The following is a 54,320-nucleotide window of genomic DNA, read 5'->3' on the forward strand; positions in this document are numbered from 1 at the left end:
GAGGCGTCTTTGAACTCGACGATCCGTTCCAAGGCGTCGCCCTGCATCACCAAACGGCCATATCGGGCGGGATCGGCGGCCTCGAACCCCAGAACCACCACGTCATGTGTCGCCAGCGCTTCCTGCATCTTCTCAAGCGTCTCGGGCTGGACGAAGGGCGTGTCACCGTAAAGCACCAGTGCCATGCCCTCGAACCCCTCCAATACCGGGCGGGCCTGCGCCACCGCATGGGCCGTGCCCAATTGCTCGGTCTGTTCGACCACCTGCGCGTCTTCGTCAAAAAGCGTGGCGGCGGCGCGGACCTGATCGGCCCCGTGCCCGGCCACCACGACCGTATGGCGGGGTGCGAGCATGGCGCCCGCGGCCATGGCGTGTTCCAGCATGGGGGCAGAGGCCACGCGGTGCAGCACCTTTGGCAGGTCCGAGTTCATCCGTGTCCCCTTGCCCGCGGCGAGAATGATCAATGCAGTTTCCATGTAAATCTCTTTGTTCTTCAGCTTGCATTCTCTTTACGCGCTTCGCACAAAGGCGCAAGGTTGCGGCCCATCAAACTAGGTTGCGGACTGCAACACGATGCCATTTTGCAAGGCGGGGTTCCGCCCAAGGAGTATCCAGTGAAGACAGTGGTTTTCGATCTCGACGGCACCTTGGCCGATACCTCGGGCGATTTGATCGCCGCTGCCAATGCGTGCTTCCGTGACATGGGCGAGGGCGATGTGCTGGTCCATGCCGAGGATGCGGGCACCGCGCTGCGCGGCGGGCGGGCGATGCTGACCTTGGGGATGCAAAAGCTGGGCCGTGCCGATGATGCGGCGACGATTGACCGCTATTACCCGATGCTGCTCGAAGCCTATGGGCGCGACATCGACACCCATACCATCATCTACCCCGGCGCGATGGAGGCTGTGGCCGCGCTCAAAGCCGCGGGCTACCGCGTGGCGATTTGCACCAACAAACCCGAGGCTTTGGCGGAGTTGCTGCTGACCCGTCTTGGCGTGCGCGATGCATTCGGCGCGATGCTGGGGGCTGATACGCTGGCCGTGCGCAAACCTGACCCGGAGCACCTGTTCGAAACCGCCCGCCGCGCCGGGGGCGATCCGGCGCAATGCGTGTTGATCGGCGACAGCGACACCGACCGCAAGACCGCCAAAGCCGCAGGGGTTCCGTGCGTGCTGGTGACCTTCGGCCCCTCGGGCGAAGACATGGCCGCGCTGGAGCCCGAAGCGCTGTTGGACGATTTCGTCAACCTGCCGGAGGTCATCGAACGTTTGATCGGCAAAGCCGCCTGATGGCCGAGCGCTTCACCGGCAGTTTCACGCAGCAAGAGCCGATCCCCGAAGATGCGATCGAGGCGGCAGTGGCGGTGATGCGTCACGGACGGTTGCACCGCTACAATACAGTCCCGGGGGAGGTGGCCGAGGTTGCCCTGCTGGAGCAGGAATTCGCCGCGATGACGGGGGCGAAATACTGCCTCGCCGTGGCCTCGGGCGGCTATGCCATGGCCACGGCGCTGCGCGCAGTGGGGGTGAAACCGGGCGACCGGGTGCTGACCAATGCCTTCACACTCGCCCCGGTGCCGGGGGCGATTGCGTCGCTGGGGGCGGTCCCGGTTTTCGTCGGCGTGACGGAGCAGCTGGTGATCGACCTCGACGATCTCGCCGCCAAGGCGGATCAGGCCGATGTGCTGCTGCTTAGCCATATGCGCGGCCATCTGGTGGACATGGACGCTCTGATGGCGCTTTGCGATGCGCACGGCATCACGGTGATCGAAGATTGCGCCCATACGATGGGGGCGGCGTGGAACGACAAGCCATCGGGCACGCAGGGGAAACTGGGGTGTTTTTCCTGCCAGACCTATAAACATGTGAACGCGGGTGAAGGCGGGTTGCTGATCACCGATGATGCCGAGGTCGCGGCGCGGGCGATCATGCTGTCGGGGTCTTACATGCTCTATGACCGCCACGCCGCCGCGCCGGGGCCGGAGGCTTTTGAGACGATCCGCTATGAGACGCCCAATATCTCGGGACGGATGGACAACCTGCGCGCCGCGGTCCTGCGCCCGCAATTGCGGCGGCTGGCGGAACAGGTGGCCCGCTGGAATGAGCGTTATCGGGTGATCGAGGCGGGGCTGCGCGACACGCCGGGGCTCACGGTCATCGACCGGCCCGAGGCGGAGAGCATCGTTGGCTCGTCGATCCAATTCCTGTTGAAAGACTGGTCGGCGGAGGATGTCGAGGCGGTGTTGGCGCGCTGCGCTGCGCGCGGGGTGGAGTTGAAATGGTTCGGCAGGGCCGAGCCTACGGGCTTCACCAGCCGCTACGACACATGGCGCTATGCGCGGGCTGAGAAAATGCCCGCCAGCGATGCGGTGCTGGCGGGGTTGATCGACATACGTGTGCCGCTGACCTTTTCGCTGGAGGATTGCGCCCTGATCGCGCGGATCATCCGGGCCGAGGTCAGCGCCGTTTTTCAGGGAGGGTAGGCTTAGAAGCGGATGGTGCCATGTTTGCCCATGTCGGGCTTTTGGCCGGTCATCTGCGCTTTGCCGATCTCATAGAGGAACTTAAGCCCGCCATCGGTCGCCCAAACCTCGGCTTCGGTGAGGTCGAAGCGAATCAATTGCACATCCGGGTCCTGCTTGCCGTCTTCGAACCATGCGCCCGCGATGGCGTTCCAAATTTTGTCCAGCTCGGTCGGATTGGTCACGGCGGAAACATGGCCCTCGATCCGCGCCCAGAGGGATTCGTCCTTGCTGGCGATCAGGTATTCGGCGGCGGCGCGCCCTTCGGCGGATTGCGCCAGATCGGTGCCTTTGGCAGTGATGAACCACAGCACGGCGGCGCGGTCGTCTTCGTCGATGTAATGGGTCATTGGGATCGCGCGGGCGGTCTTGGTCATCAGCATCCCGGCGCGGGTGTCGTCCAGACGGTCCCAAAACTCTTTTTTCAGATCATCGCTCATTTGCATCTCGCTTTGTTGTAGTGTTCGCTTGGTCGAAGGGCCAACCCGCCGCGGCGCGGGGCGGTTCCACATCGCGCCGCTTGACGCAAAGCGGGCGGGGCGGTAGGTAATGAACAAGCGTTCAATAAATCGGGGGGAGAAGCCGTGTTCAACGCAAGTATGCAGTTTGATCTGGGAGAAGACGTCGCGGCCATGCGTGAGATGGTGCACCGCTGGGCACAGGAGCGCGTCAAGCCGATGGCCGCCGAGATCGACAGCAAGAACGAATTCCCCGCCGAGCTTTGGCAGGAAATGGGCGAGTTGGGCCTTCTGGGCATGACCGTCGAGGAAGAGTTCGGCGGCTCCGGTCTTGGCTACGTCGCCCACACGGTCGCCGTCGAAGAGATCGCCCGCGCCTCCGCCTCGGTCTCGCTTTCCTACGGCGCGCATTCCAACCTCTGTGTGAACCAGATCAAGCTGAACGGCACCCCGGAGCAGAAGGCGCAGTTCCTGCCCAAACTCTGCTCGGGCGAGCATGTCGGCGCGCTGGCCATGTCCGAAGTGGGCGCGGGCAGTGACGTGGTCAGCATGAAACTGCATGCCGAGAAGCGGAACGACCACTTCCGTCTGAACGGCAACAAGTATTGGATCACCAACGGCCCCGACGCGGAGACGCTGGTGGTCTATGCCAAGACTGACCCGGATGCCGGCTCCAAGGGCATCACCGCCTTCCTGATCGAGAAGTCGATGAAGGGGTTCTCGACCTCAAAGCATTTCGACAAGCTCGGCATGCGCGGCTCGAACACCGCGGAATTGATCTTTGAAGACTGCGAAGTGCCCTTCGAGAACATCCTCGGCGAAGAGGGCAAGGGCGTGCGCGTGCTGATGTCGGGTCTCGATTACGAGCGCGTCGTGCTGGCGGGCATCGGCCTCGGCATCATGGCGGCCTGTCTCGATGAGATCATGCCCTACATGGCCGAGCGCAAGCAGTTCGGCCAGCGCATCGGGGATTTCCAGCTGATGCAGGGCAAGATGGCGGATATGTACACCGCGATGAACTCGGCGCGGGCCTATGTCTATAGCGTGGCGCAAGCCTGCGACCGGGGCGACGTGACCCGTCAGGACGCGGCGGCCTGCTGTCTCTATGCCTCGGAGCAAGCCATGGTGCAGGCGCATCAGGCGGTGCAGGCGATGGGCGGCGCGGGGTACCTCAGCGACAACCCGGTGGGCCGCATCTTCCGCGATGCCAAGCTGATGGAGATCGGCGCGGGCACGTCCGAGATCCGCCGCATGCTGGTGGGCCGTGAGATGATGGGGGCGATGTGATGCGCGCCCTCCTGCTGGCCTGCGCGTTTCTGGCGGGGCCGGTATCCGCGCAGGACATCACCTATTCCGATGCCGCCACGGCGGACTGTCTGGCCGGGGCCGAAGAGTTCACCGACCAGCGCGCCTGCATTGGCCTTTCGGCCAACCTCTGCATGGAAGGGCCGGGCGGCTATACGACCGTCGGCATGGGCGGGTGTCTTGATGCTGAGTTGACCTTTTGGGACGGCCTGCTGAACGAGAATTACCGCGCCCGCATGGTGCAGGCGAAGTCCGCCGATGAGGAGAATGCCCTCTACCAGCCGCAACTGCCTTCGCAGGCCGAGGCGCTGCGTGACATGCAGCGCGCGTGGATTACCTTTCGTGATGCCGCCTGCGATTATGAACGCAGCCAATGGGGCGGTGGCACAGGCGGCGGGCCTGCAACCTTGGCCTGCCTGATGCAGATGACGGGGGAACAGGCGCTGCGTTTGGGGGCGGCCTATTAACCGCATCTCGCTGTGTCGGCCAAACAGGACGGAGGGATCAGGATGGAAAACCTGATAGAACTGGAGACAGAAGGCGGTGTCCTGCACCACTTTCTACCTTGGCTGATCGAGGGTTTCGAGATCCTCGCCGCGGTCATCGACATCGCCGCCATCATTCTGCTGCTGATCGGTGCGGCACGTTTCCTGACCGGGGTGACGATCGCCGAGATCGCCCAGAAGGGGGCAGAGCGCGTCCGCCGCACCAACCGCGAGCGGATCGAACTGGGGCGCTACATCCTTGCGGGGCTGGAACTCTTCATCGTCTCGGACGTGATCCACACCGCGATCAGCCTGCGTTTTGCGGACCTATTGTTCCTGCTGATGCTGGTCATCATCCGCTCCATCACCTCCTACTTCCTTGACCGGGAGCTGGAGCAACTGAAGAAGGAACTTGGCCGTGACTGACTATTCCGATCTCAAGGCGCTCTACGTCAACTGCTCGCTCAAGAAGACCCCGGGCGACAGCCACACCCAGCTTCTGATGAACGCCAGCGCGGGGATCATGGAGGCGCAGGGCGTGGGTGTCGAACACCTCTACCTGCTGGATCACCAAGTGCCGCCGGGCGTCTATCCGGACATGACCGAACACGGCTGGGACCGCGACGACTGGCCCGCGATCTGGGAGAAGGTCTTGGCCGCCGACATTCTGATCATCGGCACGCCTTTGTGGCTGGGCGAGGAGAGCAGTGTCTGCCGTGTGCTGATCGAGCGGCTCTATGCCATGAGCGGTGAGCTCAACGACAAGGGCCAGTCGGTCTTTTACGGCAAGGTCGGCGGCACCGTGGTGACGGGCAACGAGGACGGCATCAAACATGTCGCCATGACCACCGGTTTCGCGATGAACCATCTGGGCTACACGATCCCGCCGCAGGCCGATTGTGGCTGGATTGGCGAGGCCGGGCCGGGGCCGTCTTACGGCGATGATGTGGACGGCAAGCGCGCGGGTTTCGATAACGAGTTCACGCAGCGCAACACCACCATCATGACATGGAACGCCCTGCATCTGGCGCGGATGCTGAAACACGCGGGCGGCTACCCGCGTGAGGGCAATGACCGCAACGCCTGGGACGCGGGCGCGCGGTTCGATTTCGAAAATCCGGAGTACCGAAGCTGATATGAAGAACGAAGGCGACTGGCCCATCTGGCAGGGCAACATGGCGGCGCAATGCCTCGCCCAGCCCGACGATGCACTGGCGATCATCGACCTGACCGCTACAGAACGGCGCGACGTGAGCTACGGCGCGCTGCACGAGATGGTCGACGGTCTGGCCCGCGCGCTGAAAACGCAGGTCGCGCGCGGCGACCGGGTGGGCGTGCTGCTCAGCCAGTCGCCGTGGTGCGCGGCGGCGCATCTGGCGATCTGGAAGATCGGCGCGATCTCGGTGCCGCTGTTCAAACTGTTCAAACGGGACGCGCTGGCCACCCGGGTGGGTGACGCGGGCTGCGAAATCGTGCTGACCGATGCGGAAGGCGCGGAACTGCTCGGCGATCTGGCCACCCCGTGGAACGCGGCGGAGGCTGGCGTGGACGGTGAGGCGGTGGAATTCGCCGAGGTCGGCCCCGAAGACCCCGCCGTGCTGATCTACACCTCCGGCACCACCGGCACGCCGAAAGGCGCGTTGCACGGGCACCGGGTGCTCTCGGGCCATTTGCCGGGCGTGTCGGTCAGCCATGACCATCTGGGGCAGGCGGGCGATTGCCTTTGGACCCCGGCGGATTGGGCGTGGATCGGCGGGCTTTTCGACGTGGCGATGCCGGCGTTGGCGCTTGGTGTGCCGGTTGTGGCCGCACGGATGCCGAAGTTCACCGTCGAAGGCTGCGCCGAGGTGATCGCGAAGGGCGGCGTGCGCAACGTTTTCTTCCCGCCCACGGCGCTGCGGATGCTGAAGGCCGCGGATGTCTTGCTGCCGGGGTTGCGCTCGGTCGCCAGCGGCGGCGAGCCTCTGGGGGCCGAAATGCTGGCATGGGGCCGCGAGGCGTTTGGGCTTGAGATCAACGAGTTCTACGGCCAGACCGAATGCAATATGGTGGCTTCGAGCTGCGGCGTCGATTTCCCCGCCCAGCCCGGCTGTATCGGCAAGCCGGTGCCGGGGTTCGAACTGGCTGTGCTGGATGAAAACGGTCAGCCCACCGATGCCGATGCCGAGGGCGACGTGGCGGTGCGCAAAGGCGCGCCTTCGATGATGCTGCGCTACTGGAACCGGCCCGAGGAGACGGCGGCCAAGTTCCACGGCGACTGGCTGCTGACCGGCGACCGCGGCATCTGGGAGGGCGACTATTTGCGCTTCGTGGGACGCGAGGATGACGTGATCACCTCCGCCGGCTACCGCATCGGCCCGGCGGAAATCGAGGATTGCCTGCTCACCCATCCCGCCGTGGCGACCTGCGGCGTGGTCGGCAAGCCCGATGCGCTCCGCACCGAGATCGTGAAGGCCTATGTGGTGCTGAAACCGGGTGCCGTGGTCGAGGCGAAGGAATTGCAGGACTGGGTGAAGGACCGGCTCGCCAGCTATTCCTACCCGCGCGAGATCGCCTTCGTGCAGGACCTGCCCATGACCGTCACCGGCAAGGTGATCCGCAAGGAATTGAAGCGTCTGGCGGCGCGAGAGAATGAGGACGTAACATGAAACTGACATCCCAAGCCCTGCCATCCTCGGATGCCTACAAGGCCAACGAGATGACGCATCTGAAAGCCCTGAGCGAGGTGCGCGAGGCCGCCGAGGCCGCCGCCCTGGGCGGCGGCGAGAAGTCCCGCGCACGGCACGAAAGCCGCGGCAAGATGCTGCCACGTGAGCGGGTGGCGAACCTTCTCGACCCCGGCAGCCCGTTTCTGGAGATCGGCGCCACCGCGGCGCATGGTCTCTACGACGGTGCAGCACCTTGCGCGGGCGTGATCGCGGGCATCGGACGGGTGCAGGGGCACGAGGTCATGGTGGTCTGCAACGACGCCACCGTGAAGGGCGGCACCTATTACCCGATGACGGTGAAGAAACACCTCCGCGCGCAGGAGATCGCCGAGGCGAACCATCTGCCCTGCATCTATCTGGTGGACTCTGGCGGTGCGAACCTGCCCAACCAAGACGAGGTTTTCCCCGACCGCGACCATTTTGGCGCGATCTTCTATAATCAGGCGCGGATGAGCGCCAAGGGCATCGCCCAGATCGCCGTCGTGATGGGCTCCTGCACCGCAGGCGGTGCTTACGTGCCCGCGATGTCGGACGTGACCATCATCGTGAAGGAACAGGGCACCATCTTCCTCGCCGGCCCGCCGCTGGTGAAGGCCGCGACGGGTGAGGTGGTGAGCGCCGAAGATCTCGGCGGCGGCGACGTGCACACGCGGCTGTCGGGCGTGGCGGATTATCTGGCCGAGGACGACGCCCATGCGCTGGCACTGGCGCGCCGCGCCGTGGGGCAGCTTAACAAGACCAAGCCGAAAACGGTCGATTGGGCCAGCCCCGAAGAGCCCGCCTATGACCCTGCCGAGATGCTCGGGGTCGTGCCTGCCGACTTGCGCACGCCCTATGATATCCGGGAGGTGATCATGCGGCTCGTCGACGGCAGCCGTTTCGACGAGTTCAAGTCCCGCTTCGGCGAGACGCTGGTCTGCGGCTTTGCCCATGTCAAAGGCTGCCCCATCGGCATCATCGCCAACAACGGCGTACTCTTCTCAGAAGCGGCCCAGAAGGGCGCGCATTTCGTGGAGCTTTGCAGCCAGCGCAACATCCCGCTGGTCTTCTTGCAGAACATCACCGGCTTCATGGTCGGCCGCAAATATGAAAACGAAGGCATCGCGCGTCACGGCGCCAAGATGGTGACGGCGGTGGCCACCACCAACGTGCCCAAGATCACAATGCTCGTCGGCGGCTCCTTTGGCGCGGGCAACTATGGCATGTCGGGCCGCGCCTACCGGCCGCGCTTCCTCTGGACATGGCCCAACAGCCGCATCTCCGTGATGGGCGGCGCGCAGGCGGCGGGCGTCTTGGCCACCGTCAAGCGCGACGCGATGGAACGCGCGGGCGAGACTTGGACCGAAGAGGAAGAGACCGCCTTCAAACAGCCCACGATCGATATGTTCGAGGAACAGAGCCACCCGCTCTATGCCTCCGCGCGTCTGTGGGACGACGGGATCATCGATCCGCGCAAGAGCCGCGACGTGCTCTACCTGAGCCTGTCGGCCAGTCTGAACGCGCCGATCGAACCGACGAAATTTGGGTTGTTCCGGATGTGATCGCGACGCGGTCCGGGGGCTGCCCCCGGAACGCCCGACATATTTGGAGCCAGAAAGAGATGAAAAGGGTAGGGCATGTTTGACACGATCCTGATTGCGAACCGGGGTGAGATTGCTTGCCGGGTGATGGAAACGGCGCAAGCCATGGGGGTGCGCTGCGTGGCGGTGTATTCGGACGCGGATGCGGGCGCGAAACATGTCGCCATGGCGGATGCCGCGGTGCATATCGGCGACTCGGCGCCGGCGGAAAGTTATCTGAAGGGCGATGTGATCATCCAAGCCGCGCTCGATACCGGCGCGCAGGCGATCCATCCGGGCTACGGGTTTCTCAGCGAGAACCCCGATTTCGTGGAGGCGGTCGAGGCCGCGGGGCTGACCTTCATCGGCCCTTCGGCCAAGGCCATTCGCGCCATGGGTCTTAAGGACGCCGCCAAGGCGCTGATGGTCGAGGCGGGCGTGCCCGTGGTGCCCGGCTATCACGGGGCGGACCAGGACGATGCGCTGCTGGCGCGCGAGGCCGAGAAGATCGGCTACCCGGTGTTGATCAAGGCCGTCGCGGGCGGCGGCGGCAAGGGCATGCGGCTCGTCGAGGAGGCCGGGGGCTTTCAGGCGGCACTGGAGTCTGCGCGCTCCGAGGCCAAGACCGCTTTTGGCAACCCGGACGTTCTGGTCGAGAAATTCGTCACCAAGCCGCGCCATATCGAGGTGCAGGTCTTTGGCGACGGCACCCATGCGGTGCATCTGTTCGAGCGCGACTGCTCGCTCCAGCGCCGCCACCAGAAGGTGATCGAGGAGGCGCCGGCGCCGGGCATGACGGAAGAGATGCGCGCGGCCATGGGCCAGGCGGCGGTGCGCGCGGCCGAGGCCATCGGCTATGCCGGGGCGGGGACGGTGGAATTCATCGTCGACGGCTCGGGCGGGCTTTCGACCGACGGGTTCTTCTTCATGGAGATGAACACGCGGCTTCAGGTGGAGCATCCGGTGACCGAACTGGTGACCGGGGTCGATCTGGTGGAATGGCAGTTGCGCGTCGCCGCGGGCGAAGCCCTGCCGAAGCGCCAAGATGAGCTCTCGATCAACGGTCATGCCTTCGAGGCGCGGCTTTATGCCGAGGACGTGCCGAAGGGTTTCCTGCCCGCCACCGGGACGCTCACACATCTGTCCTTCACGCCCCAGACCCGGGCCGACAGCGGCGTGCGGGCGGGCGACACGATCAGCCCCTTTTACGACCCGATGATCGCCAAGGTCATCGTGCACGGGCCCACGCGCGACGTGGCGCTGTCGCGCTTGCGCGCGGCACTGAAGGGGTGTGAAGTTGGCGGTACGGTCACCAACCTCGCCTTCCTCGGTGCGCTGGCCGAACATGAGGGCTTTGCCAAGGGCGACGTGGATACGGGCCTGATCGCGCGCGACATCGAGGCGCTGACGGCCCAGCCTGAGGTGCCGGGGCGGCATGTCGCGCTGGCCGGGATGGCAGCACTTGGGCTGGACCAGCCGCAAGCGGAGGCCGGGTTCAACCTTTGGCGGCCCCTGCGGCATCAGGTGATGCTGGGCCGCGAGGGCGAGGAGCATCTGCTGAAGGTGCGGGTGCTTTCAGAAGACGTGCAGCTATGGTCCGTGGGCGATCACGAGGTGCGCGCCGAGCGCATCGCGGGCCGCTGGAAGATCGACGGCCATATAGCGCCCCCGGTCTCGGTCGCGGGCGACGTGGTCACGGTCTTCGATGCCTATGGCATCGCTTTTGACGTGATCGACCCACTGGCCCGCGCCGCCGCCGCCCATGGCGATGGCAATATCGTCGAAGCGCCGATGCCGGGCCTCGTCCGCGCCATTGACGCCGAGGTCGGCCAGAGCGTCACCAAGGGCGACCGTCTGGCGGTGCTGGAGGCGATGAAGATGGAACACTCGCTGCTCGCCGCACGCGACGGCGTGGTGGCCGAGGTGCTGGCGCAAGCGGGCGATCAGGTCGAGGCCGGGGCGGCGCTGGTGCGTCTGGAAGCCGAGGAGGGCGCATGATTACGCTGCATCACTGTCCGCAGACCCGCTCGATGCGCACGCTCTGGCTGCTGCACGAGCTGGACGACGTGGAGTTTCAGGTCAAGATGCATGCCTTCGACCGCAGCCTGCGCGATCCGGAATACCTCGTGCTCTCGCCCGCAGGCCGGGTACCAGCGCTGGAGATCGACGGCGAGCGCATGTTCGAAACCGGGGCGATCACCCAGTACCTCTGCGAGCGCTACAGCCCCGACCGTATGGGCCGCTCGGTCGGCAGCCCGGACCGCATGGCTTGGCTGGTCTGGGTGCATTTCGCCGAGACCATCAGCCAGCACACGGCGGCACTGACCCAGCAGCACATCGCCCTGCGCGAGGATCACATGCGCAGCCCCATCGTGATGAAGCTCGAGGCCGCGCGGATCGGCAAATGCTACGACGCGCTGGAGGCGCGGCTCTCGACGCCGCTGGAGAACCGCGACTACCTGCTGACCTCCGGCTTTTCTGCCGCCGACATCTCGGTCGGTCAAGCGGTCTACATGGCGCGGCATTTTGTGAAATTGGATGACCACCCCTCGGTCGCGGCGTGGTATGAACGGATCACGGAACGCGACAGCTTCGCCCAGGCGCTGCCCGAGGGGGCGAAGCTCTACGAGAAGGAATTCTACGCGCCATGGCCGATTGAATGACCATGGCCCAGTCATGGAAGGAGTGCGGCCAATGAGCCTTGGACCATGTGAGATTTTCGAGGTCGGCCCGCGGGACGGTCTGCAGAACGAGAAACGCGAGATCCCCGTTGCCGAGAAGGTCGCGCTGGTGGACAAGCTGAGCCAAGCGGGCTTTGCCCGCATCGAATGCGCCAGTTTCGTCAGCCCCAAGTGGGTGCCGCAGATGGCCGGCTCGGGCGAGGTGCTCTCCGGTATCACGCGTGCCGAGGGCGTGCGCTATGCGGCGCTGACGCCCAACATGCGCGGCTATGAAGATGCGCTGGCCGCGAAGGCCGACGAGATCGCCATTTTCGCCTCCGCCTCCGAAGGGTTCAGCCAGAAGAACATCAACGCCAGCATCGACGAGGCTTTCGAGCGTTTCGCCCCCATCCTCGAAGAGGCGCGGCACGTGGACATCCCGGTGCGCGGCTATGTCTCCTGCGTGGTGGAATGCCCCTATGACGGCAAGGTCGATCCCGGCGACGTGGCCCGCGTGGCCGACAAGCTCTTTGCCATGGGCTGCTACGAAATTTCCTTGGGCGACACCATCGGCGCGGGCACGCCCGACAGTATCGCACGGATGCTGCTGTCGGTGCGCGACGTGGTGCCCGCAGGGCGGCTTGCGGGGCATTACCACGACACCCATGGCCGGGCGATGGCCAATATCGACGCCTCATTGTCGATGGGCCTGCGGGTCTTCGATGCCGCCGTGGGCGGCTTGGGCGGCTGTCCCTATGCGCCGGGGGCGGCGGGCAATGTCGCGACCGAGACGGTGAATGAACATCTGATGGCGCTTGGCTATGACACCGGCGTCGATCAGGCGGTGGTATTGGAAGCCGCCGAAATGGCACGGGCGATGCGAGGCTGACATGTACGAGACTTTGACGATCGAAACCGACGCGCGCGGGGTGGCGACGCTTACCCTCAACCGTCCGGAGAAACACAACGCCATGTCGGCGCAGATGCTGGCCGATTTGACTACGGCGGCGGGCAAGCTGGCGGAGGATGACGCGGTGCGCGTCGTAGTTTTGACCGGGGCGGGCAAATCCTTCTGTGCGGGCGGCGATCTGGGCTGGATGCGCGACCAGCGCGACATGGATGCCGAGACCCGCTCGGCGGAGGCGGGTAAGCTGGCGACGATGCTGGGCGCGCTCAACGCGCTGCCGAAGCCGGTGATCGGCAAGCTGCAGGGCAATGCCTTCGGCGGCGGCGTCGGCATGGCCTCGGTGTGCGACGTGGCCGTGGGGGTCGAGACGCTGAAGATGGGGTTCACTGAGACCCGTCTGGGCATCATCCCGGCCACCATCGGGCCCTATGTGCTGGCGCGGATGGGCGAGGGGCGCGCGCGGCGGGTCTTCATGTCGGCGCGTCTGTTTGATGCTGCAGAGGCGGTCGATCTGGGGCTGTTGGCCCGCGCCGTACCGGCCGAGGAGTTGGACGCGGCAGTCGAGGCCGAGGTCGTGCCCTACCTCTCCTGCGCGCCGGGGGCGGTGGCGGCGGCCAAGAAGCTGGCGCAGGACTTGGGTGGAATCGCCACGCCCGAGGCGGTGGAAATGTCCATTGATGCCCTCGCGGCGCGTTGGGAAACCGATGAGGCTGCCGAGGGAATCGGTGCCTTCTTTGATAAGCGCAAAGCCGCTTGGGTGGTCTAGCTCAAGGCTTTGGCGAAATGGCTCTATTGCGGGCCCGTGGGCGGCATTAACCGGGCTTGGCCCGTTGACCCTACCCACGGGCAGAGTTAAACCCGTCCCAAGTTTGTCTGCGCGGGCTTTTGGCCTTTGCCTCATGCCGCGCACCGCGAAAGGAGCATCCCCTTGGACGACATGCTGCGGGAATACCTGCCCATCCTCGTTTTTCTGGCCGTGGCGATTGGCCTTGGCCTTGTGCTGATCCTCGCCGCTGTGGTCGTGGCCGTGCGCAATCCTGACCCGGAGAAGGTCTCGGCCTATGAATGCGGGTTCAACGCATTCGACGATGCGCGGATGAAGTTTGATGTGCGTTTCTATCTGGTTTCGATCCTCTTCATCATCTTCGACCTTGAAATCGCCTTCCTCTTTCCATGGGCCGTGGCCTTTAAAGAGGTGAGCATGGTGGGCTTTTGGTCAATGATGGTGTTCTTGGGCGTGCTGACGGCGGGCTTCGCCTATGAATGGAAGAAGGGAGCGCTGGAATGGCAGTAAAAGATGACGCACTCGTCAGCCCGGTGATGGGCGATGGCCACCAAAGCCCACGGGTGAAATCCGGTGCCTCCGCCCCTGCGGCCTATGGCCAATATGGCGCGGGGCCGGACCCTGAGTTCGCCACCCAAAGCCTGAATGCCGAGTTGCAGGACAAGGGGTTCCTGCTGACCTCGACCGAAGACATCATCAACTGGGCGCGCACGGGCTCGTTGCACTGGATGACATTCGGTCTGGCCTGCTGCGCGGTTGAGATGATGCACAGTTCCATGCCGCGCTATGACCTTGAGCGTTTCGGCACAGCACCACGCGCCTCTCCGCGCCAGTCGGACCTGATGATCGTCGCGGGCACGCTGACCAACAAGATGGCCCCGGCGCTGCGCAAGGTCTATGACCAGATGCCAGAGCCGCGCTATGTGATCTCGATGGGGTCCTGCGCCAATGGCGGCGGTTACTATCACTACAGCTATTCGGTTGTGCGCGGCTGTGACCGCATCGTGCCGGTCGATGTCTATGTGCCCGGCTGCCCGCCGACGGCGGAAGCACTGCTTTATGGTATCCTCCAGTTGCAGCGTAAGATCCGCCGCACCGGGACGATCGTGCGCTAAGGCAACCGCCTGCGCCACCAGCGGGGCAGGCAGAAGGACAAAGCGCCAAAGGCGCGGGACAGTGAGATGGCGTTGATCGGCGCGTGGAAGGAAGATTTGCGATGAGCGAACAACTGCAGGAACTTGGGGCCTATATCGAAGCCAAACGCCCCGATTGCGTGCTCGGATGGGATGTCACCAAGGGTGAGTTGAACATGGATGTGGCGCTGGCCAATGTCGCCGGGCTTGTCGAGTTCCTCAAAGGTGACCCGACCTGCCGCTTCTCGACTTTGGTGGACATTACGGCGGTGGATTATCCGGGCCGGGCCAAGCGTTTCGACGTGGTTTACCACTTCCTGTCGATGTACCAAAACCAGCGCATTCGCCTGCGCGCCGCCGCGCGGGAGAAGGACATGGTGCCCTCCATCACCGGCGTGCACCCCAGTGCCGATTGGTTCGAGCGTGAAGTCTTTGACATGTTCGGCATCCTCTTTTCCGGCCACCCGGACCTGCGCCGTATTCTGACGGACTATGGTTTCCGCGGGCACCCGCTGCGCAAGGATTTTCCGACCACCGGCTATACCGAAGTGCGCTATGACGAAGGCGCCAAACGTGTGGTCTATGAGCCTGTGAGCCTCGTTCAGGAATACCGCCAGTTCGACTTCATGTCGCCTTGGGAAGGGGCTGATTACATCCTGCCCGGCGACGACAAGTCGGCACCCGACGGTCATGTGAGCAAGGACGCGAAGTAATGGGCGGGCTTTGGTGGCTGATCCTCTCGGCGCTGACCGCCATTCCGATGGTCAAACTGCTGCCGTTCTTCGGCATCAACAAATACTGGGCGGTGGCCTGTCTGATCCCGCTGGGCACGATTGCCCTGCTGTGGTGGATGGGCATGAAGCTGCAAGAACTGGAGAAACGGTAATGGACGGCGACATTCGCACAAAAGCCTTTGACGACGGGTCGACCGACTTTGAGTCCGGCGAGCAGAAGATTCGCAACTTCAACATTAACTTCGGCCCGCAACACCCTGCCGCACACGGGGTTTTGCGCTTGGTGCTTGAGCTTGACGGTGAGGTGGTAGAGCGTTGCGACCCCCATATCGGCCTGCTGCACCGTGGCACCGAAAAGCTGATGGAAAGCCGCACCTACCTGCAAAACCTGCCGTATTTCGACCGGCTGGATTACGTGGCCCCGATGAACCAAGAGCACGCTTGGTGTCTGGCCATCGAAAAGCTGACCGACACGGTGGTGCCGCGCCGTGCCTCGCTGATCCGGGTGCTGTTCTCGGAAATCGGGCGCATTCTGAACCACCTTCTCAACATCACCACGCAGGCGCTGGACGTGGGCGCGCTGACGCCGCCGCTCTGGGGCTTTGAAGAGCGTGAGAGCCTGATGATCTTTTACGAGCGGGCCTGCGGCGCGCGTCTGCACGCGGCGTACTTCCGCCCCGGCGGCGTCCACCAAGACCTGCCGCCCGCGCTGCTGGACGATATCGAAGCTTGGTGCGAACAGTTCCTCAAAAAGTTCATGGTCGACATTGATGAGCTGCTGACCGAGAACCGCATCTTCAAACAGCGCAACGTCGACATCGGCGTCGTCACCGAGGAGGATATCCTCAACTACGGCTTCAGCGGTGTGATGGTGCGCGGGTCGGGCTTTGCTTGGGACCTGCGCCGCGCGCAGCCCTATGAATGCTACGACGAATTCGACTTCCAGATTCCCGTGGGCAAGAACGGCGACTGCTTTGACCGCTACCTTTGCCGGATGGAAGAGATGCGCCAGTCGACCTACATCATCCAGCAAGCGATCGAGAAGCTGCGCGCCCCCGAGGGGCAGGGCGATGTGCTGGCCCGGGGCAAGATCACCCCGCCGTCGCGCACCGCGATGAAGACCGACATGGAAAGCCTGATCCACCACTTCAAGCTTTACACCGAAGGGTTCCACGTCCCCAAGGGCGAGGTCTACTGCGCCGTCGAAGCACCCAAGGGCGAGTTTGGCGTCTACCTTGTGGCCGATGGCTCCAACAAACCCTATCGCTCCAAAATCCGCGCGCCGGGCTTCTTGCACTTGCAGGCGATGGACCATGTGGCCAGCGGCCACCAGCTTGCCGATGTGGCCGCGATCATCGGCACCATGGACGTCGTCTTTGGAGAGATCGACCGGTGATGCCGCTGGCGTCACCTCGTTTTGAAGAAATTTACGCCGGGGGCATCATTGGCCTCCGCCTGACCATAGGTTCGAACTAATGCTCCGCCGTCTACACCCTGACCAGCCCGACAGTTTTGCCTTCACGCCCGCCAACCAAGAATGGGCCGAAGCGCAGATCACCAAATACCCCGAAGGCCGTCAGGCCAGCGCGATCATCCCGCTTTTGTGGCGCGCGCAGGAGCAAGAGGGCTGGTTGACCCGCCCCGCGATCGAACATGTCTCGGAAATGCTGGGCATGGCCTATATCCGGGGCCTCGAAGTGGCGACATTCTACTTCATGTTCCAACTGCAACCCGTTGGTTCCGTGGCACATATCCAAGTTTGCGGCACCACCTCCTGCATGATTTGCGGGGCCGAGGATCTGGTCGCCGTCTGCAAAGAGCGTATCGCCGCCAAGCCGCATGAGTTGTCGGCGGATGGGCGTTTTTCTTGGGAAGAGGTCGAATGCCTCGGTGCCTGTTCCAACGCCCCCATGGCGCAGATCGGCAAGGATTATTACGAAGACCTGACCACCGCGCGGCTGAACGAAATCCTTGATGAGTTGAGCGAGGGGCGCGTGCCCGTGCCCGGGCCGCAGAACGGGCGCTATGCCTCCGAGCCTCTGGGCGGGTTGACCAGCCTCACGGATCACGAAAGCGGGCGCACGCAGTATAACGCCAGCGCGCAAGCGGCGGTCGATATCGGCGATACGGTCAAGCGCATCGACGGCACCGAGGTGCCGCTGCTGACCCCATGGCAGCGCAAGCCCGACGCGCCGGAGCCTGAAACCGTGGAAGAGGTCGAAGCCGAAGAGCCGCGTCCCGCCGAGGGCGAAAGCGCCGACAAGACCGGCATCACCGAGCAGGAGGCCGAGGCCGCCTCGAAAAGCAAGCCGCGTTCCAAGCGCGACCCCGCGGGTGAAACCGTCGATGCCGCCGAGGCCGAGACCGACACCCCCGCGACGCCCGGCCAAAAGCCCGCGCAGTTGGACGGCCCGCGTGAGGGCGAGGCGGATGATCTGAAAAAGATCAAAGGCGTCGGTCCGAAGCTAGAGCAGATGCTCAACGGCATGGGGTTCTACCACTTTGATCAGATCGCCCAATGGGGCCCTGAGGAGGTCGCTTGGGTCGATCAGAACCTCGAAGGGTTCAAAGGCCGCGTCAGCCGCGACAATTGGGTAGAGCAGGCCGCGCGCCTCGCAGAAGAATAAGACGGAGATTAACAACGGGCCAAGGACGGCACCCACACCACCCCGCAGAGCCATAAGCCGCATCGCCCGCATCAAGGGAGAGAAGGACAGTCATGACGGATATTTCGGAACGAGAAGCCTGCACCAAGCGCTGCTGGTGGCTGGGTGCCGGTGTCGGTTTGCTCGTGGCATTCCTGTTGCTGGCTTTCGGCATTTGGGGTCTGTTGATGTCTATTTTGGCCGGTGTGCTGGTGGCGGTGATCGTGGGCTATCTGGCGATGACCCTGCTGTGCAAAGACGTGCCAGCCGCCGCACCGCAAGACAACACCCGCAGCGCGGCGGCAGCATCGGTTGCAGCGGCACCGACAGCATCGGACAGCGTCTCGCCAGCGGTGGGCACCGTCCCAGCCGGTGACGCGGGCATCGGGGCCGCGCGAAAGGCCAGCGCGCCGGTTGAGCCTGTGGAGGAGACACCGCCGACCGCGCCCGTGGCCGATACGGCTGCCGTTGAAGCTGCGCCGGATGAGGTTGCCGAGGCCGAGGTGGCGGGAGAGGAAGAGCCAGCCGAAACCTCCGAGGAAACAACGCCGACGCCGCCCGTGGCCGACACAGCCGCCGTAGAAGCCGCCCCGGAACAGGTTGTCGAAGCCGAAGAAGCGCCCGCAGTGGTGACCACCCCGGAAGAGACCGTCGAGACCGCGCCCAAGGGGGCGACAGGTGGCGCATCGACCGATGGCAAACCCGCGCTGCTGGATGCACCCCGCGCGGGTGGGGCGGATGACCTCAAGCGGATCGGCGGCATCGGGCCGAAGCTGGAACAGACGCTGAATGAATTGGGCATCTTCCATTTCGATCAGATCGCGGCACTTGAGGGGGAGGAGATCGACTGGGTCGATTCCCGTTTGCGTTTCAAGGGCCGTATCCGGCGCGACGATTGGATCGGTCAGGCCAAGGCTATTGCCAGTGACGGCAAGGCCGAGGGCTGATCGGGGTAAGAGAGAGACATGAGCGAAGCCGAAGACAGAGCGCTTGCCCGCAAGGGCCGCACCGCAGGGCTGGTCATTGCCGTGACCATGTGCTTGTGGCTGGCCATGCAATGGGCCGGCCCGGCGCTTGGCCTGCCGGGGCGTTATGCGCTGCTCTTCGACTTTGCTGCACTGGCCGCGCTTTTCTGGGCGATGGTCGTGATATATCAAATGTGGCAGGCCCGCCGGGCCAGCCGTGAGAACCAAAGGTAGGCATCATGCTTCAGGACAAAGACCGCATTTTTACCAACATCTACGGCATGCATGACCGCACCCTGAAAGGCGCGCAGGCGCGCGGCCATTGGGATGGCACCGCCGGGATCATTCAAAAGGGCCGCGATTGGATCGTCGACCAGATGAAAGCCTCTGGCCTGCGGGGCCGGGGTGGGGCGGGCTTCCCCACGGGGCTCAAGTGGTCCTTCATGCCGAAGGAAAGCGATGGCCGCCCGGCATACCTTGTGGTCAACGCCGACGAATCCGAGCCGGGCACCTGCAAAGACCGCGAGATCATGCGCCACGATCCGCATACGCTGATCGAAGGCTGCCTGATCGCCTCTTTCGCGATGAACGCACATACCTGCTATATCTACCTGCGCGGCGAGTACATCCGCGAGCGCGAAGCCCTGCAGGCCGCGATTGATGAAGCCTATGAGGCCGGTCTGGTGGGCAAAAACGCCAGCAAATCGGGCTGGGATTTCGATATCTACCTGCACCACGGGGCAGGGGCCTATATCTGTGGCGAAGAAACCGCGCTGCTGGAGAGCCTCGAAGGGAAGAAGGGCATGCCCCGGATGAAACCGCCGTTCCCGGCGGGCGCGGGTCTCTACGGTTGCCCGACCACTGTGAACAACGTCGAATCCATCGCCGTGGTACCGACCATTCTGCGCCGTGGCCCTGAGTGGTTCGCGGGCTTTGGCCGCGCCAATAACGCGGGCACCAAGCTCTTTGCGATCTCGGGTCACGTGAACAACCCCTGCGTCGTCGAAGAGGCGATGTCGATCTCCTTTGAAGAGCTGATCGAGACCCATTGCGGCGGCATCCGCGGCGGCTGGGACAACCTCAAGGCGGTGATCCCCGGCGGGTCGTCGGTGCCGTTGATCCCCGGCAAGGACATGCGCGACGCGATCATGGATTTCGACTACCTGCGTGAGCAGCGTTCGGGCCTCGGCACCGCGGCGGTGATCGTGATGGACAACTGCACCGACGTGATCAAAGCGATCTGGCGGCTGTCGAAGTTCTACAAACACGAAAGCTGCGGCCAGTGCACGCCCTGCCGCGAAGGCACCGGTTGGATGATGCGGGTGATGGACCGTCTGGTCTCGGGCGATGCAGAACCCGAAGAGATCGACATGCTGCTCGACGTGACCAAACAGGTCGAAGGGCACACGATCTGCGCGCTCGGCGATGCGGCGGCTTGGCCGATCCAAGGTCTGATCCGCCACTTCCGCGATGAGATCGAAGATCGGATCAAACACAAGCGCACGGGCCGCGTCAGCGCGGTCGCGGCGGAGTGAAACCCTGCGCGGCGGCGGGCCTCACCGGCTTGACGCTTGACGCAGGAGCGGCGATAGCGGGCGCGCGTCAGGCGCGTCCGTCCACAACAGGCGCGGGGCGGTCGGCAAGGCCGAGGCCCATGGCGCATCGGAGTAGGTCTATGAAATATGCTTTGACGGTTCTGACGCTCAGCGCCCTGCTGGCGGGCTGCGCCAATGATGGCGAGCGGATTGCCTTTGACGGGCAGTATTTCAACACCAAACTACGCAAGGTCGACGGCCAGCGGGATGTCTTTCAGGTGACGGTCAAGGACGCCGGCAAATCCATCGACGGCGCCCGTGCAGCGGCGCGCTATGAGGCGGTGAAATACTGTGTCGGCAACTACGGCAACTCGAAAATCGACTGGACCTTTGGCCCCGATGCCCCGGCAAGCGCGCTGCGGTTCGATGGCGGGGCGCTGACCTTTCAGGGCCACTGCCCACAGTGATCGCATCGGCGACATATCGCGGGCCTGCGGGTCTTTGCGGCGGTGATATTGAATATCACGGCCTGCAATCTCCATCTGTCAGACGGGCCGTTCCGGCCCGCTGCTTGAAGGAGAATTGATATGCGCACCCTGATGATCGCCGTGATGGGCCTGAGCCTGACCGCCGCCACCGTGACACCGGTCGCCGCCAAACCGCCGCTGCGCGAGGTGGCTGCCATCGACGATGCGCTCTTGGACATGGGCGTGGCCGACATCATCCGTAAGAACTGCCCCGACATCAGCGCGCGGATGCTGCGCGCGGTCAAGATGGCTTGGGACCTGAAAGGCAAGGCGGGCGATCTGGGCTACTCCGACGCCGAGATCGACGCCTATATTGATAGTGACGCTGAAAAAGCGCGCATGAGAGCGCGGGGCGCCGCGTTTTTCAAGGCCAAGGGGGTCGATACTTCGGACCCGCAAAGCTATTGTGCGCTTGGACGCGAAGAGATTCAAAAATCGAGCCGGATCGGTTCGTTACTGAAGGCAAAGTGAGCTTATGAGCGATATCCGCAAGATCATCATCGACGGTAAGGAAGTCGAAGTCGAAGGGGCGATGACGCTCATTCAGGCCTGCGAGCAGGTCGGCATCGAAGTGCCGCGCTTCTGTTACCACGAGCGTCTGTCGATCGCGGGCAACTGCCGCATGTGTCTTGTGGAAGTCGTCGGCGGGCCGCCCAAGCCCGCCGCCTCCTGCGCCATGCAGGTGCGCGACCTGCGCCCCGGTCCCGAGGGCCAGCCGCCGGTCGTGAAAACCAACTCGCCCATGGTCAAGAAGGCCCGCGAAGGCGTGATGGAATTCCTGCTCATCAACCACCCGCTCGATTGCCCGATCTGCGACCAGGGCGGTGAGTGCGACCTGCAGGACCAGGCGATGGCCTACGGCGTCGACTTCTCGCGCTACCGCGAGCCCAAGCGCGCGACCGAAGATCTCGATCTCGGCCCGCTGGTGGAAACCCATATGACGCGCTGTATCTCCTGCACCCGCTGCGTGCGCTTCACGACCGAGGTCGCGGGCCAGCACGTCATGGGCCAGACAGGCCGCGGCGAGGATGCGGAGATCACGACCTATCTCGGCGCGCTGATCGACAGCAACCTGTCGGGCAATATCATCGATCTTTGCCCGGTGGGCGCGCTGGTGTCCAAACCCTACGCCTTTACCGCGCGTCCGTGGGAACTCAGCAAGACCGAGAGCATCGACGTGATGGATGCGCTCGGCTCCAACATCCGCGTCGACACCAAGGGCCGCGAAGTGATGCGCTTCCTGCCGCGCAACCATGACGGCGTGAACGAGGAGTGGATTTCCGACAAGACCCGCTTCGTTTGGGACGGTCTGCGCCGCCAGCGTCTTGACACACCTTACATCCGGGAGAACGGCAAGCTGCGCAAAGCCAGCTGGCCCGAGGCGCTGAATGCCGCCGCCGCCGCGATGAAGGGTAAGAAGCTGGCCGGTCTCATTGGCGATCTGGCCCCGGTGGAGGCGAGCTTCGCGCTGAAGCAGTTGATCGAAGGGCAGGGCGGTGTTGTCGAATGCCGCACCGATGGCGCGAAACTGCCCGCGGGCAACCGTTTCGGCTATGTCGGCAACGCCCGGATCGAAGATCTGGACAGCGCCAAGATGATCCAGCTGATCGGTTGTAACCCGGCGGTCGAAGCACCCGTGTTGAACGCGCGCATCCGCAAGGCGTGGACCAACGGTGCCGAGATCGGCCTGATCGGCGAGGCGGCCGATCTGACTTATCCGCATCACCATCTGGGCAACGACCGCGCGACGCTCGACAAGCTGATGGGCAGCGACTTCGACGAAGTGTTGGAGCAGCCTTCGGTGATCGTCGTCGGGCAGGGCGCGCTGCGCGAAGCCGATGGTTCGGCGGTTCTGGCGAAAGCGATGGAACTGGCCGAGAAGACCAAGAGCAAGCTGATGGTCCTGCACACCGCCGCCTCGCGCGTCGGTGCGATGGACATCGGTGCCGTGGCCGAAAACGGTATGGACGACGTGAACGCGGCAGAGGTGATTTACAACCTCGGTGCCGACGAGATCGAGATCGGCGAAGGCCCCTTTGTGATCTACCAAGGCAGCCATGGCGACCGCGGCGCACACCGTGCCGACATCATCTTGCCGGGCGCCGCCTATACCGAGGAGCCAGGGCTGTTCGTCAACACCGAAGGCCGTCCGCAACTGGCGCTGCGCGCAGGCTTTGCACCGGGGCAGGCGAAAGAGAACTGGGCGATTCTCCGGGCGCTTTCGGCTGAGATGGGCGCGCAACTGGGCTATGATTCCATCGCCGAGCTGCGCCGCAAGCTGACCGAGGCCGTGCCGCATCTGGCGAATGTCGATGAGGTGCCGGAAAACGAATGGAACGCGCTGCCTGCAGGCAAGCTGGGCAATGCGTCTTTCGCGCCTGCGGTGCGTGACTTCTATCTCTCCAACCCGATCGCGCGGGCCAGCCAGTTGATGGCGGAACTGTCGGCACTGGCCGCCGCGCGCCGGGCCGAGCCGATGGCGGCGGAGTGAGAACAATGGCGCTGGCCCCCTTGATGCTACTGGCCGCCTGCGAACCGCAGGTGCCGGTGGCCGAGGATTTTATCCCCGATTACAAGGGGGTCGAAACCCAGCTTTTGGACGGGGATTTGGTGCAATTCAACGTGGCGATGACCAAGGCGCTTTCGGCGCAGGACGTGTCGGACTACGCCGAATGCGCCGCCGCGCAATACACGCTGATCCGAGGCTACGGATTTGCGCGTCATGTGCGGACAAATGTGAGCGAAGAGGGTGGCATATGGCGGGCAGATGCTGTTTACACAATCTCGCCGAGCCTGCCCAAAGGCTTGAAGACAATTGATGCCGAAGTGACCGCGTTTCAATGCGCGGAACGCGGCATTCCGACGGTGTGAGGACTTATGGCTGATTTCTTTTACACGACCGGGCTTGGCATTGCCCTGCTGACGGTTGGGCAGGTGTTGCTGCTGGTGGTGCCGTTGCTGCTGGCGCTGGCCTTCCTCATGTATGCCGACCGCAAGATCTGGGCCGCCGTGATGATGCGCCGCGGCCCCAACGTTGTGGGCGTCTTCGGCCTGCTTCAGAGTTTTGCCGACTTCCTCAAATATATCGTTAAGGAAGTGGTGGTTCCGGCGGGCGCCGACAAGGGGGTCTTCTTCCTTGCGCCGATGATTTCCTTCGTCATGGCAATGATCGCTTGGGCGGTGATCCCGTTTAACGACGGTTGGATCCTGTCGGACATCAACGTGGCCATCCTCTATGTCTTCGCGGTTTCTTCGCTTGAGGTTTACGGCGTGATCATGGGCGGTTGGGCGTCGAACTCGAAATACCCGTTCCTAGGGAGCCTGCGCTCTGCCGCGCAGATGATCTCATACGAAGTCTCGATCGGTCTGATCATCATCGGCGTGATCCTCTCGACCGGGTCGATGAACTTCTCCTCCATCGTGGCGGCCCAGGATGGCGACTGGGGTCTGCTGAACTGGTACTTCCTGCCGCATTTCCCGATGCTGATCCTGTTCTTCATCTCGGCGCTGGCGGAGACCAACCGCCCGCCCTTCGACCTGCCGGAAGCGGAATCGGAACTCGTCGCGGGCTATCAGGTGGAATATTCCTCGACGCCCTTCCTGCTCTTCATGATTGGCGAGCTGGTGGCGGTGGTGCTGATGTGCGCGCTGGTGTCGCTGATGTTCTTCGGTGGCTGGCTGTCGCCGGTGCCGTTCCTGCCCGATGGCTTCTTCTGGATGTTCATCAAGATGCTGATGGTCTTCTTCATGTTCGCCATGGTGAAGGCCATCACGCCGCGCTACCGCTATGACCAGCTGATGCGGCTGGGGTGGAAAGTCTTCCTTCCCTTCTCGCTCTTCTGGGTGGTCTTCGTGGCATTCGCTGCAAAATTCGATTGGTTCTGGGGCATCTACGCCCGCTGGACCGTAGGGGGCTGATATGGCTGCGACTGATTACACCCGCGCCGCGAAATATTTCCTGCTGGCAGATTACGCCAAGGCGTTCATGCTGGGGATGCGCTATTTCTTTGCGCCGAAAACCACGCTGAACTACCCGCATGAAAAGGGGCCGCTGTCGCCCCGTTTCCGCGGGGAGCATGCCCTGCGCCGTTATCCCAATGGGGAGGAACGCTGCATTGCCTGTAAGCTTTGCGAAGCGATCTGCCCCGCGCAGGCGATCACCATCGACGCCGAAGCGCGCGAAGACGGCAGCCGCCGCACCACGCGCTATGACATCGACATGACCAAATGCATCTACTGCGGTTTCTGCCAAGAGGCTTGCCCGGTGGATGCCATTGTCGAAGGCCCGAACTTCGAGTTCTCGACTGAGACCCGCGAAGAACTTTACTACGACAAGGCCAAGCTTTTGGACAACGGCGAACGTTGGGAAGCCGAAATTGCCCGCAACCTCGAAATGGACGCGCCCTACAGATGAGCGACCCCAAGAACCCTTTTGATGCGATGATGAAGCAAGCGCAGGAGATGGCCAAAGCCTTTCCGGCGATGGATGCTTTTTCGCCCAAAGGGTTCGAGGCAATGATGGGCACCATGCCGAAGGAAATGATGGATTTCTGGTTCGGCGACACGGTCAACAAAGGCGGGCTGGACGCGCGGACGCGGCTGCTTCTGACCCTTGCCGGGCTGACCATGCAGGGCGCGCAGAATGACATGGCCCTTCGCCAAACCGTGCGCCACGCGCGCGAGGCGGGGGCCACGAAACAACATATCGTCGAGACGATCAGCCAGATGTCGGTCTTTGCCGGGCTTCCCGCGATGACCCGGGCGCTGGAACTGGCGCAATCGGTCCTCGACGACGAACAAGACACCAAGAAGGAAGACGGCGCATGACGGTCTTTTCATTTTACCTCTTCGCGATCAGCGTCATCACCGGCGGGCTGTTCACGGTGATCAGCCGCAACCCGGTGCATTCGGTGCTTTGGCTGATCCTGTCCTTCCTTTCGGCGGCGGGGCTCTTTGTTCTGCTCGGCGCGGAGTTCGTGGCAATGCTGCTGGTCATCGTCTATGTGGGCGCGGTGGCGGTGCTTTTCCTCTTCGTCGTCATGATGCTCGACGTGGACTTCGCCGAACTCAAGGCCGAGATGGCGCGCTACATGCCCTTGGCCTTGCTGATCGGGCTGGTGATTTTGATGCAATTCGTCATGGCCTTTGGCGCATGGGAGCAGAGCGCGGCGGCGGAGAGCCTGCGGGCCAATGCGATTGATCCCGCGCGGTTCAACACCGAAGCCCTCGGCCTGCTGCTGTATGATCGTTACTTCCTGCTGTTCCAACTGGCGGGGCTGATCCTGCTGGTGGCGATGATCGGGGCGATCGTGCTGACATTGCGTCACCGCAAGGACGTGAAGCGCCAAGACGTGGTGGCCCAGATGATGCGCGACCCGGCCAAGGCGATGGAACTGCGCGACGTGAAGTCAGGGCAGGGCCTGTAACAGACGGAATTTTTTGAAAATTCCGGGGCCGTTCTCTTTGAAAGAGAACGGCTGAACCAAGAGAGAGAAGGGACGTCGAAATGTCGAGAACAACAATCGTGGTACTGGTCGTGGTGTTGATCGTCGTGTTTTTCGGCGGCTACAGCTTTATCGGCTAAAGCTTCGGCAATCCCGGTGGCAGCCGGGGCAAAGTGATACTAAAAGCCCCCTCAGATGGGGCGCGACCAAAGCCCATCAAGGGGCGGGAACGTAAGGGACGACATGATCGGACTTGAGCATTACCTGACAGTGGCGGCGACGCTGTTTGTCATCGGCATCTTCGGGCTATTCCTGAACCGCAAGAACGTGATCATTCTGCTGATGAGCATCGAATTGATGCTGCTCGCGGTGAACATCAACCTCGTCGCCTTTTCCAGTTTCCTTGGTGATCTGACGGGGCAGGTCTTCACGCTTTTCGTGCTCACCGTCGCTGCTGCCGAGGCTGCCATCGGCCTCGCCATTTTGGTCTGTTTCTTCCGCAACCGTGGCTCGATCGCGGTGGAAGATGTCAACGTGATGAAGGGCTGAGGCAATGGAAACCACGATCCTATTCGCCCCGCTGGTGGGTGCCATCCTCTGCGGTTTCGGCTGGAAGATCATCGGTGAGAAGGCCGCCCAGTGGATCGCCACCGGGCTGCTGTTCCTTGCCGCCTTCCTGTCTTGGGTGGTCTTCCTGACGCTGGACGGCCCAGCAGAGCAAATTCAGATCCTGCGCTTTATCGAAAGCGGCACGCTGAGCACAGATTGGGCGATCCGGCTCGACCGTCTGACCGCGATCATGCTGATCGTTATCACCACGGTGTCGAGCCTCGTACATCTCTATTCCTTCGGCTACATGGCCCATGACGAGAACTTCCGCGATAACGAAAGCTATCGCCCTCGGTTCTTCGCCTATCTGTCTTTCTTCACCTTCGCGATGTTGATGCTGGTGACAGCGGACAACCTCGTGCAGATGTTCTTCGGTTGGGAGGGCGTTGGTGTCGCCTCCTACCTGCTGATCGGTTTCTACTTCCGCAAGCCGTCGGCCAATTCCGCGGCGATGAAAGCCTTTGTGGTCAACCGGGTGGGGGACTTTGCGTTCCTGCTGGGCATCTTTGGCCTTTACATGCTGACGGACTCGATCCGCTTTGACGATATCTTTGCCGCCGCACCCGATCTGGCCGAACAGTCCGTTACCTTCCTGTGGAACGACTGGAACGCAGCGAACCTGATCGCCTTCCTCCTGTTCCTCGGCGCGATGGGTAAATCGGCGCAGCTTTTCCTGCACACATGGCTGCCTGACGCGATGGAAGGCCCGACGCCTGTGTCGGCGCTGATCCACGCCGCGACCATGGTGACCGCGGGTGTTTTCCTTGTCTGCCGCATGTCGCCTGTGATGGAATTCGCGCCCGAGGCGATGGCCTTTGTCACCGTGATCGGCGCCACCACTGCCTTTGTTGCCGCGACCATCGGCCTTGTGCAGACCGATATCAAACGCGTCATCGCCTATTCGACCATGTCGCAGCTTGGCTATATGTTCGTGGCTGCGGGCGTGGGCATGTATTCGGCGGCGATGTTCCACCTTTTCACGCACGCCTTCTTCAAGGCGATGCTCTTCTTGGGCGCCGGCTCGGTCATCCATGCGATGCATCATGAGCAGGACATGACCAACTACGGCGGTCTGCGCAAAAAGATCCCCTATACCTTCTGGGCGATGATGATCGGCACGCTGGCCATCACCGGCGTCGGCATTCCGCTCACGCATATTGGTTTCGCGGGCTTCCTGTCGAAGGACGCGATTATCGAGAGCGCATGGGGCGGCGGGTCGATGTACGGCTTCTGGATGCTGGTGATCGCAGCCGCGATGACGAGCTTCTACAGCTGGCGCCTGATTTTCCTCACCTTCTTTGGCAAACCGCGCGGCAACAAGCACACGCATGAGCATGCGCATGAAAGCCCGATGGTCATGCTGATCCCGCTTGGCGTTCTGGCGCTCGGCTCGGTCTTTGCCGGGATGATCTGGTACGGCAGCTTCTTTGGTCACGCGGATCAAGTCGGCAAGTTCTACGGCATCCCGATGGCCGAGATGGCAGGCCACGGTGACGATCATGTCGAAGGGGCCGAGGATGACCACGGCGCAACTGGTCCGGTCGATGGTGACCATGGCGCGGATGCTCTGGTTGAAGGCCACCAAGACGCCGGCACCCATCACGAAGCCTTCGGCGGTGCGCCGGGCGAGGGGGCGCTTTATTTCGCACCCGACAACCATGTGCTGGAAGATGCCCATGCCGCGCCGAAATGGGTCAAGGTCTCGCCCTTCATCGCGATGCTGGCCGGTCTGGTCATGGCCCTGTGGTTCTATATCTGGAGCCCGACCGTCCCGGGGCGGCTGGCGGCGAACCAACGCCCGCTTTACCTGTTCCTGAAAAACAAATGGTACTTTGATGAGGTTTACGACGTGATTTTCGTGCGTCCTGCCAAAACGATCGGCCGGTTCCTGTGGAAACGCGGCGATGGCACTGTGATCGACGGCACGCTCAATGGCGTCGCCATGGGGATCATCCCCTTCTTCACCCGCCTCGCGGGTAAGGCTCAGACGGGCTATATCTTCACCTATGCCTTCGCCATGGTGATCGGCATCGCCGTTCTGGTGACATGGATGACGATGAGCGGAGGAGCGAACTGATGGACACGCATCTGCTTTCAATCATCACATTCATTCCGGCATTCGCAGCGCTGATCCTTGCGGTCTTCCTGCGCGGTGACGATTCCGCCGCCGGACGCAATGCGAAATGGCTGGCCTTCATCACCACGACGGTCACCTTCCTGATCTCGCTGTTCGTGCTGTTCGAGTTCGACCCGTCGAACACCGATTTCCAATTCGTGGATGAGGCCGACTGGCTTTTGGGCCTGAAATACCGCCTCGGCGTCGACGGCATCTCGATCCTTTTCGTGATGCTCACGACCTTCATGATGCCGCTGGTCATCGCGGCGAGCTGGAACGTCGAGCATCGCGTCAAGGAATACATGATCGCCTTCCTGCTGTTGGAGACCCTGATGCTGGGCGTCTTCATGGCGCTGGATCTGGTGCTCTTCTACCTCTTCTTCGAAGCGGGCCTGATCCCGATGTTTCTGATCATCGGCATCTGGGGCGGGAAAGAGCGGATCTACGCGAGCTTCAAGTTCTTCCTCTACACCTTCCTCGGCTCGGTGCTGATGCTGGTCGCGATGGTGGCGATGTTTACCGAAGCGGGCACCACCTGCATCGGCGGCTGTGAGATCAGCCTGCTCACGCATAACTTCGGCTCCGAAAGCTTTGAGGTTCTGGGCATCCAGATCGTCGGCGGCATGCAGACGCTGATGTTCCTCGCCTTCTTCGCCAGCTTCGCGGTGAAAATGCCGATGTGGCCGGTGCACACTTGGCTGCCCGATGCCCACGTTCAGGCGCCGACCGCAGGCTCCGTGGTGCTGGCGGCAATCCTGCTCAAGATGGGCGGCTACGGCTTCCTGCGCTTCTCTTTGCCGATGTTCCCAGTGGGTGCCGAGGTGATGACGCCGCTGATCCTGTGGATGTCGGCCATCGCCATCGTCTACACCTCGCTGGTGGCGTTGGTGCAGCAGGACATGAAAAAGCTAATCGCCTATTCCTCGGTGGCCCACATGGGTTTCGTGACCATGGGCATCTTTGCGGCCAACCAGCAGGGCGTCGATGGGGCGATCTTCCAGATGATCAGCCACGGCTTCATCTCCGGCGCGCTCTTCCTCAGCGTCGGCGTGATCTATGACCGGATGCACACCCGTGAGATCGACGCCTATGGCGGTCTGGTGAACCGGATGCCCGCCTATGCGCTGGTCTTCATGTTCTTCACCATGGCCAATGTGGGCCTGCCGGGGACTTCGGGCTTCGTGGGTGAATTCCTGACGCTGATGGCGACCTTCCAAGTGAACACTTGGGTGGCGGCCGTGGCCACGACGGGGGTGATCTTCTCCGCGGCCTATGCGCTGTGGCTCTATCGCCGCGTGGTGATGGGTGACCTGATCAAGGAAAGCCTCAAGGCGATTACCGACATGACCGCCCGTGAGAAATGGATCATTGCCCCGCTGGTGGCGATGACCCTGATCCTGGGCGTCTACCCGGCGCTGGTGCTGGACATGATCGGGCCCTCCGTGGCGGCCCTGATTGAAAATTACGACATGGCGCTGGAGGCGGCTGATACCGCCGTGCAGACCGCCGATGCCTCGCATTAAGAAGGACTTGGCGCATGATATCCGCTGATCTGAACATCATTCTGCCTGAGATCGTCCTTGCGGGGTTTGCCCTGCTTGGCCTTCTCGGCGCGGTCTATACGTCGAAAGACAAGGCCGCCGGGGTGCTCGTCTGGGTGACCGCGGTGGTGATGGTGCTGCTGGCCGGTTGGGTGGCCATGTCTGGCGACGGCACCACCAATATCGCCTTTCACGGCATGTTCATCGACGACACTTTCGCGCGTTTTGCCAAGGTGACGATCCTGCTTTCTGCCGCGGCCGTCTTGGTCATGTCGGAAAACTACATGAAACTGCGCGGCTTGCTGCGGTTCGAGTATCCGATGCTTGTAGCCTTGGCTGTTGTCGGCATGATGATGATGGTCTCCGCAGGCGACCTGATGGCGCTCTACATGGGCCTCGAGCTGCAATCGCTGGCGCTTTACGTCGTGGCCTCCCTGCGCCGCGACTCGGTTAAGTCCACGGAAGCGGGTTTGAAGTATTTCGTGCTCGGCGCACTCAGCTCGGGCTTGCTTCTCTATGGCGCATCGCTGGTCTATGGCTACGCCGGGACCACGCTGTTCGCGGGCATCATCACCACGGCGCAAACGGGCGGCACATCGCTTGGCCTGCTCTTTGGTCTGGTCTTCCTGATCTCCGGTCTGGCCTTCAAAGTCTCCGCCGTGCCCTTCCACATGTGGACACCGGACGTCTATGAGGGCGCGCCCACACCGATCGCGGCTTTCTTTGCCACGGCGCCCAAGGTTGCGGCGATGGGTCTCTTCGCCCGGGTGATGCATGACGCCTTTGGCCAGATCGTCAGCGATTGGACCCAGATCGTCGCGCTGCTGTCGGTTCTGTCGATGTTCTTTGGCTCGGTCGCCGCGATCGGTCAGACCAATATCAAACGTCTGATGGCCTTCTCCTCCATCGCGCATATTGGCTATGCGCTGATGGGGCTGGCCGCGGGCACCGCTTTTGGCGTGCAGGCAATGCTGGTCTATATGGCGATCTATGTGACCATGAACCTCGGCACCTTCGCCTTTATCTTGCTGATGCAAAAAGACGGCGCGCCGGTGACCGATATCACCCTGCTCAACATGTATGCCAAAACCAACCCGGGCCGGGCGCTGGCGATGCTGGTGTTGCTGTTCAGCCTTGCGGGCGTGCCGCCGATGCTGGGCTTCTTCGGCAAGTTCTATGTGCTGCGCGCGGCCTATGACGCCAATATGACATGGCTGGCCATCGCGGGCGTGATCGCCAGTGTGATCGGTGCCTATTACTACCTGCGCATCGTCTTCTACATGTACTTCGGCGAAGAGCGTTCGGACACGCTCGACCACCAGAACGGCGGCGTGCTGACCGTGGTGTTGATGGCCTCTGCCGTCATCATGATCGTCGGCATTGCCAATATGTTCGGTGTCGAAGGCTTGGCTGCATCGGCTGCGGCATCGCTGGTGAACTGAGCGGTGGGGCACGAGATCGGCCAGACCCGCGCATGACCCCTTGGCCGGAAGGCTATGGCCGGCGCGTCTATGACACGCTCGATTCCACCCTCTCAGAGGCGGCGCGGTTACAGCAAGAGCTGACCGCGCCGACTTGGATCTTGGCGTTGGAGCAGACGGCTGCGCGCGGGCGTCGGGGCCGGAGCTGGGCCACCCCCCGCGGCAATTTTGCGGCCACCCTGATGATGCCGCGCAAAGAGCCGCCGGGCGTCGCCGCGCTGCGCTCTTTCGTGGCCTCGCTCGCACTTTATCGCACATTCGTCGCAGTGACGGGGCGGGAGGACGCTTTTGCGCTCAAGTGGCCGAATGACGTTCTTCTGCGCGGCGGCAAGGTCGCTGGCATTCTGTTGGAAAGCGTGGGTGAGCATCTGGCCATCGGCATCGGCGTGAACCTTGCCCATGGACCGGCGGCGGACAGCCTTGAAGCGCGCGCCTTACCTGCGGTAACCCTGCGCGAAGCGGGGGGCAATGTGGGCGCGGAAGAGTTCCTTGACGTGCTTGCGCGGGAATACGCCGGTCTGGAAGAGCAGTTCACGACCTATGGGTTCAGCACGATCCGCACCGCCTGGCTCGCCCATGCCGCGCGGCTCGGAGAGGTCATCACCGCGCGCACCATGCGCGACGAGATGACCGGCGTTTTCGAAGATGTAGACGGCGCAGGCAATCTGATCCTGCGCACCCGCGACGGCGCGGTGCCCATCACCGCGGCGGACGTGTTTTTCTAAAATCGGGGGGAGGGGAGGCACCATGCTTCTGGCAATCGACTGCGGCAATACCAACACCGTGTTCTCTATCTGGGATGGGGATGCGTTCATCGCCACATGGCGCACGTCGACCGAATGGAAACGGACCGCAGACCAATATTACGTTTGGCTCAACACACTGATGCGGCTTCAGAATATCGACGCCGACATCACCGATATGATCATCAGCTCGACGGTGCCGCGGGTGGTGTTCAACCTGCGCGTTCTGGCGGATCGCTACTTTAACACGCGGCCCTTCGTTGTCGGGAAACCGGGCTGCGCACTGCCGATCGACGTGCGTGTGGACGAGGGGACACAGGTCGGCCCGGACCGGTTGGTGAACACCGTGGCAGGCTATGACCTCTATGGCGGCGACCTGATCGTGGTGGATTTCGGCACGGCCACGACCTTTGACGTGGTGGCCGACGACGGGGCCTATATCGGGGGGGTGATCGCGCCAGGGGTGAACCTCAGCCTAGAGGCGCTGCACAACGCGGCCGCTGCCCTGCCGCATGTCGATATCTCGAAACCGCCGTCGGTGATTGGCACCAATACGGTGGCCTGCATGCAGTCCGGTGTCTTTTGGGGTTATGTCGGGCTGGTTCGTGAGATATGTGAGCGGATAAGGGCGGAACGTGCAAGACCCATGCGCGTTATCGCCACGGGGGGTCTGGCACCGCTGTTTCAGCAGGCAGTCGACCTGTTCGATGATTATCAAGATGAACTCACGATGCACGGGCTGACCGTGATCCACGATTACAATAAGGACAAAGCTGAATAATATGAGCAGCGAACGATTTATCTATCTGCCCCTCGGTGGGGCGGGTGAAATTGGCATGAACGCCTATGTCTATGGCTACGGCAAGCCCGGGAAAGAGCGGCTGATCGTCGTCGACATCGGTGTGGCCTTCCCGGATATGGACAGCACGCCGGGCGTGGACCTGATCCTGCCCGACATCACTTGGCTGAAGGAACGCCGCGACCAGATCGAGGCGATCTTTATCACCCATGCTCACGAAGACCACATCGGTGCCATCGCGCATTCCTATGAGGTGCTGAAGGCGCCGATCTATGCGCGCGCCTTTACCGCCAATATCGCGCGCCGGAAGATGTCCGAACACGGCCATCCCGAGGATGCGGTCACCACTGTCAGCGCATGGCCCGAGCAGATCACCGCAGGCCCGTTCAAAGTGGGCTTCCTGCCGATCTCGCATTCGATCCCCGAATCCTCCGCCATGGTCATCGACACGCCCGAGGGACGCACGATCCATTCCGGCGACTTCAAGATCGACCGCACGCCAGGCGTCGGCGAAGCCTTTGACGACGCGCTTTGGGCCGAGGTCTGCAAGGATGGCGTGAAGGCGCTGATCTGCGACAGCACCAATGTCTTCTCTGCCCATCCCGGTCGCTCCGAAGCCACCGTCGGCCCAGAGATCGAAAAGCTGGTCAGCAGCGCCGAGGGTATGGTCGTTGCCACCACCTTCGCCTCCAACGTGGCGCGGGTCAAAACGCTGGCCGAAGCCGGTGCGCGGGCAGGGCGGTCTATCGTGCTTTTGGGTCGTGCGATGAACCGCATGGTCGAAGCCTCGATCCAGACCGGTGTGATGAAAGACTTCCCGCCCGTCATCTCGCCCGAGAACGCCCGCGCCATCCCGCGCGAGAACCTGATGTTGCTGGTCACAGGCAGCCAAGGGGAGCGCCGCGCGGCCTCGGCGCAACTGGCGCGGGGCAAGTATCAGGGGATCGAGTTGAAAGAGGGCGATCTCTTCCTCTTTTCCTCGAAAACCATCCCGGGCAATGAGCGTGGCGTGATCGGCATCATCAACCAGTTCTCGGAAAAGGGTGTGGATGTTGTCGACGACTCTTCGGGCCTCTACCACGTTTCGGGCCATGCCAACCGTCCCGATCTTGAAACGCTGCATGCCATCGTGAAACCTCAGGTTCTGATCCCCATGCATGGGGAGCACCGCCACCTTCGCGAACACGTCAAGATCGCCGATGCCAAGGGCATCACCGGCGTTCTGGCGGTGAACGGGATGATGGTGGACCTGTCGGGCAACCAGCCCAAGGTGGTCGAACATGTCGATACGGGTCGCATGTATCTGGACGGTTCGGTTCAGGTTGGTGCGCTGGATGGTGTGATCCGCGACCGTATCCGCATGGCGCTGAACGGCCATGCCACGGTGACGCTGATCCTCGATACAGATGACGAGCCCTTGGGCGAGCCTTGGGTCGATCTGATGGGCCTGCCGGAAACGGGCCGCTCCAACGCGCCGCTCGTCGATGTGCTGGAACAAGACCTCAGCCAATGGCTGAACCGTCAGAAAGCCGCCACCCTGCGGGATGACGACAAGCTGAATGACGGCTTGAAAAAGGTCGCGCGGCAGTCGTCCTATGACGAAATCGGCAAGAAGCCCGAAGTCACCGTGGTGGTCAGCCGTCTGAGCTGACCTCCGCGTCACCGCTGCACATATAGACCGCGCCGCCCACCGCGACCACGCTTACCCCCGTGGCCGCAAGGGCGGCGGGGGTCGACAGGGCAGTGGCCAGCGTGCTGCCTGTCGTCGCCAAATTGGCGCTGAGGGCAGAGGCCCCTCCCGTCAAAATGAACGCCCCCGATTTATGCGCCACGGCGCGGAGGTTGTCCGGCTGGCTGAGCCTGTCCACGGTGGAGCGCGCGATGTTCTTGCTGATCTCGACGGTCTCTTCCTTGGTGGTGTTCACCCGCTCGCAGAAGGTCTTCTTGCAATAGCCGCGATAGTTCCGCGCGCCGGGAATCAGGAAATGCCCGTCTTCGGGCGTGGCGGTCAGGCAATAGCCGTCGATCTGATCCAGCGGCACAGTGGTGGCGAGGTAGTCGAACAGCACTCCGCTGTCGCAGGCGGGCGGCGTGCCCCAAAGCTTGCTCCACTTCCGCGCGGGCCAATTCATCAGACGCTCGCGGGTGCCGACCTCTTCGGCGAAATTGGCAAAATTCTCGGCTTCCACCACAACTTCGGCGCCATTGACCTCGGCCCGGCAGCGTTCCGCGCTGGCGGGGGCGGCGGTGAAGGCGGTTAGGATCGTGAGAGCGAGGAGGGCGGGGCGCAGCATGATTGTCCTATCTGATGGGTTTCCCCTCACATAGCACAGACGAAAAAGCCGCCAATCCCGGCGGGGATCGGCGGCGAATTCATGCCCGCGGTGGCGGGGTTTAGATGCGTTCGCGGAAGCTTAGACCGATGAAGTCTGGCGTGTGATCGCCCAGACCGACGACACGGTTGTCGTTACCGCCCCGTTTGTCGCCCCGGCCACGTCCGCCGCGCGACTTCTTCTCGTCCTTGTTGCCGCGGCCCGACTTGCGCTCGTCCTGCGCGGCCTCTGCCTTTTCGGGCTGCGCTTTGTCGTCGGTTTTGGCGTCGACCTTGGCCTCAGCCTTATCGGCCTGCGGTTGCTTGTCCTCGGCGGGTGCCTCGACAGGTTTGTCGGCCTTGCGGCTGCGCGAGCGCGTCCGCTTGGGCTTGTCATCGGACTTGGCCGGCGCGTCGGAGGTCTCCTCGGCGGGTTTGGCTTTGCCAAGCGGGTTTTCGATGCGCGGGATTTCCTTTTGCACCAGACGCTCGACATCCTCGAAGTTCTTCTCGTCACGCGGCTGGCAGATCATGATCGCCTTGCCATCGCGGCCCGCGCGGCCGGTGCGGCCAATGCGGTGAACGTAGTCTTCGGCATGGCTGGGCACGTCGAAGTTGAAGACATGGCTCACGCTTGGCACATCAAGGCCACGCGCGGCAACGTCGGAAGCCACAAGGAAGCGCAGCTCGCCACCCCGGAACCCTTCGAGCGTGCGGGTTCGCTGGCTCTGGTCCAGATCGCCGTGGATCGGGGCCGCGTCATATCCGTATTTCTTCAGCGATTTCGCGACGATATCCACGTCCATCTTGCGGTTGCAGAAGATGATCGCATTGGTGCATTTCTCGCCTTCGGCATCGATCAGCAGGCGGAGCAGTTTGCGCTTCTCGCTCGCCTCGCGGTCCTTGCGCGAGCCTTTGAACATGACGACGCCCTGTTCGATATTCTCGCTCGTGGTCGCCTGACGCGCCACTTCGATCCGCTCAGGGTTGCTGAGGAAGGTGTTGGTGATCCGCTCGATCTCAGGCGCCATGGTGGCCGAGAAGAACAGCGTTTGCCGGGTGAAGGGCGTGAGGCCAAAGATCCGCTCAATGTCAGGGATAAAGCCCATGTCGAGCATCCGGTCAGCTTCGTCCACGACCATGACCTTGACGTCCGACAGGATCAGCTTGCCGCGTTCAAAATGGTCAAGCAGGCGGCCCGGTGTGGCGATCAGCACGTCGACGCCCTTGTCGATTAGCTTGTCCTGCTCTTTGAAGGAGACGCCGCCGATGAGCAGCGCTTTGGTCAGTTTCAGATGCTTGGAATAGGTGTCGAAGTTCTCGGCCACCTGCGCGGCCAACTCCCGCGTGGGGCAGAGCACGAGGCTCCGCGGCATCCGGGCGCGCGCCCGGCCACGGGCGAGAAGTGACAGCATCGGCAGCGTGAAGCTGGCTGTCTTGCCGGTGCCGGTCTGGGCGATGCCCAGAACGTCACGGCCTTCGAGAGCGGGGGGAATGGCGCCCGCCTGAATAGGTGTGGGCGATTCGTAGCCAGCCTCATCAATAGCTTTGAGGACCTTGGCATTGAGGTTCAGATCGGTAAATTTTGTCATGTGCGTCCGAGTTGAGCGGACACTGACTTGGCCCGCGGCAGCAATACAAGCCGGCCCGAATGGCCCAAGGGGCGGCATTTGCCGCGGCATGTTGCGAAAGCGCATAGCAAGTTGCGGCCCAGCCGTCAAACACTTGCCCTCTCAGGCGCTTAACTTGGGAACTGGCGCGACACCTTTGCATCAAGGTCGAGATCGGCGAGACGCAGCAGACCGTGGTCTTTCAACGTTTCGCGCAGCTCAGGCGTATCGGCGCAGACCTCATCAAAAAAGGCGCGCAGTCCCGGCTCACCCCCTTCGGATTCGATCATGGAAAAGAGTTCATGCATCGACAATCCGCCGCGATCGCGGGGGCGGTTGGGGGCCAGATCGGCGCGGTAGGAGCCTTTCTGCAGCCGGTAACGATAGGCGGCGAGCCACTCCGGCCAGCTTTTCGCGTGAAGATGCGCGAGATCAATGCCGGGCTGCTGCTCTGGCCCGTCGATCATCGTATCGTCCTGAAAAGCATTGTGGATCTGGAGCCGCACCTCCGCCATCCCGGTGCGAACGAAAACTTTCCCGGCCAGATGGCTCAGAAAGCCACCTTTGACGTAGTCACCATAGGTCGGGTAAAGCGCCGAGACGATCTGGGCGCGCTCGGGGCCGTTCGGAATGAAGGCTTTGAAGGCAGTGGCATCTCCCGCCAAAGCCTCCATCGGGCGGATGCGGGTGATTTTCTGCGCCGGGGGCAGGGTGGCGAGCACCTCGTCCACCGGGCGGTCAGAGACGAGGAATTCGTCCACATCCATATGGATCAACCAATCCACATCATCCGCCCGGTTATAGGCGCGGGTCGCGTTCTGGCTTTGACGGACTTGGTGCTTTTGCGGACGTTTGCCACAAAGCCTTTGCCAATAGGCCTCATCGCAGGTGGTGACACGGATTTTCGGATGGGCCTTCAGGCTTTCAAAAACCTCTGGGTTTTCCGCATCGAGGTATAGGTAGAGGCGATGTGCGCCCGCCTCCAGATGGTAGGCGGCAAAGCGGCGTATCTCCTCTGCGGGGGCCAAGATCGTGGCCACCAGCCCCCATTTCGTCGTCGTCGTCATCGCGTCTCCCCAGTTGGGGTTAGAATGCCATGATCGGCCCCGAAATCAAGGTTTTCTGCCCCCGGGGGCGGGCCGTTTTACACCATCATTTCCTTGGTCGCGGTCAGCTTCACATCCGGGTAATCGCGCTCGACGCGGTCGATGTCCCATTGCAGGCGGGTCAGGTAAACGATGTCGCCATCATGGTCATGCGCGATGTGCTGTTTGTTGCTATCGATAAACTTATCAACGGCTTGCTTTGTGCCGTTCACCCAGCGGGCCGAGGTGAACTGAGACGGCTCAAACCGAACCGGCAGGCCATATTCCAACTCGATCCGGCTGGCGAGCACTTCGAATTGCAACTGGCCGACAACGCCCACGACAAACCCCGAACCGATCGAGGGTTTGAACACTTTTGCAGCACCTTCTTCGGCGAATTGCATCAGCGCTTTTTCAAGGTGTTTCGCCTTCAGCGGATCGCCCGCACGGACCGCTTGCAGCAGTTCGGGTGCGAAGGAGGGGATGCCGCTGACGCGCAGCGCTTCGCCTTGGGTCAGCGTGTCGCCGATACGCAACTGCCCGTGGTTGGGGATGCCGATGATGTCACCGGCCCAAGCCTCCTCGGCCAACTCGCGGTCAGAGGCGAGGAACATCACCGGGTTGGACACCGTCATCGGCTTTTTCGTGCGCACATGGGTCATTTTCATGCCACGCTCAAAATGCCCCGAGGCGAGGCGGACAAAGGCCACGCGGTCGCGGTGCTTGGGGTCCATATTGGCCTGCACCTTAAAGACAAAGCCCGCGACTTTCTTCTCTTCGGGCAGGATCTGGCGTGGGGTGGCGGCTTGGATCTGCGGCTCTGGCCCGTATTTGGCGATGCCTTCCATCAATTCGCGCACCCCGAAAGAGTTGATCGCCGAGCCGAACCAGATCGGGGTTAACGTGCCCTCGTGCATCGCCTTGAGGTCCAGCGGTGGCAGCAGTTCGCGTGCCATTTCAAGGTCTTCGCGCAGTTTCTCCAGCAGCGCGGCGGGAACGTGTTCGGCCAGCTTTGGGTCGTCAAGCCCTTCGATCTTGATGCTGTCGGCGACGCGGTTCCGGTCGGCGCGGTCCATCAGTTCCAGCCGGTCGCGCAGCATGTCATAGCAGCCCACGAAATCGCGGCCCACGCCGATGGGCCAGCTTGCGGGCGTTACGTCAATGGCGAGGTTCTCCTGAATCTCGTCAATGATTTCAAAGGTATCGCGGCTTTCCCGGTCCATCTTGTTACAGAAGGTGAGGATCGGCAGGTCGCGCATCCGGCAGACTTCGAAAAGCTTCTGCGTCTGGCTTTCCACGCCTTTCGCGCCGTCGATCACCATCACGGCGGCGTCCACTGCCGTCAACGTGCGGTAGGTGTCTTCGGAAAAGTCCGAGTGGCCGGGCGTGTCGACGAGGTTGAACCGGTAGTTGGTGTCACCGCTATGGAAGTCAAAGGACATGGCCGAGGCCGAGACGGAAATGCCCCGGTCCTTTTCCATCGCCATGAAGTCCGAGCGGGTGCGCCGCGCCTCGCCCTTGGCGCGCACCTGGCCGGCCATCTGAATGGCCCCGCCGAACAGCAGGAACTTTTCAGTCAGCGTGGTTTTGCCCGCGTCAGGGTGGCTGATGATCGCAAAGGTGCGACGGCGCGCGATCTCGGGCGGCAGGGCGGGGCGGTTTTGCGGCGTGTCCAACATCCGACTCATATAGGCCGCGCCGCGACCGGGCGCAATCTGGCCATTGCTGCGAATCGCTGGGTGGCGTAGGGTGAGAACATAAGGGGTACATGGAGGGGATGCGATGGAACTGAAAGAGATTGCCCGCGAATTGGTCGCGGGCTGCCGTGCGGGGAATGCTGCGGTGCGTGCGAACCTTGATCGGCTCTATGCCGACGATGCCGTCTCGGTCGAGGCCGCTGATATGGGCGGGCAGGGGCGAGAGACCCATGGGGTCAAGGCCATCCACGGCAAGCACGACTGGTGGGAAAACGCGATGGAGGAACATAGCACCGAGGTGATCGGCCCGTTCTACTTTGGCGACAGCCAGTTCAGCGCGATGTTCAAGGTCGATGCCACCGACAAGCAAAGCGGTGAGCGGTTCCAGATGGAAGAGATCGGCGTTTACCACGTCAAAGACGGCAAGATCGTCCGGGAGGAGTTCCACTACGCCGTCGAGGCGCCTTAACGGGTTGAGGCTTTGCGCAGCAGCGCCGCCGCGTCGGGGCGGTCTAGCAGTGCCTCTGCCAGATCAAGCCCGGCATGGGGCAGATCGGAATGGCCGGGGATCACCTCACCCAAGGCTTCGGCCATTTCGGGCGGCAGGACCGACCGGGTGCGGCTGTCGACCAACATGGATTCGGCGGCGATCCCCTCGGCATAGATGATCTGATGCCCGTCAAAGAGCAGTTGGAAGTAGTCGACGAATCCGCCGTCCTGCACCGTCACACTTTCGCCGTTGACCAGATGCCGCGCCTTGACCAGCAATTCGGACCGGCCTGCGCCCATCTCATCGCTGCGTTGATAGATGAACAGCCGGTGATCGGGGCTGACGATCAGGTCGTGTTCGTTGTTTAGCGTGCCTGCGCGGATGCGGATCGGGGCAAATTCGCCCACCGCGCGCAGGGTGCTCTGCCCGATCCAGCGCAGGGTTTGCACGCCATCATCGCGGGTCAGGATACGATCCCCCACGCGCAGGTCTTCGATGGGCCGCAACTCACCCGTGCTGAGCGAGATATGGGTGCCGCGCGTGAAAGAGACGCAGGCCAGCTGGCCGAACTTTTGCCGCGCGGTCTGAGTGTCGATCCCGACGATCCGGTAGCCCGTCTGCGGTGTCAGCGGGCCAAGCGGCAAAAGGTAAACCTCTGCCGCGTGACCGTGTTGATCGACCTCCACCAGCAGCAGCGCCTCTTGGGTCTGCCCGTCGGGCGACATCAGCGTCAGCAGGCTGTCGAGATGCAGATGGCCCCCGGGGCGGCCCACGCCGGTATCCTCGGCAAGGCGGAATTGATCGCCGGGCAGGGTTAGCAGAGACAAGCGCTGCGGCTCTGCCGCGCGGTCCAACTCATAGACATCATCGAGGACCAATTCGGCGGCAAAGGACAGCGCATCGCCCATATTGGCCCCATCGCTCGCGCGGAATTGCCCGGCGCGGTAGACGGCGAGGTTCTGTGCGGGGGCGGTGCGGCTGCGGGACATGACGGGCCTTTGGTTCAGGGACTTTCGCCAGTGAGATAGGCTAGAATTGTGGCCCGGATGGGTCAAGGCTCAGGTGATTTGCTGGCATTGGCGGCGCGGCGTGGTAGGCATATGCAAATGCATAGGAGGAATCAAAGTGGATTTGGGAATCAAAGGGAAGAAGGCGCTGGTCTGTGCTTCGTCCAAGGGGCTCGGCCTTGGCTGCGCCGAGGCGCTGGCGGCGGCAGGGGTGAACCTTGTGATGAACGCCCGCGGCGCAGAGGCGCTTGAGGCCTCGGCCGAGCGCATCCGTCAGGAACACGGCGTCGAGGTCACCACCGTCGCGGCGGATGTGGCCACGGAAGAGGGGCAGGCGCTGGTCATCAAGGCGGCAGAGGGCTGTGACATTCTGGTCAATAACGCGGGCGGTCCCCCTCCCGGCATGTGGCAGGATTGGGACCGCGAGGATTTCATCAAGGCGCTCGACGCCAATATGCTGGCCCCCATCGCGCTGATCAAAGCGCTGGTGCCGGGCATGATGGAGCGCGGCTGGGGCCGGGTCGTGAACATCACCAGCCAGTCGGTGCGCGCGCCGATCCCGGTTTTGGGGCTGAGCAACTCCGCCCGCACCGGGCTTACCGGCTATGTCGCGGGCACCGCGCGGCAGGTGGCGGGCAAGGGGGTTACGATCAACAACCTTCTGCCGGGCATCCATGCGACCGACCGGGCGGATTCGCTTGACGCCAATGTGGTCAAGCAAAAGGGCATCACGCTGGACGAGGCCCGCGCCGAGCGGCAGGCGGGCATCCCCGCGGGGCGCTATGGCACGCGTGAGGAATTCGGCGCGACCTGTGCCTTCCTTTGTTCGCAGCACGCGGGCTTCATCGTGGGGCAGAACCTGCTGCTGGATGGCGGCGGCACCAATCTGACCATGTAAACCCTCCATGGCCGGGGCGCGCGTCCCGGCCATGACCCGTCGCGGCGGATCACATTCCTGACAGCAGCGTTTTCAGTGCTGGCCCGGATTGCAGGCGGCGGCTAACCCTTGTGGATCAGCTTCTCGCAAAAGGTCCGCCGCCCATGCAAACCACTGTTCTTGTCCTTCTTTTCGCTGCCGTGATCCTTGCCAGCCTCTTGGTGGCACCGCGCCGCGCAACGGTCGAAGGCTTCTTTGGCGGAGCCAGTGCGGCAGGCCGCGCGCCGGGGCTTTGGGTGCTGGTGCTGAGCCAAGTCACCACATGGATTTTCGCCCGCAGCCTCATGAACGCGGCGATCTTGGGCTATTTCTACGGCATCGCGGGCACGCTAGCCTATGCGGCCTATTACGGGTCTTTCCTGACGGGCGGCTTCATCGTCGGCCACCTGCGGCGCGGCGGCGCGCGGTCGGTGCAGGACTGGCTGGCGGGGCATTTCGGGGGCGCAGGCACGGCGGCCTATAACCTCGTGATCGGGCTGCGGCTGCTGTCTGAGGTTTTTGCCAATCTCTTGGTCGTCGCGCTGATTTTCGAAGCCGTCTGGCCCGGGTCGGGCACGCTGGCTGTGCTGATCGTCGCCGCCCTTGGCTTTGGCTATTCGGCATGGGGCGGGCTGTCGGCGGCGCTGCGCACGGATGTGGTGCAGATGCTGGTCTTTCTCGTCGTCTTCGGTCTCGCACTTGGGGCGCTGCTGCTCAGCCCGGGGTTCGAGCTTGGCGCGGTGTTGAGCGCGCCGGGAGTCTCGGGGCCGTATAACGGCTGGGTGCTCTTGGTCGTGGCGCTGTTGCAGGTCTTTTCCTACCCGGCGCATGACCCGGTGATGATGGACCGCGGCTTTCTCGCGGATGAGGCGACCACCCGGGCGTCTTTCCTCCATGCCTTCTGGATTTCGACCCTTTGCATCATTGGCTTTGGCTTTTTCGGCATCCAAGCCAGCCTGACCGGCGCTGCCTATGAGGGGGAGCTTATCGGCACATGGGGGCAGATGTTCCCGGGCTGGATTTTCGTGGCACTGATGCTGTCGCTGCTCGTCTCGGCCCTCTCGACGCTCGACTCGGCGCTCGCCTCTGCCGCGCGGCTGATGGTTGAGGAATGGCGCATCGCGCCGCGCAGCCTGAGAGGCGGGCGGCTGGTGATGGCGGGGTTCATGGCGCTTGGTGCGCTGCTGACGCTTTGGGGCAACGCCACGCTCTTTGATGCCGTGGCGGTGAGCGGCACCGCCTCGATGTTCCTCACCCCCGTGCTGCTGGTGGGGCTGGTGGCGGGGCGCGCGATTCCGGTCTGGAGCTACCTTGCCGCCTTTGCCGCCGCGATGCTGGGGGCTGCCGCCTATTTCGCGCGGGGCTGGGGATGGGTAGCGGCACTTCTGCCCGAGGGGCATAAATACGAGCAATTGTTGGTGATCTGCATCTTCGTGCTGCTGGCCGGGTTCGCGGCGGTGCTTGCGGGGGCGCGGCGGGGCTGATAGCTGGGTTTCCGAGCGATTTGATCGGATACCGCAGCCTCCATGAGTGACCCCACCCCCCGTCTGGAAATCCGCAACCTGCGCCGCGCCTATGGCGGGCGGCAGGTGGTCGATGACGTATCTTTGCAGATCTTGCCGGGGCAGGTGACCTGCCTGCTTGGCCCCTCGGGCTGCGGCAAATCCACCACGTTGCGCATGATCGCGGGCGTTGAGATGCAAGACAGCGGCACGATCCATGTCGACGGCAAACTGATCTGCGACACCATGTTCCGCGTCCCGCCCGAGCGGCGCGAGATCGGTTTGATGTTTCAGGATTTCGCCCTGTTCCCGCATCTGAGCGTTGCCGACAACGTGGGCTTTGGCCTCAAGAAAGGCACGCGTGAGGAGAAACGCGCGCGGATCGAAGAACTGCTCGAACGGGTCGACCTGCTGCGCTATATCGACGGATACCCGCACCAGCTTTCGGGCGGGGAGCAGCAGCGCGTGGCGCTGGCCCGCGCGCTGGCCCCGCAGCCGCGCATCATGCTGATGGATGAGCCCTTTTCCGGTCTCGATAACCGCCTGCGTGATGGCATCCGCGACGAGACGCTGAGCATCCTCAAGGAAGAGGACACCGCCGTTTTGCTGGTCACCCATGAGCCGGACGAGGCGATGCGCATGGCCGATGAGATCGCGCTGATGCGCGACGGCAAGATCGTGCAGCAAGGCGCGCCCTACAACGTCTATACCCGGCCCGTCGACCGCGCCTCCGTCGCCTTTTTCAGCGATGCCAATGTGCTTGAGGCCACGGTGACCGGGGCGTTGGCCGATACGGTCTTCGGCCAATTCCTCGCCCCCGGTGTGGCCGATGGCACGCCGGTGAATATCGTCTTTCGCCCGCAACACCTGCGCATCGATTTTGACCGAGCGGGCAAGGGGCCGCGCCCCACGGCGACCGATGGCACACCGGCCCGGGCGGTGGTGGAACGCGCGCGTTTCATGGGCAACGAAAGCCTCGTGGAATTTGTGTTGGAAGAGGACGGATCGCGGCTCAAGGCCACGGTGCCCAATGTCTTTCTGCCGCAACCCGGCGCCGTCATGTGGCTGACCGTGCGCCGCGACCGTTGCTTTGTCTTTCCGGTGACCTCATGAAGCCGCTGTTGGTAGAATTCGGCATGGGCTCCTCCCTGCGGCGCGGTGATTATACGCAGGCCGCGAAACGCGCGGTGCAGGATGCGCTGTGGCATAATTCGATCAATCTGGCTGAGCTTTTCGGTTTCGATAAGTCGGCCATGCGCATCACCCTCGACGTGGGCGTGCAGCGCCCCGATCTGGTGGATGCCGAAGCGCTGCGCGCGGTCTTTCCCTATGGCGAGGTGACGGTGAAGCTGCATCACGGCGGTCTCGACGTGCCGCGCCCCGAAGGGGAAGGGAACCCAACGGTCATGGCCAATGTGGCGCTTTCCGTCGGCTTCGAGATGGAGCGTGCCGATGGCTGAGCAGCGGATTATCATCGAAATGGGCATGGGCAACGATCTGCATGGGATGGACTATACCAAGGCCGCCGCCCGCGCGATCGAAGATGCCTTGCGCCATTCCTCCCTACCGCTGTTCGGCGCGCTGGAGGTGACGCCGGATCAGATGGGCGTGCAGGTCACCGTGGCGGTGCAGGAGCCTGAGAAGGTGGATGTCGACGCACTGGTGGCCAAACTGCCGCGCGGTCGCGCCGAGGTGCACGCGGTAAAGGGCGGGCTGAACGTGAAAACGGGACAGGATACCATCGTGATCGCGCAGGCCAGTGTCGAGGCGTTTTTGCCCCCGCAAACCGGCTGGCGATTGAAGGGCTGAGGCGGCGTTGATCTGGGGTTAGGGGCGATGATCCGCGAGCGTTCTGCCCGGCTCGTCCACGAACAACTCCGGTAGCGGCTCAGCGCTCTCGATCTGATCAAGCGGCAGGGTCACGAAATCCGCCGCCCCCTCGCTCCACACGGTCAGCAGCCAGAACCGGCCCCAGTTGCGTACCTCAAGCGGGCGCACCACTTGCGGCGCTTCGCCGATCACCGCAATCCGCAGCTTTTGGCGGGCCTGCACCGCGGCACGCAGCACCGGCAGATGAGTGAAAACCCGCGTGGCTTTGCCCTGCGACCTCAGCGCCTGCGCCCATGCGGCACCCTCGGCAATGGCCTCGGTCGGCAGCACCGCGTCGAACTTGGCGGCCAATGTCTCTGCCGCGGCTTGCAGGGCGGGGTCGCCCACCTCTGCTGCCACGGCAAGGCCGAGGTTCAGCGCCTCCAGCTCCGCCGCCGTCAGGGTCAGCGGGGGCAGGGTGATCGCAGGGATGATCCGATAGCCTTCGCCCCGCGTCCCAGCGATGGACAGGCCCGCCGCGCTGAGCTTGCCCATATCGCGGTAGATCGTGCGGGGGGAGACGCCGAACTGTCGGGCCAGATCCTCGGCCCGGTGCAGCCGCCCATCCCGCAGCCTGTCGATCAGCCGGACAAGCCGATCTTCGGTTTTCGCTGATACCATGCTGCCTCCTGACGCTCCTGACAAAAACATGTCACAACTCGAATTGCACGCGCGAAAATCGGCAGTCCTTCGCCCGCAGCACCGCCCATTCGCCGCATTGCCCCTTCATGGTCCCGGCGCCGCCCGCTATCACGGTGCAGACTGGCGCGACCAGACTGCGCCAAAACTGATGGGAGAACAGACATGTTGAACAATATCGGACTGCCGGGCCTGCTGCTGATCGCGGTTGTCGTGCTGGTGCTTTTTGGCCGTGGCAAGATTTCCTCGCTCATGGGCGAAGTCGGCAAGGGCATCACCAGCTTCAAGAAAGGCATCAGCGAAGGCGAAGAAGAGAACAAGCGCGACGAGATCAAACATGTCGAAGACGTGCACCATGCTGACCTGCCGGAACATGCCGATCAGGGCACCCATCCCAAGACCGACCTGAAGGCCGACAAGGACCGGGTGTAACCCGATGTTCGATCTGGGTTGGACGGAACTTTTAGTCATCGGCGTGGTGGCCCTGATCGTGGTCGGCCCCAAGGACTTGCCCGTGCTGTTTCGGCGCGTCGGGCAATTCGTGGGCAAGGCCAAAGGCATGGCGCGTGAATTCAGCCAAGCGATGAACGATGCCGCCGATGAAAGCGGCATGCGCGAGATGTCATCGTCGCTGAACAAATCGCTCAAAACGGCCAGCAACCCGTTGGGCAGCGCCATGGATGAGGTCAAGGACGCGACCCGGTCACTGACCAATTTCGACCCTGAGAGCGAGACTGGCAAATTGGCGGCGCAAAAGGCCGAGGATGTGAAGAAGATCCAAGCCAGCACCGCGCGGGCCGCCGCCGAACGCAAGCAACGCGAAGCGGCGGAAGCCATGGCCGAGGCCGAAGCAGCAAAGGCGAAGCTTTCGGACGCCGCCCCGGCCAAGGAAGCCCCGGCGCGGCCTGTGATCGAAAAAGGCGCAGGTCAGGCCCAAGCGACATCGGACGATGCCGCCGCCAAGACCACAACGGCACCCAAAGCTGCCGCCAAGAAAGAGTGAGTTGAATGAGCGCCACCGACGATTATGACGAGATCGACGACAGTTCCGCCCCGTTGATCGAGCATCTGGCCGAGCTGCGCACGCGGCTCATCCATTCGGTCATCGCCTTCATCATCGGGATGGTGATCTGCTTTACCGTCTGGAACCCGATCTTCAACTTCCTGACCGAACCGCTCTGCTCGGCCATGGCCGAACGCGGGCAAGAGGATTGCGGGCTGATCCTGATCAAGCTGCAAGAGGGTTTCTTCGTCGCCATCTCGATCTCGCTTCTGGGCGGTCTGGTGCTGGGCTTCCCCTTCATCAGCTACCAGCTGTGGCGCTTCGTGGCGCCGGGGCTTTACAAGAACGAGAAGGGGGCCTTTCTGCCCTTCCTGATCTCCTCGCCGGTGATGTTCTTCCTTGGCGCGGCTTTCGCCTTTTACGTCGTCACGCCGCTGGCCTTCGACTTCTTCCTTGGCTTCCAACAGGCCGGCACGCTGGTCGGTGGGCCGGATGGTGAGAACGGCATTGCGGCCATCGCCTTCCAAGGCTCGGCGCAGGAGTATCTGTCGCTCACGATCAAGTTCATCGTGGCCTTTGGCCTGTGTTTCCAGCTCCCGGTTCTGCTGACACTGATGGGCAAGGCGGGGCTGGTCAGTTCCGAAGGTCTGGCCAATGTGCGCAAATATGCGGTGGTGGCGATCCTCGTGCTGGCCGCGCTGGTCACCCCGCCTGATGTGATCACGCAGGTGATCCTTTTTGTGGTGGTCTATGGCCTTTACGAAATCTCGATCTTCCTCGTGCGCCGGGTCGAGACGAAGCGCAACGAAAAGCTGCGCGAAGAGGGCTACTTTGACGACGAAGACGAGGAAGACCTGCTGTGATCAATGATCCGATGGACCGTATCGCGGCGGCGCTGGAGCGTATGTCTCCCGCGCCGCTCGCCGCGCCGGACTTCGATGCGGCCACTGCCTTCGTCTGGCACACCGACCCCGACCGTCTGGTGCCCGTGCCGCAGGTCGCGCGGATCGACCTGCCGCTTTTGGTGGGGGTGGATCGGGCGCGGGATACGCTCTTGGCCAACACCCGTCAGTTCGCGGCGGGGCTGCCTGCGAATAACGCGCTGCTCTGGGGTGCCCGAGGCATGGGGAAATCCAGCCTTGTCAAAGCGATACACGCGGATGTTCAAGCATCACATGAAGCATTGCGCATCGTTGAGTTGCAGCGCGAAGACCTGCCGTCGGTCGGGCGGCTTCTGTCCCTCCTGCGCGGGGCCTCGCAGCGGTTCATCCTGTTTTGCGACGACCTGAGCTTTGGCCATGACGACGCCCATTACAAATCGCTGAAGGCCGTGTTGGATGGTGGGATCGAAGGGCGGCCGGAGAATGTCGTGCTCTATGCCACATCGAACCGCCGCCACTTGATGCCGCGCGACATGATCGAGAACGAGCGCGGCAGCGCGATCAACCCTTCTGAGGCGGTCGAGGAAAAGGTCTCTCTCTCTGACCGGTTCGGGCTCTGGCTGGGGTTCCACCCCTGCGATCAGGACCAATATCTGGCGATGATCCGCGGCTATTGCGATGCCTTCGGCGTAGAGATCGACGACGACACCCTGCGGGCCGAGGCTGTCGAATGGCAAGCCACACGCGGCGCCCGCTCGGGCCGGGTGGCATGGCAGTATTTCGTGGATTTGGCGGGCAGGAAAGGCGTTCCCGTTTCGGGCGGTTGAGCGCCGGACGGTATGAGCGAAAGGGCCCGCATATTCTGCGGGCCCTTTGTCGTTTGGTTACTGAATATAGGGCGTCGGATCGACGCTCTCAAAGCCTTTGCGCACCTCGAAATGCACATGCGATTCCGATCCGCCGCGCAGTTTGGCAATCTGCTGGCCCCGGCTGACACTGTCGCCCTTGGCGACATTCACGCCGTCGACATTCGCATAGACCGTGAGCAGGTTGTTGGCATGGCGCACCACGACGATCGGGATGCCCTCCGCACTTTTGGTGATCGCGGCGACGGTGCCCGCCTCGGCGGCTTTCACCGGCCCGCCGGGGCTGCCCTTGATGTTGATCCCCTCGTTCTTGCCCTTAGAATAGGCGCGGATGATGGAGCCTTGGACCGGCGGCGTCATCTTGGTGGCCTTTGCCGGGGCAGTGGGCTTGCCCACATCGGCCACAGGCTCTTTCGGCTCGACCTTGGGCGGCAGGGGCTGTGCGGTCTCATCCTGCGGCAGCGGTTTGGCGGCGGAGGGCGGCGTCGGCGTGGGGGTGCCTGCGCCGGGGGCGCTGGTGACCGGCTGCACGGGGCGCGAGGCGGCGGCGCTCGACGCGGTGTTGGTCGCCTGACGCGGGGGCGCCTGTTTCTCGACCGGGATCAGCAGGAATTGGCCCTCGCGGATCGCGAAATCTGGGCCGAGGCCGTTCCACTCGGCTAGCGCCTTGACCGGCACGTTGTAAAGACGCGCCACGGTATAGGCGGTCTCGCCACGCTCGACCCGGTGGCGCACAGGCTCTTTCGTCTGCGGTGCTGCGGCGGGCTGTGGTGCGGGGGTGCTGGTGCCTACGGGCGGCAGGCTTTGGGTCTGGACGCTGGGGGTCGCCGGGGCGCGGTCGATGGCGCTGCCGGCAAGGGTGGTAATGTCCACGGCGCCATTGGTGCCGGGCGCAGGCTCAGAGACGCGGCGGGGCAGGGCGATGATCTCACCCTGGCGGAGCGGGACGCCCTGATCGATCCCGTTGTAGCGGGCCAATTCGCCGCTGTCGGCGCCCACGCGCGCGGCCACGTCTTTCAGCGTATCGCCCCGGCGGGCGACGACGACTTGGTAATTGGGATAAGAGATCACGCCCCGTGCGTCGGGTTTTGGCCGGTCTGCCAAAGGCCCGCGCGCGGCTTCAGCGGTGGAGAACCCATCGCCAAAGGTGCTGCGCATATCGTAATCCAAGGGCTGATTTTCGCAACCTGCCAGCAGTATCGCACTGGTCCCGGCCATTAGGGTCAGCCGCATGGGGCGGCGCAAGCGTGTTTGGCGCATCTGCAAGTCCTCATCTTCGCCCCCAGACGGTATGGGGCGTTGTCCGTGTCTCTGTAACCTATTAGCCGTCCTTGCCCAAGCCTTCCAGCAGGGGGACAAAGCGCACGGCACGCAATTCGTCGTATTCCAGCCCATCAGCGGTCTTTCGCACGCGGATGAGGTGTTGGACCGTGTCGGATTGGCCGACGGGTAGCACCATGATGCCCCCCTCTTTTAGCTGCGCGAGCAGGGGGCCGGGCGGGTCTTCGGCGGCGGCGGTCACGATGATCCGGTCAAAGGGGGCCTGTTCGGCAAGGCCAAAGCTGCCATCGGCGGTGATCGCGGTGATATTGGTCAGATCCATCGCCTCGAAGACACCGCGCGCCTCCTGGACCAGACGGCGGTGCCGGTCGATCGTATAGACCCGCCGGGCGAGCTTGCTCAGGATCGCGGCCTGATAGCCCGAGCCGGTCCCGATTTCGAGCACCTTATCGCGCGACGACACCTGCAAGGCTTGGCTCATGAGCCCCACGACAGAGGGTTGGCTGATGGTCTGGCCGCAGGCGATGGGCAGGGGCATATCCTCATAGGCGCGGCTGGCAAAGAGGCCGCGAATGAAGGGGCCACGGTCGATCGCTTCCATCGCTGTCAGCACGCGCGCATCAGTCACGCCTTTGGAGCGCAGCGCGTAGAGGAACTGCATCTTGCGTTCCGCTTCAGAGATGGGTGGCTCATTCATCGGTTGATGCCCGCCAGCGTTTCGAGGGCCGCGTGATCCGTCAGGTCGCAGCGCATCGGGGTGACCGAGACATAGCCGTCAAGGTTGACGCAGGCATCGCTGCCCGGTGCCGTTTGCACGCGTTGATCGCCGCCCTTGATCCACAAAAAGCGGCGGCCCGAGGGCGACAGATGTGCTTCGGTCGAAAACCCGGTGCCGGGGCGGCGGCCCTGTGGCGCAAGCCGGATGCCACGCACATCGGCGCCTGCCACGGGGGGGAAGTTCACGTTGTAGAAAAGCCCGTAAGCCGCGTCTTCCTTGGGGCTATGCTCAAGAATGCGGCGGCAGGTCTCGGCGCCGTGCTGGGCGGCGGCCTCAAAAGGATCGGCCAGATCGCGGTTGGCGGGGCCGTAGTATTGCGACAGGGCGATGGCGGGCAAACCCTGCAACGCCGCCTCGATCGCGCCGCCAAGCGTGCCGGAATAGAGCGCGTTTTCAGCCGCGTTATTGCCCCGGTTCACGCCGGAGAGCACCAGATCGGGGGGGGCGGCGGTCATCGTGTCGTGGATCGCGGCAAGGACGCAATCGGCGGGGGAGCCTTCGGTGGCGAAGACGCGTTCGTCCAATTGCGTGATCATCATCGGCTTGGTGTAGCTGATGCAATGGCCTACGCCGGATTGCTCGAACGCCGGTGCCACGGTCCAGACCTCGCCCGCAGGCCCGGCCAGTTCCTCGGCAATGGTGCGCAGCACGGCCAGACCGGGCGCGTTGATGCCGTCATCGTTTGTAATCAAAATACGCATGAATGGCCCCTTTTTGCCTTGATAGGCGAGGGGCGGACCGGCGGCAAGCGCAGCGCGCCGGTGCCGCGCGGTTCAGGAGGCGGAGTTTTCCGACAGTTGCGCCAATACCGCAGCGGCCTGCGTGGCGGTGTCGCTCAGCGCCGCGCGGTCTTCGCCGGGGAAGAAGCGGGCGCGGGTGGCGGTGGGCATCGGCTCGGGCGTGAGGATATGGACGCGGGGGCCGATCTGCGCGGTCTCGACCTGCCAAGAGGTCGCCAGCGCGATCTGCGCGGCCTTGGTGGCCCCGTAGCTGCCGAAGAATTTCGTGCCCGCACGCGGATCGTCAAAGAAGACCGCTGTGCCATCCGCCCCCAAGAGCGGCGAGACAAAAGTGATCAGCCGCGCGGTGGCGGTGACGTTTCCGGCGATGGATTTCTCCATATCTTTGGCGTCGATGTGATCGGTGGGCGTCAGCGGGGCGGCATGGACGGCGCAATGCAGCCAAAGGTCAAGCCCGCCCCAACGGTCATGGATGCCCCGGCACAACACGGCCATGGCATCGGCGTTGGTGATGTCCATCGGCGCCAAGGTAGCGCTGCCGCCCTTGGCTTGGATACGGTCGTCCAACTCTTCGAGCGCGCCGGTCGTGCGACCGACCGCGATGATGTGATGGGTGGGGGCCAAGGCTTCTGCCATTGCGGCCCCAAGGCCGCGCGATGCGCCGGTGATCAATGCTGTCTTGCTCATGCGCGGGATGTGCACTGCCCCGCGCGGCAGGTCAAGAGGCGCGCGCAGCGCCTCCCCCAAGGTTTCAGCCCTGCGGCAGGCGCAGCACCTGATTGCCGCGGCGGCTGGACAGCACCAACGTCCCTTGCCCGATGGCGGAGACGATGCCGCCTGCGACCTGATCGCCCACTTCGACGCGCGAGATTTTACCGCCACCTTCGCGGATCAGGGCGCCGGGCGTGCTGTCGCTGCCGAAGATGCCGATCAGCGCCGTGCTGGACAAGTCGGCCTTCTGAGTTGCCAGATCGGAGACTTTCTTTGGGGTCGGGGTCCCATTGCTCGCCATTGATATGCCTTTCGCCTGTAGTTGCGTTTCGCGCGGCAGTCCCCCGCGCTCGCAAGGCGTCAGCTAAGCCCTGCCGCATTGCAGCGGAAGGGGGCGTTTTAGGGATGCGCAGGGTTCTGCCAAAGCGTCGGCAAAGCTGCGCCGACACCTTGGTTGTAACGCTGCGACCTTTCGTAAGGCTTAATTCGGCTCAGCCGACGAAAGCCTTTTCGACGACGAAATGCTGCGGGTCGGAATTGGCACCCTCGGTCAGGCCAAAGCCTTCGAGAATCTCCATAATATCCTTGTTGAAACCAAGGCTGCCGCAGACCATGGCGCGGTCATGGGCGGCATTGATTTGGGGCACGCCCAGATCTTTGAAGACCGTGCCATCCTGCAAAAGATTGGTGATCCGGCCCATCTTGGGACTCTCTTCGCGGGTGGTGGTCGGGTAATAGCGAATCTTGGCAAGGTTTTCCGGGCCGATGAGTTCCTGCATCAGCTCGTCGGCCTTCAGCCCTTCGATCAACTGGCGGCCATACTCAAGCTCTGCCACATCGCGGCAGGTGTGGGTGACGATGACCTCGTCGAATTTCTCATAGGTCTCAGGCTCGCGCAGCAGGCTTGCGAAGGGGGCAAAGCCGGTGCCGGTGGCGAACATCCACAGCCGGTCGCCGGGCAGCAGCGCGTCATGCACCAGCGTGCCCACGGGCTTGGGCCGCAGGATGATCTGATCGCCGGGCTGGATATGTTGCAGCTTGGAGGTCAGCGGGCCGTCTTGCACTTTGATCGAGTAGAACTCCAACTCATCGTCCCAGGCGGGCGAGGCGATGGAATAGGCGCGCAAGAGCGGTTTTTGCTTGCCGGTTTCGGGATGCGGGTCGCCCATCAGGCCGATCATCACGAACTCACCCGAGCGAAAGCGCAGGGAAGCGGGCCGGGTCACCCGGAACGAGAACAGCTGATCGGTCCAGTGGGTGACCGAGGTCACGGTC

60 protein-coding genes (1 of these 60 running past the window's edge) are annotated in these 54,320 nt (G+C 63.1%); 46 read left to right on the plus strand and 14 right to left on the minus strand.

Annotated elements, in window-relative coordinates; all coding sequences use genetic code 11:
- The coding region (locus ACGYLA_RS15045) for an NTP transferase domain-containing protein (protein ID WP_394433538.1) at positions 1-476 on the minus strand (476 nt) is incomplete at its 3' end.
- 138 nt (positions 477-614) lie between these two features.
- On the opposite strand from ACGYLA_RS15045, the gene ACGYLA_RS15050 reads away from it, so the two are divergent.
- Positions 615-1,289, plus strand: a complete 675-nt coding sequence (locus ACGYLA_RS15050) for an HAD-IIIA family hydrolase (protein ID WP_394433540.1) — start codon at positions 615-617, stop codon at positions 1,287-1,289.
- Entirely contained in the window at positions 1,289-2,482 is a 1,194-nt protein-coding gene (locus ACGYLA_RS15055; RefSeq protein WP_394433542.1) for a DegT/DnrJ/EryC1/StrS family aminotransferase, read from the plus strand. Before ACGYLA_RS15050 ends, ACGYLA_RS15055 begins: the two co-directional genes overlap by 1 nt.
- Before the next feature lie 2 nt (positions 2,483-2,484).
- Here ACGYLA_RS15055 and ACGYLA_RS15060 read toward each other — a convergent pair whose 3' ends face one another.
- Positions 2,485-2,961: a pyridoxamine 5'-phosphate oxidase family protein gene (locus tag ACGYLA_RS15060; protein WP_394433544.1), complete on the minus strand. Its 477-nt coding sequence runs from the start codon at positions 2,959-2,961 to the stop codon at positions 2,485-2,487.
- Between the two features lie 144 nt (positions 2,962-3,105).
- On the opposite strand from ACGYLA_RS15060, the gene ACGYLA_RS15065 reads away from it, so the two are divergent.
- The 34 genes from ACGYLA_RS15065 to ACGYLA_RS15230 all read left to right on the plus strand — a co-directional run bounded on the left by ACGYLA_RS15065 (position 3,106) and on the right by ACGYLA_RS15230 (position 35,310).
- The gene (locus ACGYLA_RS15065; RefSeq protein WP_271693430.1) at positions 3,106-4,266 is read left to right on the plus strand and encodes an isovaleryl-CoA dehydrogenase; all 1,161 of its coding nucleotides are present in this window, start codon (positions 3,106-3,108) and stop codon (positions 4,264-4,266) included.
- Positions 4,266-4,751, plus strand: a complete 486-nt coding sequence (locus ACGYLA_RS15070) for a lysozyme inhibitor LprI family protein (protein ID WP_394433546.1) — start codon at positions 4,266-4,268, stop codon at positions 4,749-4,751. Before ACGYLA_RS15065 ends, ACGYLA_RS15070 begins: the two co-directional genes overlap by 1 nt.
- Before the next feature lie 42 nt (positions 4,752-4,793).
- A complete protein-coding gene (locus ACGYLA_RS15075; protein ID WP_394433548.1) occupies positions 4,794-5,195 on the plus strand; it encodes a DUF1622 domain-containing protein in 402 nt (133 codons plus the stop codon).
- Positions 5,188-5,904: a flavodoxin family protein gene (locus tag ACGYLA_RS15080; protein ID WP_394433550.1), complete on the plus strand. Its 717-nt coding sequence runs from the start codon at positions 5,188-5,190 to the stop codon at positions 5,902-5,904. Before ACGYLA_RS15075 ends, ACGYLA_RS15080 begins: the two co-directional genes overlap by 8 nt.
- A gap of 1 nt (position 5,905) precedes the next feature.
- Positions 5,906-7,417: an AMP-binding protein gene (locus tag ACGYLA_RS15085; RefSeq protein WP_394433552.1), complete on the plus strand. Its 1,512-nt coding sequence runs from the start codon at positions 5,906-5,908 to the stop codon at positions 7,415-7,417.
- A complete protein-coding gene (locus ACGYLA_RS15090) occupies positions 7,414-9,018 on the plus strand; it encodes a carboxyl transferase domain-containing protein (protein WP_394433554.1) in 1,605 nt (534 codons plus the stop codon). Before ACGYLA_RS15085 ends, ACGYLA_RS15090 begins: the two co-directional genes overlap by 4 nt.
- Before the next feature lie 75 nt (positions 9,019-9,093).
- Positions 9,094-11,034, plus strand: a complete 1,941-nt coding sequence (locus ACGYLA_RS15095; RefSeq protein ID WP_394433556.1) for an acetyl/propionyl/methylcrotonyl-CoA carboxylase subunit alpha — start codon at positions 9,094-9,096, stop codon at positions 11,032-11,034.
- Positions 11,031-11,699 (plus strand): glutathione S-transferase family protein, encoded by a 669-nt coding sequence (locus ACGYLA_RS15100; RefSeq protein ID WP_394433558.1) that lies wholly within the window; start codon positions 11,031-11,033, stop codon positions 11,697-11,699. Before ACGYLA_RS15095 ends, ACGYLA_RS15100 begins: the two co-directional genes overlap by 4 nt.
- A gap of 31 nt (positions 11,700-11,730) precedes the next feature.
- On the plus strand, positions 11,731-12,585 hold the full coding sequence (locus ACGYLA_RS15105) for a hydroxymethylglutaryl-CoA lyase (RefSeq protein WP_394433560.1): 855 nt from the start codon (positions 11,731-11,733) through the stop codon (positions 12,583-12,585).
- A gap of 1 nt (position 12,586) precedes the next feature.
- Positions 12,587-13,369, plus strand: coding sequence for a crotonase/enoyl-CoA hydratase family protein (locus ACGYLA_RS15110; protein WP_394433562.1), 783 nt, complete (start codon positions 12,587-12,589; stop codon positions 13,367-13,369).
- A gap of 162 nt (positions 13,370-13,531) precedes the next feature.
- Complete coding sequence (locus tag ACGYLA_RS15115; protein WP_067263411.1) at positions 13,532-13,897, plus strand: NADH-quinone oxidoreductase subunit A; 366 nt, start codon at positions 13,532-13,534, stop codon at positions 13,895-13,897.
- The gene (locus ACGYLA_RS15120; RefSeq protein WP_394433564.1) at positions 13,888-14,502 is read left to right on the plus strand and encodes a NuoB/complex I 20 kDa subunit family protein; all 615 of its coding nucleotides are present in this window, start codon (positions 13,888-13,890) and stop codon (positions 14,500-14,502) included. The genes ACGYLA_RS15115 and ACGYLA_RS15120 overlap by 10 nt, the downstream gene beginning before the upstream one ends.
- Before the next feature lie 101 nt (positions 14,503-14,603).
- Positions 14,604-15,233 (plus strand): NADH-quinone oxidoreductase subunit C, encoded by a 630-nt coding sequence (locus ACGYLA_RS15125; protein ID WP_136720172.1) that lies wholly within the window; start codon positions 14,604-14,606, stop codon positions 15,231-15,233.
- Entirely contained in the window at positions 15,233-15,406 is a 174-nt protein-coding gene (locus ACGYLA_RS15130) for a hypothetical protein (RefSeq protein WP_169306047.1), read from the plus strand. The genes ACGYLA_RS15125 and ACGYLA_RS15130 overlap by 1 nt, the downstream gene beginning before the upstream one ends.
- A complete protein-coding gene (locus ACGYLA_RS15135; RefSeq protein WP_322327941.1) occupies positions 15,406-16,650 on the plus strand; it encodes an NADH-quinone oxidoreductase subunit D in 1,245 nt (414 codons plus the stop codon). Before ACGYLA_RS15130 ends, ACGYLA_RS15135 begins: the two co-directional genes overlap by 1 nt.
- Positions 16,651-16,729: 79 nt before the next feature.
- Positions 16,730-17,881: an NADH-quinone oxidoreductase subunit E gene (locus ACGYLA_RS15140; protein ID WP_394433566.1), complete on the plus strand. Its 1,152-nt coding sequence runs from the start codon at positions 16,730-16,732 to the stop codon at positions 17,879-17,881.
- Between the two features lie 92 nt (positions 17,882-17,973).
- Positions 17,974-18,846: a hypothetical protein gene (locus tag ACGYLA_RS15145; protein ID WP_394433568.1), complete on the plus strand. Its 873-nt coding sequence runs from the start codon at positions 17,974-17,976 to the stop codon at positions 18,844-18,846.
- A gap of 18 nt (positions 18,847-18,864) precedes the next feature.
- On the plus strand, positions 18,865-19,098 hold the full coding sequence (locus tag ACGYLA_RS15150) for a DUF5337 domain-containing protein (RefSeq protein ID WP_067263425.1): 234 nt from the start codon (positions 18,865-18,867) through the stop codon (positions 19,096-19,098).
- A gap of 5 nt (positions 19,099-19,103) precedes the next feature.
- Positions 19,104-20,399, plus strand: a complete 1,296-nt coding sequence (gene nuoF, locus ACGYLA_RS15155; protein ID WP_394433570.1) for an NADH-quinone oxidoreductase subunit NuoF — start codon at positions 19,104-19,106, stop codon at positions 20,397-20,399.
- A 140-nt stretch (positions 20,400-20,539) separates the two neighbouring features.
- Positions 20,540-20,866 (plus strand): hypothetical protein, encoded by a 327-nt coding sequence (locus ACGYLA_RS15160; RefSeq protein ID WP_394433572.1) that lies wholly within the window; start codon positions 20,540-20,542, stop codon positions 20,864-20,866.
- 120 nt (positions 20,867-20,986) lie between these two features.
- Complete coding sequence (locus tag ACGYLA_RS15165; RefSeq protein ID WP_271693446.1) at positions 20,987-21,397, plus strand: DUF5333 domain-containing protein; 411 nt, start codon at positions 20,987-20,989, stop codon at positions 21,395-21,397.
- A 4-nt stretch (positions 21,398-21,401) separates the two neighbouring features.
- Complete coding sequence (nuoG, locus tag ACGYLA_RS15170) at positions 21,402-23,417, plus strand: NADH-quinone oxidoreductase subunit NuoG (protein WP_394433574.1); 2,016 nt, start codon at positions 21,402-21,404, stop codon at positions 23,415-23,417.
- Positions 23,418-23,422: 5 nt separating this feature from the next.
- Positions 23,423-23,797: a hypothetical protein gene (locus ACGYLA_RS15175; RefSeq protein ID WP_067263450.1), complete on the plus strand. Its 375-nt coding sequence runs from the start codon at positions 23,423-23,425 to the stop codon at positions 23,795-23,797.
- A 6-nt stretch (positions 23,798-23,803) separates the two neighbouring features.
- Positions 23,804-24,844, plus strand: a complete 1,041-nt coding sequence (gene nuoH / locus ACGYLA_RS15180; RefSeq protein ID WP_067263452.1) for an NADH-quinone oxidoreductase subunit NuoH — start codon at positions 23,804-23,806, stop codon at positions 24,842-24,844.
- Between the two features lies 1 nt (position 24,845).
- A complete protein-coding gene (nuoI, locus tag ACGYLA_RS15185; RefSeq protein ID WP_067263454.1) occupies positions 24,846-25,340 on the plus strand; it encodes an NADH-quinone oxidoreductase subunit NuoI in 495 nt (164 codons plus the stop codon).
- Positions 25,337-25,753, plus strand: a complete 417-nt coding sequence (locus ACGYLA_RS15190) for a carboxymuconolactone decarboxylase family protein (protein WP_394433576.1) — start codon at positions 25,337-25,339, stop codon at positions 25,751-25,753. Before nuoI ends, ACGYLA_RS15190 begins: the two co-directional genes overlap by 4 nt.
- A complete protein-coding gene (locus ACGYLA_RS15195; RefSeq protein ID WP_067268146.1) occupies positions 25,750-26,352 on the plus strand; it encodes an NADH-quinone oxidoreductase subunit J in 603 nt (200 codons plus the stop codon). The genes ACGYLA_RS15190 and ACGYLA_RS15195 overlap by 4 nt, the downstream gene beginning before the upstream one ends.
- A 261-nt stretch (positions 26,353-26,613) precedes the next feature.
- On the plus strand, positions 26,614-26,919 hold the full coding sequence (gene nuoK, locus ACGYLA_RS15200; protein ID WP_007119508.1) for an NADH-quinone oxidoreductase subunit NuoK: 306 nt from the start codon (positions 26,614-26,616) through the stop codon (positions 26,917-26,919).
- Positions 26,920-26,923: 4 nt separating this feature from the next.
- Positions 26,924-29,056, plus strand: a complete 2,133-nt coding sequence (nuoL, locus tag ACGYLA_RS15205; protein ID WP_394433578.1) for an NADH-quinone oxidoreductase subunit L — start codon at positions 26,924-26,926, stop codon at positions 29,054-29,056.
- Positions 29,056-30,618: an NADH-quinone oxidoreductase subunit M gene (locus ACGYLA_RS15210; protein ID WP_394433580.1), complete on the plus strand. Its 1,563-nt coding sequence runs from the start codon at positions 29,056-29,058 to the stop codon at positions 30,616-30,618. The genes nuoL and ACGYLA_RS15210 overlap by 1 nt, the downstream gene beginning before the upstream one ends.
- A gap of 14 nt (positions 30,619-30,632) precedes the next feature.
- Complete coding sequence (gene nuoN, locus ACGYLA_RS15215; protein WP_067268151.1) at positions 30,633-32,078, plus strand: NADH-quinone oxidoreductase subunit NuoN; 1,446 nt, start codon at positions 30,633-30,635, stop codon at positions 32,076-32,078.
- A gap of 32 nt (positions 32,079-32,110) precedes the next feature.
- Positions 32,111-32,842, plus strand: a complete 732-nt coding sequence (locus tag ACGYLA_RS15220; protein WP_394433582.1) for a biotin--[acetyl-CoA-carboxylase] ligase — start codon at positions 32,111-32,113, stop codon at positions 32,840-32,842.
- A gap of 22 nt (positions 32,843-32,864) precedes the next feature.
- Complete coding sequence (locus ACGYLA_RS15225; protein ID WP_209218020.1) at positions 32,865-33,641, plus strand: type III pantothenate kinase; 777 nt, start codon at positions 32,865-32,867, stop codon at positions 33,639-33,641.
- Position 33,642: 1 nt separating this feature from the next.
- Positions 33,643-35,310 (plus strand): ribonuclease J, encoded by a 1,668-nt coding sequence (locus ACGYLA_RS15230; RefSeq protein WP_067268157.1) that lies wholly within the window; start codon positions 33,643-33,645, stop codon positions 35,308-35,310.
- Here the strand turns inward: ACGYLA_RS15230 and ACGYLA_RS15235 are convergent.
- The 4 genes from ACGYLA_RS15235 to ACGYLA_RS15250 form a co-directional block, all read right to left on the minus strand.
- Positions 35,294-35,953 carry a hypothetical protein gene (locus tag ACGYLA_RS15235; protein WP_394433584.1) on the minus strand — a complete coding sequence of 220 codons (660 nt, stop codon included), beginning with the start codon at positions 35,951-35,953 and terminating at the stop codon, positions 35,294-35,296. The genes ACGYLA_RS15230 and ACGYLA_RS15235 overlap by 17 nt on opposite strands.
- A 100-nt stretch (positions 35,954-36,053) precedes the next feature.
- Positions 36,054-37,562, minus strand: a complete 1,509-nt coding sequence (locus ACGYLA_RS15240) for a DEAD/DEAH box helicase (protein ID WP_394433586.1) — start codon at positions 37,560-37,562, stop codon at positions 36,054-36,056.
- 149 nt (positions 37,563-37,711) lie between these two features.
- Positions 37,712-38,647 (minus strand): glycosyltransferase family 2 protein, encoded by a 936-nt coding sequence (locus ACGYLA_RS15245; RefSeq protein ID WP_394433588.1) that lies wholly within the window; start codon positions 38,645-38,647, stop codon positions 37,712-37,714.
- Between the two features lie 77 nt (positions 38,648-38,724).
- Positions 38,725-40,344, minus strand: coding sequence for a peptide chain release factor 3 (locus tag ACGYLA_RS15250; RefSeq protein WP_394433637.1), 1,620 nt, complete (start codon positions 40,342-40,344; stop codon positions 38,725-38,727).
- Between the two features lie 103 nt (positions 40,345-40,447).
- Here ACGYLA_RS15250 and ACGYLA_RS15255 point away from each other — a divergent pair, with 103 nt between their 5' ends.
- Positions 40,448-40,831, plus strand: a complete 384-nt coding sequence (locus ACGYLA_RS15255) for a nuclear transport factor 2 family protein (RefSeq protein WP_271687628.1) — start codon at positions 40,448-40,450, stop codon at positions 40,829-40,831.
- Here the strand turns inward: ACGYLA_RS15255 and ACGYLA_RS15260 are convergent.
- Positions 40,828-41,841 carry a Hint domain-containing protein gene (locus ACGYLA_RS15260; protein WP_394433590.1) on the minus strand — a complete coding sequence of 338 codons (1,014 nt, stop codon included), beginning with the start codon at positions 41,839-41,841 and terminating at the stop codon, positions 40,828-40,830. The genes ACGYLA_RS15255 and ACGYLA_RS15260 overlap by 4 nt on opposite strands.
- A gap of 136 nt (positions 41,842-41,977) precedes the next feature.
- On the opposite strand from ACGYLA_RS15260, the gene ACGYLA_RS15265 reads away from it, so the two are divergent.
- The 5 genes from ACGYLA_RS15265 to ACGYLA_RS15285 all read left to right on the plus strand — a co-directional run bounded on the left by ACGYLA_RS15265 (position 41,978) and on the right by ACGYLA_RS15285 (position 46,086).
- Complete coding sequence (locus ACGYLA_RS15265; protein WP_322327929.1) at positions 41,978-42,757, plus strand: SDR family oxidoreductase; 780 nt, start codon at positions 41,978-41,980, stop codon at positions 42,755-42,757.
- Between the two features lie 143 nt (positions 42,758-42,900).
- The gene (locus ACGYLA_RS15270) at positions 42,901-44,259 is read left to right on the plus strand and encodes a sodium:proline symporter (protein ID WP_394433592.1); all 1,359 of its coding nucleotides are present in this window, start codon (positions 42,901-42,903) and stop codon (positions 44,257-44,259) included.
- A 42-nt stretch (positions 44,260-44,301) separates the two neighbouring features.
- A complete protein-coding gene (locus ACGYLA_RS15275) occupies positions 44,302-45,390 on the plus strand; it encodes an ABC transporter ATP-binding protein (protein WP_067268171.1) in 1,089 nt (362 codons plus the stop codon).
- On the plus strand, positions 45,387-45,737 hold the full coding sequence (locus ACGYLA_RS15280) for a Lin0512 family protein (RefSeq protein WP_271687623.1): 351 nt from the start codon (positions 45,387-45,389) through the stop codon (positions 45,735-45,737). The genes ACGYLA_RS15275 and ACGYLA_RS15280 overlap by 4 nt, the downstream gene beginning before the upstream one ends.
- The gene (locus ACGYLA_RS15285; RefSeq protein ID WP_394433594.1) at positions 45,730-46,086 is read left to right on the plus strand and encodes a Lin0512 family protein; all 357 of its coding nucleotides are present in this window, start codon (positions 45,730-45,732) and stop codon (positions 46,084-46,086) included. Before ACGYLA_RS15280 ends, ACGYLA_RS15285 begins: the two co-directional genes overlap by 8 nt.
- 18 nt (positions 46,087-46,104) lie before the next feature.
- Here ACGYLA_RS15285 and ACGYLA_RS15290 read toward each other — a convergent pair whose 3' ends face one another.
- On the minus strand, positions 46,105-46,767 hold the full coding sequence (locus ACGYLA_RS15290) for a helix-turn-helix transcriptional regulator (protein WP_394433596.1): 663 nt from the start codon (positions 46,765-46,767) through the stop codon (positions 46,105-46,107).
- A 183-nt stretch (positions 46,768-46,950) separates the two neighbouring features.
- On the opposite strand from ACGYLA_RS15290, the gene ACGYLA_RS15295 reads away from it, so the two are divergent.
- Genes ACGYLA_RS15295 through ACGYLA_RS15310 form a run of 4 tightly spaced genes read left to right on the plus strand, consistent with a single transcriptional unit; the run spans position 46,951 to position 49,496 of the window.
- Positions 46,951-47,217, plus strand: coding sequence for a twin-arginine translocase TatA/TatE family subunit (locus ACGYLA_RS15295; RefSeq protein WP_067268177.1), 267 nt, complete (start codon positions 46,951-46,953; stop codon positions 47,215-47,217).
- Positions 47,218-47,221: 4 nt separating this feature from the next.
- Positions 47,222-47,788 carry a Sec-independent protein translocase protein TatB gene (tatB, locus tag ACGYLA_RS15300; RefSeq protein ID WP_394433598.1) on the plus strand — a complete coding sequence of 189 codons (567 nt, stop codon included), beginning with the start codon at positions 47,222-47,224 and terminating at the stop codon, positions 47,786-47,788.
- Positions 47,789-47,793: 5 nt separating this feature from the next.
- On the plus strand, positions 47,794-48,651 hold the full coding sequence (gene tatC, locus ACGYLA_RS15305; RefSeq protein ID WP_067267932.1) for a twin-arginine translocase subunit TatC: 858 nt from the start codon (positions 47,794-47,796) through the stop codon (positions 48,649-48,651).
- Entirely contained in the window at positions 48,648-49,496 is an 849-nt protein-coding gene (locus ACGYLA_RS15310; protein ID WP_394403432.1) for an ATP-binding protein, read from the plus strand. Before tatC ends, ACGYLA_RS15310 begins: the two co-directional genes overlap by 4 nt.
- Positions 49,497-49,553: 57 nt before the next feature.
- Here the strand turns inward: ACGYLA_RS15310 and ACGYLA_RS15315 are convergent, their stop codons facing one another.
- From ACGYLA_RS15315 to ACGYLA_RS15340, 6 genes are all read right to left on the minus strand, one after another.
- Positions 49,554-50,795: a peptidoglycan DD-metalloendopeptidase family protein gene (locus ACGYLA_RS15315; protein ID WP_394433600.1), complete on the minus strand. Its 1,242-nt coding sequence runs from the start codon at positions 50,793-50,795 to the stop codon at positions 49,554-49,556.
- Between the two features lie 61 nt (positions 50,796-50,856).
- Entirely contained in the window at positions 50,857-51,513 is a 657-nt protein-coding gene (locus tag ACGYLA_RS15320; RefSeq protein WP_067267929.1) for a protein-L-isoaspartate(D-aspartate) O-methyltransferase, read from the minus strand.
- Positions 51,510-52,295, minus strand: a complete 786-nt coding sequence (gene surE / locus ACGYLA_RS15325) for a 5'/3'-nucleotidase SurE (RefSeq protein WP_394433602.1) — start codon at positions 52,293-52,295, stop codon at positions 51,510-51,512. Before surE ends, ACGYLA_RS15320 begins: the two co-directional genes overlap by 4 nt.
- Before the next feature lie 72 nt (positions 52,296-52,367).
- A complete protein-coding gene (locus ACGYLA_RS15330; protein WP_394433604.1) occupies positions 52,368-53,021 on the minus strand; it encodes an SDR family NAD(P)-dependent oxidoreductase in 654 nt (217 codons plus the stop codon).
- A 64-nt stretch (positions 53,022-53,085) separates the two neighbouring features.
- Entirely contained in the window at positions 53,086-53,346 is a 261-nt protein-coding gene (locus tag ACGYLA_RS15335) for a pilus assembly protein PilZ (protein WP_271693471.1), read from the minus strand.
- Positions 53,347-53,536: 190 nt separating this feature from the next.
- Positions 53,537-54,320 carry the 3' portion of a ferredoxin--NADP reductase gene (locus ACGYLA_RS15340; protein ID WP_322327921.1) on the minus strand. Its footprint extends 65 nt past the window's final position, so 784 of the gene's 849 nt are visible here — the last part of the coding sequence; the start codon falls outside the window, past its right edge; it ends in the stop codon at positions 53,537-53,539.

Source organism: Sulfitobacter sp. 1A13679, from assembly GCF_043557115.1.
Lineage (GTDB): Bacteria > Pseudomonadota > Alphaproteobacteria > Rhodobacterales > Rhodobacteraceae > Sulfitobacter > Sulfitobacter faviae.

Excerpts from the sequence above, each read along its gene's own strand:
- ACGYLA_RS15295 (WP_067268177.1), top strand. The coding sequence starts at position 46,951 with ATGTTGAACAATATCGGACTGCCGGGCCTGCTGCTGATCGCGGTTGTC.
- ACGYLA_RS15160 (WP_394433572.1), top strand. The coding sequence starts at position 20,540 with ATGAAATATGCTTTGACGGTTCTGACGCTCAGCGCCCTGCTGGCGGGC.
- ACGYLA_RS15190 (WP_394433576.1), top strand. The coding sequence starts at position 25,337 with ATGAGCGACCCCAAGAACCCTTTTGATGCGATGATGAAGCAAGCGCAG.
- ACGYLA_RS15175 (WP_067263450.1), top strand. The coding sequence starts at position 23,423 with ATGGCGCTGGCCCCCTTGATGCTACTGGCCGCCTGCGAACCGCAGGTG.
- ACGYLA_RS15225 (WP_209218020.1), top strand. The coding sequence starts at position 32,865 with ATGCTTCTGGCAATCGACTGCGGCAATACCAACACCGTGTTCTCTATC.
- ACGYLA_RS15060 (WP_394433544.1), bottom strand. The coding sequence starts at position 2,961 with ATGAGCGATGATCTGAAAAAAGAGTTTTGGGACCGTCTGGACGACACC.
- ACGYLA_RS15120 (WP_394433564.1), top strand. The coding sequence starts at position 13,888 with ATGGCAGTAAAAGATGACGCACTCGTCAGCCCGGTGATGGGCGATGGC.
- ACGYLA_RS15095 (WP_394433556.1), top strand. The coding sequence starts at position 9,094 with ATGTTTGACACGATCCTGATTGCGAACCGGGGTGAGATTGCTTGCCGG.
- ACGYLA_RS15270 (WP_394433592.1), top strand. The coding sequence starts at position 42,901 with ATGCAAACCACTGTTCTTGTCCTTCTTTTCGCTGCCGTGATCCTTGCC.
- ACGYLA_RS15335 (WP_271693471.1), bottom strand. The coding sequence starts at position 53,346 with ATGGCGAGCAATGGGACCCCGACCCCAAAGAAAGTCTCCGATCTGGCA.
- ACGYLA_RS15245 (WP_394433588.1), bottom strand. The coding sequence starts at position 38,647 with ATGACGACGACGACGAAATGGGGGCTGGTGGCCACGATCTTGGCCCCC.
- ACGYLA_RS15105 (WP_394433560.1), top strand. The coding sequence starts at position 11,731 with ATGAGCCTTGGACCATGTGAGATTTTCGAGGTCGGCCCGCGGGACGGT.
- nuoN (WP_067268151.1), top strand. The coding sequence starts at position 30,633 with ATGATATCCGCTGATCTGAACATCATTCTGCCTGAGATCGTCCTTGCG.
- ACGYLA_RS15320 (WP_067267929.1), bottom strand. The coding sequence starts at position 51,513 with ATGAATGAGCCACCCATCTCTGAAGCGGAACGCAAGATGCAGTTCCTC.
- ACGYLA_RS15240 (WP_394433586.1), bottom strand. The coding sequence starts at position 37,562 with ATGACAAAATTTACCGATCTGAACCTCAATGCCAAGGTCCTCAAAGCT.
- ACGYLA_RS15275 (WP_067268171.1), top strand. The coding sequence starts at position 44,302 with ATGAGTGACCCCACCCCCCGTCTGGAAATCCGCAACCTGCGCCGCGCC.
- ACGYLA_RS15100 (WP_394433558.1), top strand. The coding sequence starts at position 11,031 with ATGATTACGCTGCATCACTGTCCGCAGACCCGCTCGATGCGCACGCTC.
- ACGYLA_RS15110 (WP_394433562.1), top strand. The coding sequence starts at position 12,587 with ATGTACGAGACTTTGACGATCGAAACCGACGCGCGCGGGGTGGCGACG.
- ACGYLA_RS15135 (WP_322327941.1), top strand. The coding sequence starts at position 15,406 with ATGGACGGCGACATTCGCACAAAAGCCTTTGACGACGGGTCGACCGAC.
- ACGYLA_RS15125 (WP_136720172.1), top strand. The coding sequence starts at position 14,604 with ATGAGCGAACAACTGCAGGAACTTGGGGCCTATATCGAAGCCAAACGC.
- ACGYLA_RS15055 (WP_394433542.1), top strand. The coding sequence starts at position 1,289 with ATGGCCGAGCGCTTCACCGGCAGTTTCACGCAGCAAGAGCCGATCCCC.
- ACGYLA_RS15085 (WP_394433552.1), top strand. The coding sequence starts at position 5,906 with ATGAAGAACGAAGGCGACTGGCCCATCTGGCAGGGCAACATGGCGGCG.
- ACGYLA_RS15330 (WP_394433604.1), bottom strand. The coding sequence starts at position 53,021 with ATGAGCAAGACAGCATTGATCACCGGCGCATCGCGCGGCCTTGGGGCC.
- ACGYLA_RS15090 (WP_394433554.1), top strand. The coding sequence starts at position 7,414 with ATGAAACTGACATCCCAAGCCCTGCCATCCTCGGATGCCTACAAGGCC.
- nuoI (WP_067263454.1), top strand. The coding sequence starts at position 24,846 with ATGGCTGCGACTGATTACACCCGCGCCGCGAAATATTTCCTGCTGGCA.
- nuoG (WP_394433574.1), top strand. The coding sequence starts at position 21,402 with ATGAGCGATATCCGCAAGATCATCATCGACGGTAAGGAAGTCGAAGTC.
- ACGYLA_RS15195 (WP_067268146.1), top strand. The coding sequence starts at position 25,750 with ATGACGGTCTTTTCATTTTACCTCTTCGCGATCAGCGTCATCACCGGC.
- ACGYLA_RS15315 (WP_394433600.1), bottom strand. The coding sequence starts at position 50,795 with ATGCGCCAAACACGCTTGCGCCGCCCCATGCGGCTGACCCTAATGGCC.
- ACGYLA_RS15285 (WP_394433594.1), top strand. The coding sequence starts at position 45,730 with ATGGCTGAGCAGCGGATTATCATCGAAATGGGCATGGGCAACGATCTG.
- ACGYLA_RS15210 (WP_394433580.1), top strand. The coding sequence starts at position 29,056 with ATGGACACGCATCTGCTTTCAATCATCACATTCATTCCGGCATTCGCA.
- tatC (WP_067267932.1), top strand. The coding sequence starts at position 47,794 with ATGAGCGCCACCGACGATTATGACGAGATCGACGACAGTTCCGCCCCG.
- ACGYLA_RS15260 (WP_394433590.1), bottom strand. The coding sequence starts at position 41,841 with ATGTCCCGCAGCCGCACCGCCCCCGCACAGAACCTCGCCGTCTACCGC.
- ACGYLA_RS15165 (WP_271693446.1), top strand. The coding sequence starts at position 20,987 with ATGCGCACCCTGATGATCGCCGTGATGGGCCTGAGCCTGACCGCCGCC.
- ACGYLA_RS15130 (WP_169306047.1), top strand. The coding sequence starts at position 15,233 with ATGGGCGGGCTTTGGTGGCTGATCCTCTCGGCGCTGACCGCCATTCCG.
- ACGYLA_RS15230 (WP_067268157.1), top strand. The coding sequence starts at position 33,643 with ATGAGCAGCGAACGATTTATCTATCTGCCCCTCGGTGGGGCGGGTGAA.
- ACGYLA_RS15150 (WP_067263425.1), top strand. The coding sequence starts at position 18,865 with ATGAGCGAAGCCGAAGACAGAGCGCTTGCCCGCAAGGGCCGCACCGCA.
- ACGYLA_RS15070 (WP_394433546.1), top strand. The coding sequence starts at position 4,266 with ATGCGCGCCCTCCTGCTGGCCTGCGCGTTTCTGGCGGGGCCGGTATCC.
- nuoK (WP_007119508.1), top strand. The coding sequence starts at position 26,614 with ATGATCGGACTTGAGCATTACCTGACAGTGGCGGCGACGCTGTTTGTC.
- nuoH (WP_067263452.1), top strand. The coding sequence starts at position 23,804 with ATGGCTGATTTCTTTTACACGACCGGGCTTGGCATTGCCCTGCTGACG.
- ACGYLA_RS15075 (WP_394433548.1), top strand. The coding sequence starts at position 4,794 with ATGGAAAACCTGATAGAACTGGAGACAGAAGGCGGTGTCCTGCACCAC.
- nuoL (WP_394433578.1), top strand. The coding sequence starts at position 26,924 with ATGGAAACCACGATCCTATTCGCCCCGCTGGTGGGTGCCATCCTCTGC.
- ACGYLA_RS15235 (WP_394433584.1), bottom strand. The coding sequence starts at position 35,953 with ATGCTGCGCCCCGCCCTCCTCGCTCTCACGATCCTAACCGCCTTCACC.
- ACGYLA_RS15290 (WP_394433596.1), bottom strand. The coding sequence starts at position 46,767 with ATGGTATCAGCGAAAACCGAAGATCGGCTTGTCCGGCTGATCGACAGG.
- tatB (WP_394433598.1), top strand. The coding sequence starts at position 47,222 with ATGTTCGATCTGGGTTGGACGGAACTTTTAGTCATCGGCGTGGTGGCC.
- ACGYLA_RS15145 (WP_394433568.1), top strand. The coding sequence starts at position 17,974 with ATGACGGATATTTCGGAACGAGAAGCCTGCACCAAGCGCTGCTGGTGG.
- ACGYLA_RS15250 (WP_394433637.1), bottom strand. The coding sequence starts at position 40,344 with ATGTTGGACACGCCGCAAAACCGCCCCGCCCTGCCGCCCGAGATCGCG.
- nuoF (WP_394433570.1), top strand. The coding sequence starts at position 19,104 with ATGCTTCAGGACAAAGACCGCATTTTTACCAACATCTACGGCATGCAT.
- surE (WP_394433602.1), bottom strand. The coding sequence starts at position 52,295 with ATGCGTATTTTGATTACAAACGATGACGGCATCAACGCGCCCGGTCTG.
- ACGYLA_RS15255 (WP_271687628.1), top strand. The coding sequence starts at position 40,448 with ATGGAACTGAAAGAGATTGCCCGCGAATTGGTCGCGGGCTGCCGTGCG.
- ACGYLA_RS15220 (WP_394433582.1), top strand. The coding sequence starts at position 32,111 with ATGACCCCTTGGCCGGAAGGCTATGGCCGGCGCGTCTATGACACGCTC.
- ACGYLA_RS15140 (WP_394433566.1), top strand. The coding sequence starts at position 16,730 with ATGCTCCGCCGTCTACACCCTGACCAGCCCGACAGTTTTGCCTTCACG.
- ACGYLA_RS15280 (WP_271687623.1), top strand. The coding sequence starts at position 45,387 with ATGAAGCCGCTGTTGGTAGAATTCGGCATGGGCTCCTCCCTGCGGCGC.